The organism is Hahella sp. HN01 (assembly GCF_018986435.1).
Classification (GTDB): Bacteria; Pseudomonadota; Gammaproteobacteria; order Pseudomonadales; family Oleiphilaceae; genus Hahella.
Window position 1 is genome coordinate 1 of the sequence record NZ_JAHMIN010000043.1, and the last position, 49,113, is coordinate 49,113.

The following is a 49,113-nucleotide window of genomic DNA, read 5'->3' on the forward strand; positions in this document are numbered from 1 at the left end:
GAACGCGTCAGCGCCGGTTCCGCCACGGAATTCCAAAGTGTCGTGAGCGCCTTCACCGACGCTGGAGACGTACAATCCCCGACTCTCGTCATAACGATAATCCGTGCGGCTGCCGTCGCCGGCGATCCGGGTGATCACGCTGCCGGCTTTGTTCAGGGTACCGCCGTTGAATTCCAGGCGCTGGTTGAAGCTGAAGTAGAAGTTGTCGCCGTTGTCGTCGGTGAAGCGGCCCTGGCTGTTATAAGTGCGGATCAGGCTGGCGTCGCGCCCCGCGCCTAACAGCAGCTCATCGCGGCGCTGCAGCACCAGGTTGCCCGTGGCCGCATTGACGTAGACCCGCTCGCCGCCCTGGCCCACGCCCGCTTGCGACAGTCCCGCGCCCGCGCCTGACAAGGCCGCGCCAAATAATCCCAGACCTTCCCCTGATACAACCGCAACCATTTGATGACTCCTAAATACTTCCGACTGACTTTTTTAACGCATAAAAAAGCCACTGACGGCAGACTTTGCGTCTGTCGTCAGCGGCCTAAACCCAAAATAAAAACCAACAGAGGCGCAGAGAACTGCGCCGAACTGCAATACTTATGTCCGAGCGTACAAAGCAACATTATTGTTTAGTTTTGTTCTTATACGCCGACAAAAATAAGTGATTGAGACTATCGTCCGCTGTCGCACTCTCATCTTTATGAGTAGGTTGCGGTGATTGTTCTCCATGATTTGCTTTTAGAAGCTCAAGCAGCCTCTTCATATCCTCATTGAGAGCAGGATTGGAGTTATTAGCCTCCAAGCCTTGCAGAATCGAAGCTTCGCCACTCTCAAGGTCGCCATCCAGACACTTAATGATACCGTTCTTAAATATCCGTAACGGGCTACTCTCTGGCAGCGCATCCAATTTTGACCAAGCTTCCCGAGCAGTTTCCGTATCTCCTACCGAAAACTTAATCAGCCCCGCCTGAAAGTGGGCGGTCCAAAGCTGCGGGTCCAGATCCACCGCTTTTTGCATTGTTTCATATGCCCGCTCGTACATACCTATTTCCGCGTACTCCGCCGCTAACAAGTAGGTATTTTTAGCATTACAGTCCAATGAAATAGACCGTTTGAAAAACAGAATGGCCTTTTCATGATCGCCTTTACCACTGGCCTGCAAGCCAAGATAAAAGAGCTCCTCTGAATCCAGATTATCCATTAAGTCACTCATATCAGACTCCTTAATTAAAACTTCCAACTAATGCCTGAGCCACCAGAGTCCATCCTTCAATAAGCACAAACATCAGAATTTTGACTGGTAGAGATATCGTCAATGGCGGCACCATTATCATCCCCATTGACATCAGCACACTGGCTGAAACCAGATCAATCAATAAAAACGGTAAAAAAATGACAAAGCCAATTTGAAAAGCCGTTTGCAGTTCACTCAGCATAAACGCCGTTATAAGCGACGTATTGGAAATATCATTCAATGTTTCCGGCGACTCTTCTCCCGCCATTTCAATAACAAGCGCAAGATCCTTTTCTCGGGTTTGTCTGACCATAAATTCCCGCATTGGCGCCAAACCTGCGTTCACGGCTTCCGTAAAAACGAGCTCTCCAGCCAAATAGGGCTGCACCGCCTGTTGATCAATTTTGTTAAACACAGGCGTCATCGTAAAAAGAGTCAGAAATAGAGCAAGCGCAATAATGACCGTGTTAGGCGGTGTTTGCTGCATGCCAAATGCGTAGCGCAGCATGGACAGGACAATAACGATGCGAGTAAACGACGTCAGGGCGATAAGCAGCGCAGGCGCCAGACTTAATATGGTCAGTACCGCCAGCACTTGTAGCGCGCTGGCGACTTCGTCAGGAGATGACTTATCCAGTCCGGATAAGTCAACGCCAAATGAAGCCGTAGACGCGTCCGCCCAGCTCAATGATGGGAATAGAAGTAATCCCAATAAAGGCAATAAATACCTAATCACTACCATGCTCACTTTTTTCTTCGCTCGTTGCAGCCAGGCTCAACGTCTGCATTGCAACGCTTTGTCCGTTATCAACAATCAGCACTTTTCGTCCTTCAACTTCCACCAAGTAGGCCTGAGTTTTAGCATTTAAACGTTTAGTTTCGATATACCGTATCTGCCCAGCCTGAACAGGGATCGCGCCTTTTTTTGCAAGAAAACGACGCACACCCCATAGCGCCAGGGCGAGTAAAACAAGAATAAAAAGCAGTAGCGTATAGACGCCGCTAAACTCATGGGCAGGTTGACCGCCCTTGTCTTTGAACGGCAACTCATTGAGAGGAACCGCTTCAATTCCTGCCTGATTGTCTTTTGCTACCCGAGACGGCTCCGTATTGGGAGTTGGCTTTTCGCCTGCTACTGCAGACTCTGTTTCCACCTGGGTTAAGGACGGCGCGACTTGCTGACTCTCAGCCTCTCCGCTTGTCGCCCCTATAGCCACTGGGGGTATCAACGCCGCCACAGAAAGATAACAGGCAGGAATCAACCGTCTCATTTTTAACGACTTGTCTCAGTGATTTGAATACCGAATACATCATCAACCGCCACCAGTTTTCCACGCGCGACGACTTTTCCATCCAGTAGCAGCTCGATCGGATCATTCAGTTGCTTATTCATTTTTACAACAGACTCATTCGTCAGCGCCGTCAGTTCAGCAACGGTCAGATTGGCGTCACCGAGATACACATCCAGCGTCACCTTCACGTTTTTTACCAAATCCAGCGGATCGCTTTTAAGCTTCGTACCTGTCTCACCTGATTTCATTGGCTCCAGTATTACCTCTTCCACAAGCGCGTCAGTATTAGTTTCTTTCACGTCTTTTTCTTGAGACATCGATATCAACCTTTAATATTCAATAGCTTAACTGACTTAACCCCTTCACTCTCACCCAGGCTGGCCCGAAAGCGCAAAGCGTCGTCCTGAGTAAACACTAACGCAGGTTCAGTCAGTTTATGATCCAATTTAATAACATCGCCCACCTGCAGACTTGTCACTTCTTGCACGGTCAGTTCCACCGGACTCAAACGGACAGACAGCTTTGCCGCCAAGGCCCCACAGGAACTCAACAACGGTTCTGGAGCGCTTTGGGGACGATTATTCCCACTCACCTCAGCAGAAAAGTGCTTTTCAATGACCTGTGGGGACCATAGCAGGACCACAGATGCGGCGGGCCAAGTCATCGTGACTTGAAGCCAGCCTGACGCGTACTCTCTGACATACTCTGACAGTTCAGTCTCCACTTGATCAGCCAGTCCCCATGACTCAGCCAGCTCACTCATTGCTTGCTTGATGAGCCTGGAAACCAACTGATGACTGACATCTTCGTCAGCCAACTTTTCTTTCAGTAGTAGAGAAGACCATTCACTATGGTCGGCTCGCAACACAAATACACCCGGCGCGCTCAATGCCTGCGCGCCCACTGATGCCGCCCGCTGAAGCAATTGACTGTCGATATCCTGACTCTGCGCCAGACTTATGCTGACAGCAGCGTCCTCTCCCACCCATTCTCCATACCAGGCTGCTGCGCATGCGGCCGCCTCCGCTTCAATACGCTTCAATAACGAGGCGCCCAAAAGGCTATAAGGCCTGACCGGCATTACCGTCCCCTTACGCTGTTGTATAAATTCTCTATCATCTCATTGGAAACGTTCATTACCTGAGAGCTGGCCTGATATCCCCGCTGGATAATGATAATTTCCGCAAACTCTCTGGAAAGCTCTACATTTGACAGTTCAATACTCTCGCCTTTTATTTTTCCAAATCCACCGGCATTAGCTGCGCCGATGGTAATACCCGCGTCTTCGCCTGCTCTAAATAGTGAGCCGCCTTCCGAAGTCAGGGCGTTAACATTCATGAAGTTGGCCATAGCCACCTGGGGCCCTGTTTTTTCTTGGCCATTGGAATATTTGAATGCGATGACGCCGTCTTCTTGAAACGAAAACTCCGTCACCCGACCTGCCTCAAAGCCATCAACATCAGAAACTTCAACTGAGTTGACGCCACTTAAAGACGTCAGTCCGCTTAGGGATAAGTCAAAATTGGCGGAGGCCTCTGTTCCCCTATCAACCAATGCGATTCTCGGCCCCTCAGCAGTATTGCCATTTGAATAGGCAAGGTGCGCTACGCCTTTTTCGTCGAAGGTCACCTTCTCTAACATGCCTTTTTCTTTGCCGTCAGCAGTGGGCGACACCCCGTCTGTCGCATCGACTTTTTGAGTCAGGCCTTTACTATCCGACTCATAAAACTTTAATTCCACACTAAGCGCCGTATCGTCACTGTCCGGTATCGATGCAGAAAAAGTTCTACTTTCCGCCGCCAAAATTCCGTTTGAGTCAAAATTGAGCGAATAAGGGCCGGACACCAATTCGCCCGCTGTATCTTTCAGCGTTACATTCCATACGTTCGCTGCTTGCTTAGTAAACTCCATGTTGATCTGCAGCTTTTCTCCATTGCTTTGCATTACTTCGAAGGAGATGGGGTCCTCACCTTCCGCCGGAAATTTCGCAAAATCAGCAAGTTCGGGATTCAAGTTGCCAAACGCCTGCACTTTAGCGGTAGGCTTTGCAGGGTTCTCTTTCAGATCTTTAAGGCTAAAGTCCGTAATGACTCCCTCGGAGTTAACTCCGGCTACTCTCTTACCACTACCTGCGACAACTAAATTCCCATCAACGTCAAAGGCAAATTCGCCGCTATTAATATAGTCCGACTCGCCCCCTTCATTGTTTCTGGCCATGAATAAAACTTCATCGTCCAGGTTGTAAGCCAACGCGGGAGCAGAAGTGAAGTCGCCATCTGTAAAGGCGTACTCACCATCCTGCTTGAAAACCTCCTTGGCTTTTTCCGCGCTCAATACGGAAAAAGGCAGATAGTCTATTGACAGGTTGGCGTCTTCAGCACGAATGGAGCCATCGGCGCTGAAAGTGACAATCGTCTCAGGCGCGACAAAATTACCTTGCTGGTCTTTCAGCTGCATCGCCCATTGCGAACCAAACTTCTTGACGAAGGCAACGCGAACGGTACGCTTAACGCCCTGACTATCAATCACATCAATAGTTAGCGGAGAATCTGAACTTGAGTTAACCGTTCCCCCTTCCGAAGTACCCGCGTCGATGTTTCCTTTTATTGTGGCCTTAGTCGTAGCGGACGCTTCGGTAAACATATTCGCTTTTATGTTCAGATCCGATAGCTTATTCCCCCCTCCTAAAGCAGCTACTCTGCGATTGGAGTTTTGGTCAACGAGATAACCATCGTTATCCAGACGAAACTGGCCTGCTCTGGTGTACAGGTTTTCACCGTCCCCGCGTAAAATAAAAAAGCCCGCCCCATCAATGGCGAGGTCAGTATTATTGCCGGTGGTAGTGAGGTCGCCGGCAGTGAATCGTACGCCGCTGCCATTTACCTTAACGCCGTCATAATGAGAGCCCTGACCGTCACTGTAGGGATTTAGCTCCTGAAAAAATACGTCACGCCCTTTGAAGCCTGGCGTGTTCAGGTTTGACACATTGTTGCTTGAGTTTTCCAACCCCTTCGAGAAGCCCAGCATCCCGCTCAAGCTGGAATATATTGAACTCATGCTCATAAACGCACCTCCCTATTCGCGCACCAGAGAAATTCTTGATGGACTGATTCCTACAATAGGCGTCCCATCTTCCTGGACCATTGTTATTTCAGGCTTTCCATTATTAAAGGTAATGGTTGAAACTTTGCCGACAGCAAATCCCTGCTCATCATTTACTTGCACCGTTTTTCCTATCAGGCCAACGGTTTGAGCCACAGACTGCACATCCAGCAAACCTTCGATGTTCTCATTCGTTCTGGTCGCGGTTTCCAACGAAGAAAACTGAGCCAGCTGCGCGATAAATTCTCTGTTATCGACTGGCTCCAATGGATCCTGAAAAGTCAGCTGCGTCAGGAATATTTGCAGGAAGTCTTCGATTCCCACCGTGTTCTGCTTTAACCCGCCAGCTTCGGCGCTCACTCGCGCTATAGAATCTATCGCCATACAACCTATTCCTGATTAAAAGTGTTTCTAGCCGTCACCGCTGACAAGCTGTCCTTGTCTTCATGAAGCGGTTTACCGTTAAACATAAAGCTGAGCTGATCTTCATCGCATCCAAGCGTCTCTACAATCACTTTGCTTAAGTCCAACAGCGCTTGTTTGTGCTGCTGTTTATAATCCCTTATCCATACCACCAGCTTGTCTCCGTTTTTAGTGATATGAATATTGGTGGCGGGATAAAGCTCTCCCAACAATTGAGAGACGTACTCCGTGGAGCGCGTCGTCACTAAACGATTACTCTTGCCAACGCTCTGCCGCTCATCCAGGCTCGACGTTTGCCTCATACCCACCAGCGTATCCGCACTCTTGGCATTGATCCCTTTAACGCCCTTGTCGACAGTTGGCGGCGCAATAGATACGTTATTGATAGGCGAAATACTGCTTGCTAAAGAGCTTTTTACAATCACCTCATTCGCGACGCCTGACTGGAGCAAGCCTAAAGTTGGCGGCGCAGACTCATTTGCCGTTGGGGCTATGTTTGCATCCACGTCCAATCCCGGCTTAGCAGGAGAGTCATCGCCAGGCGTCAGGTCAATGTCCGCTTCCAGTGTAGACAGCCATTTCGCTTTAATCCCTGGTCCAGTAGCTCCAGACTTGTCTTTCCAATCACCGATGAGTTTGTCGACGACTCCAGCATTAAGCTCCATATGACAGCTCCGTGAACCGCAGGTTTTTAGCGTTACTCAGCTCAGATAAATCTCGCTCAGTCTGACTTTCCAGTTCAGCCCATCTCGAACTGCGCTCGTCTAACATTTTCTGTTTAATGACCTCTTGAGCCGCTTCCAGTTGCGCCAGCTTTTCGAGCTGTATCCGCAATGCGGACTCCGCTTCGCTGATACTCCTTTCTAGCATCTGCAAATCCTGAGCTGCCGAATTTAACCAGCCGCCTATTTCACTCAGTCGGTGGAGATCCAACTGCGCCCCAGGTTGTTGCATCGCCCTGAACTCGGACTCTTGTATATCGATCTGTTCCAGCAATGTCGCCCTGGTGTCGCCAAGTTCAGTCAAAACACTATCAATTTTGATAAAGTCCCGGCGAACCTGAATAGTTTCCAGTTTGTTTTGGTTATTGACGATGCTGATTGCGCGCTCGCGCTTCGACATTTTCATAAACGCACTCGATTATTCCCTTAGCCTAACGGGAAAACTCCAATCAATTACTTTCCAGATAAAACTTGTTTTAGCGCGGCGACGATGTCCCTACTAACTCCACTTTCGCCTTCAGACTGAGAGATAAACTTGTTGAGAGACTTATGTACCCGAATAGCCAAATCGATGTCAGGATCTACGCCTTGTTTATATGCTCCCAACTCAATCAGTTCCTTGGATTCCTGATATAGACTTTCGAGCCGGATCAATTCTCTTACAGCCGCTTGCTGCTCTTTGCCTGTCACTCGCTGGAAAAGACGACTCATGCTTTCGCGAATATCGATAGCGGGAAATATCCCCTGATGAGCCAGGCTCCGCTTGAGCATAATATGACCATCCAAGATAGAACGAACCGTATCTGAGACAGGTTCATTGAAGTCATCGCCTTCAACCAAAACTGTATACAACGCAGAGATAGAGCCGCCACTCTTGAATATTCCCGCACGCTCCGTCAGCCTTGGCAGCAAAGAGAATGTCGAGGGCGTATATCCCCTTGAGGTTGGCGGCTCACCAATTGCGAGCCCTATTTCACGTTGCGCTGTCGCCAGTCTGGTAATGGAATCCATATACAGCATGACGTGCTTGCCTTGATCCCTGAAATATTCGGCGATAGCTGTAGCGACAAATGCAGCATGAACGCGCACCAGGGCGGGCTCGTCCGCTGTAGCCGCAACAACAACGCTTTTATTCAGACCATTCGGGCCCAGGTTGTCCTGGATAAACTCACTGACTTCTCTACCTCGCTCGCCAATCATAGCGATGACATTTACTTCCGCATCACATTGCTTGGCGATCATTCCCAATAAGGTGCTTTTACCAACGCCGCTACCTGCAAATATCCCCACTCTCTGCCCTTTGGCCATTGCGCAGAATGCATCAATAACCCTAACCCCCATCCTTAACGGCTCATCACAAGGCGCTCGCTCCATGGGATTAATCGGCTCTTTATATAGCGGGTAACTCTTTCCGGCGCCAGACAATAGTCCGCCATCAAGAGGCGCGCCAAAAGCATTCACCACTCTGCCTAACATACTGTCACTGACCGTTACGCTGGCCGGCAGTCCTGTCGCAACGACTTCACTGCCCACATGAATCCCTGTTACGCGCCCCAGGGGCATCAATAGAACCCTGCCATGACGAAATCCGACGACCTCTGCTGCAATTGAGGTCATTTGACCAGGTGAAAAAACCTCGCATACTTCACCCAGAAAAGCATCCGGGCCAGCGCACTCCAATACCGAGCCATAAAACTGCTCCACTCGCCCAATACGACGAACAGTCTCGCACCCTTTGATGGCGTCGATCATTCGAGAAATAGCGTTATCTTTCAAGAGGCCACCACAACAACACTCTAACTTTTCTCACTATCGGAGAACTCTTCCAGTTTTTGTCGCAAAATTCTCAATTGCGACTCTAGGCGACCATCCCAAGAGCCCGTGTTGGCTTCTACTCGACAGCCGCCTATGTTTATTCTTGAGTCAATTACAAGCTCTACCTTGCCGGAGCCGCTCGCCAGCTCTCCATCCGCTACTTGGCTTAACAGCGCATAATCTCGCTGACTCAAATATATTTTGAGGTGGCCTGCATCACGGATGGCTTCCAGTACGGCGTTCACAGAAGCCAAAACTGTCTCTCGTGAGACCAGCTTTTCTCCTAGTATTTTACAAACCACCGCAAAGCCAACATCAGTAGAAATGGATTCAAGCTGATTAAAGGCGGTATCCGCCTGCGTCTCAATATTCTTCAGTAAAACGCTGAACTGCTCCAAAGCCTCTTCAATTTCCTTCTGACTGTGCGTACGTCCTTCTTCGACGCCGGCTTCATATCCCTTCTTTTTCGCTTCATCATAGGTCTCTTGAGTCGCTTCTTTTAACTGGCTTTCAAAGTCAGCAAGCCGTCGCTCTAAACCTTCTTTTTCTCGTAACACTTCATCCAACTTACGCTGCATCGCAACGAGTTGCCTGGATGACTCGGACGCCAATGCTTCGTCTATGCTCTCCTCGTTCGGAGTAGAAACGCTGGCTTCAAAAGCTTGTTCCGTAAAAGCCGTCTTCTGAGGAGCTGAACCAGACGCCTTGGCGTTTTCCGCACGATAAGAAAGCCGGCGTGAGCCAGCGACAGACGAAGAGCGTAAAATTTTATCCACGGCTCGCCACCTCTGGAGCTAAGGGCGCATCAGCTGACAACTGGCGTATCAACTCTCTCCTTACCCGTTCGGACAGGTGGCCCGAAGAGGCTGATTTTTGCTGAAGGTGATGCTTGGTTTTCTTATCTAGAAAGCTATCCAAATGCGCTCTCTGCATTTCGTTCATCGCACAATAGACAAGAGTCTGCAGAGGTAGACTCAAGTTAAGGAAAGTCGAAACTTCCGCAGAGCTGATAGCTTCCTCTACGCCTGACAACTCCTGGCTTTCTTCCTGTTCCGACAACGCAGCGTATACATCGTCAAATTCCAGTTTGCGTCGGGCGCGCTTCATCAGCTTAAGATGCTCAATCGCCGCTTGCGCTTTTTTCCTCTGCTCAGGTCCGAGTTGCGCCAATATCCAGTTCCTGTCGGAACTGGCTAACCCCATAAGACGCAAAGCAATTAACTTTTCGGGGGAAGCTCCGTTCATACACGATCTACCGAATTAAGCCAGGCTTTTATTTCCGCCAAAGTCTCTTCTCTCTCTGCCGCGCTGAGCTTAGGCTTACGGCGTCCAGAAAACGCCATCAACAGAATAAGCAGAAGCAGGGCAACAGCAACCAACGCCACCACAGTTAGCTGCAGGTATTTCAAATTTTCCCATGGCGCCTGCTCTAAATTTGGCTTAGTAGTAGCCACCGCCATTGAAGCCTTTTCAGGTGACTCAGGTTGAAGAACCGGCTCCAGACCGCCAACGCCCATTGCTGCGACATTGATTAGGTCGCCCCGTTCAAAATCCAGCCCTATCGCTGATGCAATCAAGGATTTAACGGCTTCAGTTTGTTCAGCAGAGGCGTTAGCGGGAATAACAACACTGACGGTGATTCGCTCTACGTCGCCACCTGCATCGGATAACGTTTCCACCTGCTTGCCATACGCAAACTCTTCTTCTTTCACATCAGAGCTGACAACCGAGGAGGACTTCTTTCTGCCCTCTTGCTCTGGAACGTCGTACTGGCGATTAACACTGGATTTAATCACCGCCCCTTTGTCTGTCCCACCAAATGGAACCAGGGTTTCACGAACTCTTTCCACACGTTTGTGATTCAACGCAACGTCAACTCGAACCGCCGTCGCGCCTTCATCAAAAATCTGGTTAAGAATCGCTCCGACCTTGTGTTGCAGAAACGCTTCCATCGCACTTTTGCCTTTCAGTTGGGCGGACACGGCTACCTGGTCACCCGTTTCCATCTGGGTCAGCGCCACGCCCTTGTGGTTCAGCAATGTCACTGTCTCAGGCTTCAACCCTTCTACAGACGCAGCGACCAGATTCTGAATGCCATTAATCTGATCCACTGAAAGATATTTGCCTTCTTCCATCACTATCGTCACAGAAGCTTTTGGCTGCTTAGTATCCTTTTTGAATAAAGAAGACTCTGGCAATACTAAGTGAACACGAGCGAACTTGATCTCATCAAATGACATGATGGTTCTGGCCAGTTCACCTTGCAGGGCGCGTTGATAATTTATTTTCTGAGCGAACTCCGTCATACCGTAATCCGCTTCATCAAATAGCTCAAAGCCAACCCCGCCATTTAAGGCATAACCTGAAGACGCCAATTTAAGCTTGGCGTTATACAAATCATCTTGAGACACCAATACCTGAGAGCCCTGGGCGCCGAGTTGATAGGGGATTTTCAGCTCATCCAGTTTCTCGGTCAGTTTGGCCGCCTGCTCCGTGTCCAAATCCTTATATAGAACTTGATAATTATGTGAGGTCAACATCATGTATAAGGCCACTCCAGCGCCGACCACAATTAATGTAGCCAATACAAACGCCACTCGTCTGCCGCTGGACCATTCTGACCAAAAACCCGCCATCTGTTACTACCTTTAAATTAAATAGACATTCTCATCACTTCTTGATAGCTCTCAAGAAGGCGATTTCTCACTTCAACCATCAGGCTCATGGATAGCTGCGCTTTATCTAAAGCTATCATTACCTGATGCAGATTTTCGGCATCTCCAGTAGCCAAAGATCTTGCAGCGCTGTCAGCGGCGGCTATCTGTTGGTTAACCTGCTGGACTTCACCGCCAAGCCAGTCAGCAAAAGAAACACCGCTCGTCTTGGCGGATTTTTGAAGAAGCGAGCTTTCCCCAATTGCGCCGACACCCAATATTGCTTCAACTGTCATTCTTTAACTTCCTATTTCCAGTGCTTTCAACGCCATCGTTTTCGCTGCGCTCATGACGCTGATATTGGCTTCATATGCACGGGTAGCCAGCATCATTGAGGTCATTTCATCGACTGGATTAATCGCGGGCATTTCCACATACCCCTCGGCATTCGCATGAGGGTGCGCAGGGTCGTATTTCAAGCGAGGCTCAACGTCTCTTTCCACCAACTGCATATCTCCGACCCCTCGCAGAGCGCCGCCAGTCTGCTCAGCCGTCGCGACGGCCATAAGAGGCTTAAAGGAAGCGCCGGCCTTCGACGTAGTGGAATACACATTGGCCAGGTTCGTCGCAACCGCTTGCAGCCGGAGCTTTTGGAAATCAAGTCCAGAGCCGCTAATGTCAAAAACTTGCAAGTAATCCATGATTAACGTCCCCCATTAATAGCCAGTTTCATAATTCCGCCTAACTTCGATTTAGCGGTTAGCAGCGCCTGGTAATTGATGACATTTTTATTCAGCGCCAGGATTTGCTCATCCAGCTCAACTTTCGCCGCCGTTTCTTCCAGAGAGACGAACTGGTTGAAATTCACGTTGTTAATGCGGTCAACCTTGTCCGCATCATTCAAGCTGCTGTTGGCGACTGCGTCGATATGTTGCAGAGCGGCCTTAAAGTTAAGAGACATGGCTCTATAGCCTTCTGTCGACGCATTAGCCACGTTTTGGGCGATTAAACGCTGCTGTAGCTGCGCCGCATCTAACGATTTATTCAAGAGTGTCGATGTAACTGAAGTTAAAAATTCCATATATGACTACGCTTTCGAGTTCTTCGCAGCTGCGCCGCTTTATTGAATGACTAGCTGCGCATGGAGTGCGCCTGCCGTTTTTATCAGTTGCAGTATCGTAATGACGTCTCGAGTACTGGTCTTTATCTGCCGCAACGCCGTCACCAGATCTGCAATCGAGGCCCCGGAAGATAAGCGAACAGGCTCTGCAACGGACTCTTCAACGTCAATTGATGTATCCGGAGTGACTACTGTCGAAACCCCTCTACCAGTTTCTCTTACAAATATTGGCTGAGACACTTGGTAATCCGTGGAAATCACCACTTTGATATTGCCGTGGGAAATAGTGACGTTGTCGATGGTGACATCGCCGCCCGCCACTACAGTCCCTGTACGTTCGTTGACCACCACCGTGGCGACTCGGTCAGGCTCAATGACCGCATTCTCAATCCGGGTCAAGTAGTCAACGAGATCATATTCGCCAACCGGGGCCAAAACCGAGACCTTACCAGCGTGAACGGCCCTCGCTTTTCCAGAACCTAAAGTCTTATTAATGGCGTTCTTGATACGGCTGGCAGTTGTAAAATCCGGTTGATTCAATATGACATTGATATACCCATCCTCCCCGACCAAGTCGGTCGAGAGTCCTCTCTCAACCGAAGCGCCAGAAGGAATAACGCCAACGGTAGGGTGGTTCTTCTGTACTACATTGCCATTCAGATCATAACTAAAGCCACCTACAGAAACCTGACCTTGCGCAACCGCATAAATCTTACCATTCACCGCTTTTAGCGGAGCCAGCAACAGTGTTCCACCAACCAGACTTCTGGCGTCCCCCATGGACGAAACATTCACGTCGATCATATCGCCACTGTTTGCAAACGGCGGTAACTTGGCCGTCAATGTCACCGCCGCCACGTTGCGGCTGGCGATTTCGTCAGAATCCAGACTAATGCCAAATTGTTGAAGGGTATTTGCGATACTTTGCAAGGTCGCCTTACTTCTGTGAGTATCMCCCGTGCCCGCCAGTCCGACGACCAGTCCATAACCAAACAATGAGTTTTCTCTCACGCCTTCGATTCGAGCCAACTCTTTCAGGCGCACAGATGAGGCGCTGGCAGTTTGGGCTACGACAAAACATATCAACGCCAGCGACCAATAAAGTCGTCTAATAACGCGACTCATATCAAGCCCACCTTGGTAAGGAACCAGTGAATAAAGCCTCTATCATCGGAATCTCCCAAGATGCCTTTTCCGTTGTATTCGATTTGCGCGTCGGAAATTCTGGTTGAGAGAATCGTGTTTTGCGCTGTGATGTCCTCTTCCCTTACCCAACCAGTTAACTTAATCGTCTGTTTTTCGCCGTTAACCGTAATTTTCTGCTCGCCAGAGATCAGCAGTCTGCCCACATCGTCCTTATCGATAACATCAACACTGACGCGGGCTCGCAACTCACCTTCACGTTGCGTGCTGGCGCCGCTGTTTCTACCTAGTCCAAGTTCAAGGCTGCCCACTTCCGTACGATTGGTTTGCCCAAATGAACCGGAAGCCTCTAGTGACTGATTAACCTTCGAGTCGCTGCTCGCACCGGCTTTAGATACTTCTACAATCAGAACCGTCAGGTTATCGCCTACCCGATATGCCTTCTTATCTGACGTCAAAGGCCGAAAGCTGGCCTCATCAAACAGGCTCTCGGCAAGTACCAGGTTAGGCAGCGCCAGCACGCTTAACAAACAAAATGCTCGTATTAACCACTTCACAATTAACTTCCTATCCACACTCGACCAGCTGACAAAACCACGCCCAACATGGTTTCTCCACTGCTAACCGACTTTAATTTGACTCGATCGCCCACGTAAGCGTCATGCATGGCCTCAGCTCGACTGCGCAGATAAACCGTGCCAACACGCACTTCAACAGAAACAACGTCGCCGTTCTTAACTTCCGGAACCGCCCTTAGCATATCCTTGGTAATCGGCTGGCCCGCCCCGACCCGTTTTGAGAACTCTTTACCTTCAAAGTCCTTTTTCAATGCAGGCTCAATTCCCGCCGCAGCGACATCAATCAGCTCTCTCTTCAAAGGATGAGAGCCCACAGACATCCCCCTATCCGCGTCTACTGAGGGCGTCCAAACTTCCCCCATAGCTGATACTTCAAACCACACTGGCGCACTATTAAGCACTGCGCCAGAAGCGTCGACGATATCCATCCAAACACATATGCGGCGAGACAAAACACCCATTTCCAGAGGGCGAACCTGTATTCCCGCCATCTGTTTAGAAACCAGAATGTTTCTTTTCCTGGCGCTTACCGGCGTTACCTCAACCTCTTGAAAGCCGGCTTCGACAAGCCAACGCTTTAAATAAGCGCCAGCCTTTTCTTCTAGAGCATCCGGGTCAATCTTTGCAGCTGCAACCTTAAGCTGGATATGATCCGGCCCTTCCAATCTCCATGAAGGCATGCTTGCATTTGAACTCCAACGCGCAAGTTGCTTTTCTATTTCCACCTTGGAAATAGACTCCGCACTAAGCTGACGTGGTGAAAGTTCAATAGTCGGCAACTTATTTTCATCCTGAGCCGGGTCCAATCGAACCGCCCCGAGACGACTTAACTCGACTTGCATGACCTGCTTTCTCGCCCCTGGTTCGTTTACACCTATCAAGGTTGCATATGGGCTTAGCATCAGGCGATTTTCAGCCACACACGGCAGGCTGCATATTCCTATCGCCAGGCACCCAAATAAGCGTATCAGTACTGACATCAGAAGCCGCGCAAGAGATTAACCACGAAGGTCGTTTGTAATCTGCATGATTTCATCCGCCGCTCTGATGACATGAGAGTTAGCTTGATAGCCTCGCTGAGCGGTCACCAGCTCCACCAACTCTTTCACCAGATCAACGTTCGAACTCTCCAGAAACCCTTGTTGAATCATTCCCAGCCCATTGGAGCCTGCTTGCGAATAGAGAGGCGCTCCAGCGTCATCCGCCGGAATGTAAAGCCCTTGCCCGGCTGATTCCAAAGCCTGATCATTGATGAACTTGGCCAGCTGTATTTCGCCGACTTCAAGAACATCTTCGCCAATCTGTACCTTCACCACGCCGTCAGTGGAAATCTGCATTTTTGCGGCATCAGGCGGAATCTGAATCTGATCTGAAAGACGCAGTCCTGTAAGTGTGGACAGGTAGCCGTCCTCATCGATCTTGAGCGCGCCGTTTCGGGTATAGCCGTACTCGCCGTTTTCCAGCATGACCTCAAAGAAACCGTCTCCGCGTATCGCCAGATCCAGTTGATTTTCAGTAGCTTTCAGGTCTCCAGAATCAAATTGCATGGTGACTTCAGCGACCTTTGTTCCCATTCCGACGGAGTTAACCCCTTTTCTTCCCGCCGCTGACGTTGCGGGTTGACGGCTGATCAAGTCGCCAAACGCCACCCGACTTTTCTTGTATGCGACGGTGTTAAGGTTCGCCATATTATTTGAGATGGTTTCAATCTGCTTCTGACCGGCTTGTAGACCAGTTTCAGCTACATACAACGCATCAATCATGAACCGTATCTCCTAAAATTTTCCTAAGGTGCTAATGGCGCTATCTATAGAGCCGTCATAGGCTTTCAGCACGTTATGCGACAATTGATAATGACGTGTGAGTTCAACCAGCCTTACGATCTCTTCCATTGTATTGACGTTGGACATTTCCAAATAAGACTGCATAACCTGGGTATCTGACGCCTCAGTTGAAGCCTGCATAGACGGATTTTCGAAAAGCCCTTCGCCGGCGTAGCTCAGCTGTTCGGAATTCTGAAATACGGCTATCGCCAGCTTGTCCAATACAACACCGTCCTGAACAATTGAGCCGTCTGGCTGCACTTCAAAATCAGCATCACTCAGCGCAACAGGTCCACTACGCCCTAATACTCGCTCCCCGGTGACCAGCCCCAGATAGCCGTCTGGATTCAGGCGCAGTTGACCTTTACGAGTGAAGAACGTTTTATCGCCGGAAGAAGCCATAAGAAAACCCTCTCCATCCAAAGCGATGTCCATGGCGTTCCCAGTCATCTTGAAAGCGCCCTGTGTAAAGTCTTTCTGCAGCGTCAAATCTGGCTCTAGTTTCGCTTCATTCATAAATGCAGTTTGAAACTTATCCACGATCAATTGGTCACGCTTATATGCTGGAGCGCCTTGATTAGATAAGTTCTGACTAATAGTCCGTAAACGTTCCAAATCAGCATTCAAGGTAAGCTGAATTGCACTTACTACGTCAGCCATATTAACTTTCCTTCCTTTCTTTATTCGTCGCGCGGTTAATCAAGCCACGATCGACTTCCACAATAGAAAAAGATTTGATGTTCATACCGACAGGAACCTCGGTTAACGCCAACACAGTAAGATGAGGCAATAGTCGACCTGACAGTTTTCTTATATGCCGGCGAATACCAGGTGAGGTAATCAGCACAGGCTTCAAGCCGGCTGACATCATTTTCTCAACCTGACGAGCCATGCTGCTTAACACCTGCTCCGTCAACTTCGGATCGATATATAAAGACGCACCTTGTTCCGTCACTCTGATGCCGGACTGCATCAGCTGCTCAACTCCCGGATCCAAACTCATAACATGAAGGTAACGGTCCTGCGCAACCAAATCCTGGCAGATTTCGGCGCCGAGTTTTTGCCGCACTTGGTCCGCTAACTGCTCATGGTCCTTACTCACTTTGCCTGCATCGACCAACGCCTCCGCGATAAGCTCAATGTTCCTGATAGACACTTTTTCCTGTAGCAGTTGCTGCAGCACTTTTTGAATATCAGAGAGCGTCAATGTATTGGGAACCAGCTCTTCATACAGAGAGGACTGCGCAGTACGTACCCTTCCCATCAGTTTTTCTGTTTCTGATCGAGTCAAAAGGGCCGGCGCTTGAGACCTGACCGTTTCATTTACATGAGTCAGCATCACGGTTAGCGGGTCAACCAAGGTACAGTTAAACTGCCGCGCTTTTTCTTTTAAATTCTCCTCAATCCAGACCGCAGGCAGCCCATAGGTAGGGTCTTTCACCGACACCCCGGGCAATTTATCCGTCAGGTCCTGCGCACTGATCGCTAATATTCGATCGGAGTACAACTCGCCTTCAGCAACTTGAGCGCCATGTACGCAGACTTTATATTCGCGTTCATTATTGCGATCTGTCTGATATATCTTCACATTCGGTAAAACGAATCCCAGCTCGAGCGCCAGCTGCTTGCGGAGCCTCTTGATCTCTTCCATCAAAGCGCCTTCACTCGCCCCTAGATATCCAGCGATAGCGGGCCCAAGAGAAATTTCCAAAGGTTCTACTTTCAGCTCTTGATAGATGTCCTTTTCTGCATCTTCCTGATCTTCGACGTTATCCTCAGCTTCCTGGTACTTGTTCTGTTTGAAGGCGTACACCACCAACGCAGCCATCAGTGAAGCGACAATAAAAATCGGGAGCGCCGGGATTCCTGGCAGAAGCAATAATGAAAGCAACCCAAGAGTAACGATGACAAGGCTCTTTGGATAACGAGTGACCTGCCTGGATATTTCATCGCCCAGGAATGCGTCTGTCGCTGCGCGGGTGATGATAATGCCTGTTGCAGTGGAAATAACCAGTGCGGGGATCTGAGTGACAATGCCGTCGCCAACTGTCAGCAAAGTATAGTTGTGAAGCGCTTCACCCCAGCTAAGGCCTCGCTGCGCAATCCCAACGGTTAACCCGCCAATTATGTCGATCAGGATTATTAAAATACCCGCAATAGCGTCGCCTTTCACAAACTTACTGGCGCCGTCCATTGCCCCATAAAAGCTGGCTTCACGCTCAATATTCTGACGCCTCTCACGAGCTTCTTTTTCATCAATGAGCCCCATGTTCATGTCGGCGTCGATACTCATTTGTTTACCCGGCATGCTATCCAGGGTAAATCGAGCGGCTACTTCAGCCACCCTTTGGGCGCCATTGGTGACCACCACATACTGAACGACAATCAATATGAGAAAAACGACAAGTCCTATAACGTAGTTACCGCCCACAACATAAGTGCCGATGGCGTTAATCACATCGCCAGCATCGCCATCGGACAAAATAAGTCGTGTTGCGGCGATATTTAGAGACAGCCGAAAAAGCGTTGCGATAAGCAACAAGGAAGGAAAGGTTGAGAATCCCAGTGGTTTATCAACAAAGAAAGTTAATAAAAGGATCAACAAACCAAAACTGAAATTGATAATGAGCAGCACATCCAATAGCTGCGAGGGAATAGGTGTAAAAAGCACCAGCAGTATGCCCACCATTCCCAATACAAGCGCAAGCTCGCTGCGTGTTCCCAGCAATGAAGCCATCGACGGTCTATTCATCATGTAGCGGCCCCTTTCACGCTAAACTGATCTCTCCCCTGCCGTTCTCTTTTGATTTGATAAGCGCGGCGTAAAGCCCTTGCCACCCCCACAAACGCATCCTCTGGAATCATCGAGCCAATCTCAGTTTTCTTGAACAAATAACGGGCCAGCGGCGGATCTTGAATAATGGGCACCTGATGCTGACGCGCCAGGTCCCTTAAGTGTTTCGCCATGGCGTCCACGCCTTTCCCCGTCACTGTCGGCGCAGCCATTCTTTTTGCGTCATACTTTACAACCACTGCGTAGTGTTCCGGGTTAGTGATAATCAGGTCCGCCTCAGGAACACTGGCTGCGGAGCCAGCGCGCTTACGCAGCTCCCTTTCCAACTCTTTCCTTTTCGCCCTGATGTGAGGATCGCCTTCGCGCCTCTTTATTTCATCTTTGACTTCTTTCTTAGTCATACGCATGTTGCGCATGAACTCCCAACGGGTGAACAACATATCAATGACTGCAATCAGCAATAGCGCCGCCGTCAGTTTGAAAATAATGCCCGCAGCATATCCGATGAATGACGGCAACGCCGTCGCCGCCGACTTGGCGGTTAGCCCAAAAAATTCCGGCATCAGGTCAGCCAAAGTCCAGTACAACACACTCCCCAACAACGCCAGTTTGATCAGGTTTTTCCCCAGCTCAAACAATATCTTGACTGAGAACAAACGCTTAAAGCCTGCGATTGGATTGATACGCTTAATGTCAGGTTTGATTGGATGGAAAGAAAATACAGGACCTGTTTGAGCCATTGAGCACAACACGCCGATAACCATCATTACAACCAGCAACGGACTCAATATCCAGCCTATCTCCGAGATAATCCAGACGCCCCAGGTTCTGACCGTCATAATGTCAAAGTCAACAGACGCCGCATCTGCAAACAGCTTTTGACACAAGCTGAAGAAACGCGTGGCGAGATCCTGCGATACTGACCACAATAGCAGCGCACCGGCGGCGAGAGCGAAGACATGATTGACTTCCTGACTCTTTGCCACATTCCCTTTCTTCTTCGCCTCTTGGAGTTTAAAGGGCGAAGGGGGTTCGGTCTTTTCAGACTTATCCGGTTGCGACTCTGCCATAATTACTTCAGACGACTGTCAGCATTCCGCTCCAGTAGCGGAATATAGAAATAAACACTTCTCCAATTAATGGAGTCAGGTATTTGAGTGAAAGCGCCGTCACTCCGATCCCTAACGCCACTTTTAATGGCAGAAAGAGAAAGTAGACATTCATTTGCGGCATCGTCCTCGCCATGACCGCTACGCCTACATCCAATAAAAACAACACCGCCAGGACCGGCGCCGCAAGCACCATTGCGAATGAGAACATCAGTCCCACCTGCTTCATAGCGCCATTAAAATCCATTCTTGCTAAACCAGAGCCCGGAGGCACTTGGGCGACACTATACGCAAGCCCTTTAATCACCATGTGATGCGCATCCATGCTAAAAAAAACGAAGGTGGCGAAAAACAGCAGTATTGTTCCCATCAACGGCTCCGCCGAGTTTGTTGCGGGATTCATTATATTCGCCGCGCCGAAGCCTGACTGAAAGTCAATCAGCCTGCCAGCTATCTGAAAGACGGTAAAGGCCGCATGAAGACCTAAAGCCATCGCCAACCCTAGTACCAACTCATTCGCACAGGCTAACGCCATCTCGACTATTGAAGATGGCATTTGCGCCCCCGCAGTCGGCGAGAAACGCACCATCAACAAAGCCAGGGCACAAACCAGGAAAAACCTGATACGCCCAGGTAAACGTCCAAACATATCAAAAGGAGAAGCCATCACCACTAACGCCAGACGTATGGACAGGAGCCACCAGGCCCATGCCCAAGAGAGATCAATGGTGAAGTGCATCGTCTAAAAGTATGCCGGTATATTCCCGATTACGTTTTTTGCGTAAAGGGTCAGTGTCGCCAGCATCCATGACCCCATAACAAATATGATCGCCACGACAGCACCAATTTTTGGTACAAACGTTAACGTCATTTCCTGTATCTGGGTGACTACCTGCAATATGCTGATAATCAACCCTACGATCAGACTGACTATTAAAATAGGCGCAGCGACCAAAACTGCCGTCCATAACATGTCTTCGGTAAGCATCATCGCCAGATCGGCATTCATAGATTTATCTCCATCTAATCTCAATGACGGATAAACTGAGGAAGAATATCGATCAGCTTACGCCCTTTATCATCAATAGGAGCATTCATAAGGCGATGCATAATCTGTTGCGCCTGCTCTGGATTATTTTCGCCTTGGTCACATAAAGCGCGGGCAAAGTGTCCGGAGAAGGAGTCTTTATCCAGTCGAGTCGCCTTGCGCGCCAGTAAGCGAGCTTCCGCATAATCCTGTGTTAGCGCTTTAATAACCGCCAGGGCGCCGTAGGTTTCGCCAAAACGGTCATCGATTTCGCTGGCGCGGCCTAAACTTTCTTCCGCTTCCTGCATCCGCCCCTGTAAAATCTGGCACCAAGCCAGTACGTTCCAAGAGCCAATGTGACCAGGCATATTTTCAAGCCCTTTTTTTAACGCGCCCTCAGCGGCGGCCAAATCACCCTGCTGCATTTCCAGGAGACCTTTGCCAACCCATCCGCGCCCACTTTTCGGCTTGGCCTGAATCATTGCGTCAAAGCTTTGCGCTGCTGTACTTAGATCCAACACGTTGAGGGAGCAATAAGCCTTAACGCCCAATGCTTCCGCATTGTCTGGGTCCTGGGCCAACACTTCCTCTGCCATGCCTATCGCTTTATCAAAGTCTTCGTTGTCTTGCAGACACATTGCTAAAACAGCTTTGGCTTCTAAGAAGTCCGGCTGGAGAGACAGCGCTAAATTTACAAAGCGCTCCACCTCTGGCAGGTCGCCCATGGCGTAATAGGCGCGCGCGAGGACTAATGCGTAACCGGAATTCTTTGCAGGCTCTTCAATATGCTCGCTCAGTTCAACGACCGCCTTATCCGGCGCTGATTGCAGGAGGTAACAGTAACCTAGATTGTAGCTGATGCTCGGGTGAGACAGCCCTGCTGTTTTAAGCTGGGAGAAGCCCGCTACCGCTTCTTCAACTCGTCCCAATGTGATCATGACCATCGAGCGTTCATAAATCGCCTGGGGGTGGTCCGCCGCAATTTTTAATGCGCGGTCAAAGAGAGAAACAGCGTCTTCAGGCTGGCCGCTTTCATGCAACGCGCGCCCCAAGTCCAATAACAGATTCAGGTTGTTTTCATCTTGTTCGAGAAAACGCTTGAGGCGCGCGATTTTTTCCGCCAAGTCGGAGACTGACATGTGTCCGTCCGTAGTATCAGTTGTATAGATGGTCCGCTTCTTTCAAATCACTAATGGACTCAGCCTGGGAGCGTCGCCCGTCAAGGTCCTGAAGAAGGGTTTTAGCCCGATTAAAATAAAGGTTATCGACGGGGGCGGACTTTAGCAGAATATCGATCAGACGCCGAGCTTCATTTTCATTCCCCAACTCAACATTCGCCAATGACGCGTAAAACAATGAAGGCGGATGGGTGGGTTCGTCCTCAAGCACTTCGGCCCAAACCTGCAGGGCGCGGTCCTTAATGCCTTGTTCAAATTGCACCATGCCGTACTGAAAACGCTCTAGAACCGCTTTGGTTTCTCTGGCGAGAAAGCTCTCATAGTGGAAGGATGCACGCTCTAACAAATCCAGCTGAGCGTAAATTTTAGCTAATAAAGATTCTACTTCGGGGGGGAATTCGGGGAGCTGATATGCTCTCTTCAGTTTGGCCAATGCTTCGTCAATCCGCTTTGCGTCAACATCCAACCTGGCCAAGGCAAGCAACTCATCGCCTTCAAAGAGACTTAGGTCCATCATTCTTACACCTGAAAATGACTACTAACAACAATCCGGAGCGGCCCGTAGCCCAAAGTTTTTGATACTTCATCCCTAAGGAACACACCTCCGATGGAGGCGGCAATTCTAACAACCTGTTACTTCTTGATCAATTTAAAAAAGGTGAAATATTGTGGATTGAGCGTCCAAAATTGAAGTTGAATAACCCTCTCGAAGACCCAATAAACGCACTCTGATTTGCTGAGTCGTTATGCGCTCAAAAATAAGCGCATCACTTTCGCATACCACAAATTCCCGCAGAACAAAAGGGATTTCGCTTTCCCATAAATGCAATTCGTCCTTCTCACAGAAACATGGGATGGCGCGCGCCCTTCTACTTACGTGGTTAAGGCAACTACAGAATACTGATTTATTAACCACTTACAGAAACGAGCTAATTTTCAGATCAGTATCGCATACTCAGCTATAAGTGTATATTTTCTTCCCTGAAATAATATCAAGTGAGAATCCAGCAAATGTTGCCTCCAAATCATAAAACTAGAATATATCACGCTTATCGTTCTCTAGAGGGACTATCCGTAGGTGATGCGCTTGGTCAATGTTTTTTTATTGATGAGGAGCTAGCGCTTGAGCAGATAGTTGCCCGCAAAGAACCCCCTTCTATCTGGCATTTCACAGACGACACAATAATGGCGATAAGTGTTTTTGAGACCCTCTGTAAATTTGGGCATATAGATCAGGATTTTTTGGCGGAGCGGTTCGTATATAGATATAAAGAACAGCCAGATCGAGGGTATGGTGGGACCGCTCACAAAATACTCAGAGACATAGGTAATGGCATTCATTGGTCTGAATCCGCAACAAATGCATTTAGTGGAATGGGCTCTATGGGGAACGGAGCAGCTATGCGTGCCGGCCCTATCGGCGCTTACTACTATGACGACTTTGATCGAGCAGCAATAGAAGCCAAAGCGTCTGCAGAGGTCACACATGCCCATTATGACGCCCAGGCAGGGGCAATTGCCGTTGCCATAGCAGCTGCATATTGCACCAGACATACATCTAGCGAAGCAATTAACTCTATAGACTTCTTAAAGACTATAATTAACCACACCCCCGACAGTGATACAAAATCGAGGATTATCAGAGGACTAAGCTTACCAATAGACACTAGACTTTATACCGTAGTTAAGCAGCTAGGGAACGGGATCGAATTATGCTCCTTTGATACAGTCCCTATTTCTCTTTGGTTTTCCTCACATTACATTAACTGCTTCAGTGATGCGATTTGGGAAACTTTATCAGCTCTGGGAGACAGGGATACTACCTGTGCTATAACAGGCAGCATTGTCTCCTTAAATCATTTAAATGTAATCCCTCATCATTGGATTGAGAAGCGAGAACCGCTATCACAATTCCTCAACATTGACCACCAATTGCGCTGGTGATCAATTTACCGGCTTTTAGGTCTACAACACTATCTCCGGTTAATTGTATTGCACCACTATATCCGTCAACAATTTCGGGAACGTCCATTCGAAGACACTGAATACCTACCACTGTCAGCTGCACACGCTCAACCTCAGAAAAAACTACAGACTTGCAATCATCATCATGCTTTTCAAAAATCGGCTTATATTGATACAAAAAAACATCGCCGATTGCTATTGGTCCATTTATGCAACGTCCAGCAACAGTAACACTATCATCCCCCCTATAAATATCATCCACTTCAAAAGTAATCATTTTATTTTCCAAAACTGTATACCTTATGATTATTGCGTCAACAATTTAGCACGTCGAATATATTCTGCAATTTGCTGTGCCGTCATATTAGGCGACTCACGTAATGTATCAGAAATAATAGTCTTGTCTCCACTCAACCTCTGTGGAACAGAAAACCCCATATCCCGTAGTATTTGGGAAGACTGCTCTACAGATATCTTATAGGGAGCCCTCCGAGCAAGCTCACTTGCTTTTAGCGGAGCAAACACTTCTCGCTCTAACTGAATTAGTGTTGTTGTTTCTTGCCCCTCATGAACCATGCCCAACTCTACCTCAATCTCCAAATCAGTTCTTGAGCCAAAATATACTGAAGTACTTATTCTTTCCGATGTTTTCCTTTCGACTGCAAAAATAGTAGCCCGGAGTGGGTCTAAGGAAGTGGGAGTTTTACCCCATACTTCCGAGCCCTCGCCTCCTGGAATATGTGCATCAGAACGTGTTCCACGAAATACATACAAATCACCAGTAGTTTCCATAAGCTCATCAATCTCCTTACGACTCAAACCGGTGGCGCTTATCCCTTTGTACTCTTCATTAGTTAGTGGTCGTACTCTACCACTAAATAACCGAACACGAAGCTCACTACTACGACTCAGGGCTCTTTCCATAGTAAAGACCTGCGACTCAGCAGAGAGCGCCAATTCCGCCACAGCGCCCTTACCCACCCCAACTGCCTTAGGTAGACCAAGCGCACCTAGGATTCCTTCTCCAAACATCTCCAGCACACTACTGGCCCGTTCAGAGCCACCAGCAAGCCTTAGACTTTGATAATCCCTAAAATAGGCCGCACCTTCATCGCCAACTACCCCACCGTCCTCTGCTATTTGTCCAACTAAACCTATCATAAGGTCTCGGCCAAACTTATCCCCCAGTACTCCTGGGCCTCGTGGGTCCATCGGATAAACATCCTTAACCCACCTTGTGTACCCGTCTCTCATCTCCCGGGTAAACTGAGTCTCAGAGAATAGGCTTACCTGTAGCGCCAAATGCTCTGGCTGGTATTTGGCGTCTAAAGCTGCTTGATAGAATTCTTCTTCCGTGGCTGTATCGTAATATTCTCTCCACTCATCAAGTTCGGCGTCTTCGCCAGGTTGATAGTGAACCCAGTTTGCAGGCAACGAGCCGCCATTTTCCGCAATGATTGAATCATAATCATCGCGACGAATCATATCGTAGGACTCGCCATCCATCAGCCCTCCACTATTTAGAGACGCGGACAGCAGTGGATCTGAGTATAGGTCAGTAACATGTTCCTTTATGGAGAACATTTTAAACAGCGCACCTTTGGCCTGCTCAGTCCATTCAGTTACCTTGCCTCCTAGTGGGCTCGCGATCGCGGCGCCAAGTGGGTTGCCGAAGACATCTGCGGCGACTTGCATATAGTTGAACTTGCCATGACCATAGGCCGCTTTATTGGCGACACTGCTGGCGGCGCCATTGATGAACGCACCACCCAAATCAAAGTTCATGTCGCCGACAGAGTAGTTCAGCTTGTCGGTATATTTACCAAGATCAGAACCTCCCAGTATGTTGCCTACGCCCGCAGTCAGAACGCTGGCGGACAGAGCGCGCCAATTGAAATGCTCTTGTCTGCCTACCGCCATGGAAACCGCTTGACGGGTAACCGACTTAACCGCCGCATGCCCAGCCGCCTGGTAGAGACTCAAAGTCTTCCTGGCTTTATCCGCCTCTCCAAGAAGCTCATAACCAACCGCCGTGGAAATACCGTCAATCGCCACGTCTTTCCATGAGAAGTGCAGGCCTTTCTGTTGACCCGTAATAATGGATCCCATCTGAGTGATCGCAGAGCTGACGACGCCCGCCGCCAACACACCTGCGCCAACACCTGCAACAGCTCCAAGGGAGCCTCCTATAGTGGTCGCGACTGAAGCGCTCACCGCCCCATAGGCGGCCAACCCAACCCCCGCCGAGACAACAGCCACCGCCACAGCGACGATCAACATAAATGCAGAGCCGCATTTACCGCCATGTTTGGGCGGTGGAGGCTCCGGCATAGTAGGCGTTGTATCCCCGATAATGGCTCGTGGATTGTATGGCTTGAAGGTATCCGCCGTGTTATGCAAGTTGGATATCATGTTGGGAATGCGCAGCGGCATTCCCTCTTGCAGGTCATCCACCCCGCGCAAACCATTGGCGTCAGCAATCACATACCATAGGCTTGCATCGCCATATACCGCAGCCGAAATGGTCTGAAGCGTATCGCCTGGGTTAACGACGTAAGAGCTTGGCGTACTGCTGGGATACTGCTCGCTGACCGGCGTATAGTTCAGATCAAAATCATCCGTCTCCTTACCGCCCGCCTTGCCAGCCATACCAACTTGTTTGCCATTGGCGTAGAACAGATATTGATTCTGTTCAGATTGTTTACGGACGAGTATCTTTCCTTCTGCGTCGTTGATCATGCTGCGGTTATTACCAGAGTCTTTCTTATCTTCGACTCTGACTAAGTTACCGTTAACGTCATAGAAGCTGTAACTGTTTCCGCGCTGGAAGTAAGTTGAGTTCCCCCACACTTCCGTCTCTTTGTAACCGTCATATTTGTTGGTATACAAATAGGAAATCGTGTTGGTGTATTTCGTTCCAGTGAACGTCTGCACCTGGTACTGATCGACGTTCCCGTTAGCGTCATACCAATAGAAGTCAGAATTATCTACATCGAAATAGCGCACTTCAGAGATACGCTGGCCATCTTTGTTATAAGTAACCGTCTTATGCTGCAGCCCCCAGTCATTGTAGGCGGTGCTTCGAGTTTCTTTCTTACTGCCGCTCTTGGCGTCATAGTCGACAAATTTAATTTGGCGCCCTGCGCTATCGTATTCCCTGGAATTCACCAGAACGTTATTAACTTTGGTTTGCGCCAGACGGTTCTCTGCGTTGTAAAGATACTGCTCCGTCACCTCTTCTTTTCTGGACTTATCATATTGAATTGAGCGTGCGCGCGAGCCGTTCAACAGATAGTTGATATAAATACCCTGTTGCTGAGTCTTAACTATCTTGCCGTTGACCAGACTGCCCTGACTGACTGTGATCTGATTTGTTTTATTGTAGTTGTACCAATAATCGTAAGACTTCCACTCTTTGTTTGCGGTAGACGCTCCCGGTGCATAGTCCTTGATATACTTGGCGAAGGTATGTCGACGATTGCCCACGGCATCGTACTGATACTGGATTTCCACCATATCGTCTTTGACGCTAACTATTCGGTTTTCACTGTCATAGCCGATAACGCTGTTTTTATACTGAACGCCATTCTGCCAGAAGCCCTCGAATACCCGATTGCCAACCGCGTCGTAGCGATAGCTGGTTTTACTATTTACGCCACTGTCGACAATGTCCTTCTGCTTACCGTCGTCATAGTAGCTATACGTCCGGTTCATCCCATTGCCGTTAGTCTCTTTCTGCAACAGTCCGAGCTTGTTGTAAGCGTATTTAGTGACAACGCCTCCCAGGTTTTTATAGCTATCAGCGCGGCCGAAATAGCGTGAGGCCCTAGATTCGAATAACCATTCACGCTTGGCTTCAAGTCCGTCAACTTCCATTGTCTTGTTGCCCCGCTCGTCATATTCGTATGCGTAATAGCGGAACTTATTGCTGCCAGTGTCAGCGGTTTTCTTATTAATCCCCCGGGTTTCAATCAAGTCGCCGCGAGCATTATATATGTAACGGGTCCCCATCCCTTCCGAGTCCCGCTCAATGATACGGTGGCCCAGCTCATCATACGAATAACGTCTGACCTCTTTGCCGTTGCGCTCGACCAGGACATTGCCAACTTTGTCGTACTCACGATAAGTGACATGATCAATGGCGTCCGTCACGCTCAACTGATTGCCGAACATGTCGTAGTTATAACGAGTTACCGCCTGATTGCCGTCCATGGTTAACAAGAGCTGGCCCGCTGCACTGAAAACCTGATGCGTGCGATTACCATTGTCGTCAATAGTTCTTAACAGGTTGCCTTGGTAGTCATAAGCATGTTGCGTCGTTACTTCACGAGTTACCGTCACACCATTGGCGCCAGTGACCTGAATTCCAGTCTTCCGTTGCCGAATCATTCGATTGCCGGCGTCGTAATCAAAATACGTTTTGTTCGAGGCATTGCCTGCCAGGACAGCCTCTTTGACATTGCCCCAGCGATCCAGACGCTGCTCTACTGCGGCAACGTCGCCGGAGCGAGCATTCCAGTTGGCGATTGCACGGCCTGCGTAGTCTGTCTTGGTAATCTGAAAATCCAGCCCACTCCAGTTTGCTTTCGCCACTATTTCACTCAATCTTTTAGATCGGATGTCGACCGAAAGGCTTTTGAATAAGGCGCTGGAGGCTCCAGCCAGGGTATAACCATAGAGTTTGTCGACACCGTCTTGATCATTGGAATGCGACAGGCGACCTGCGCGATCATACTCGTAATATTCATATCGATGACTTCCCGTTCCGCGGGCAATAACCTCGCCAAAGGCGTTGTAATCCACCTGCACACTGGAAATACGCTCTGCCTCATAGCCGTATCGAGAGCGGGTTTCAATTTGATTTCCGCTTCTGTCGTAGCGATACCACTTCGCCGCCGCCAGCGTGCGATCAACATTCGTCAGGTTGTGCCACTCCTTAACGACATTGCCAAAAGCATCGTAGGCCGTATTAAAGCGACGACCTTCGGCATCCACTTTCTGAACTTCTTTGCCCCATGCGTCAAAAAATGTGTGGCTGACGTGATCGTTCGAGTTCGCCTGAGGCGCAGACTCTAGCGCCTTCGACAGGTCCCCGACATTCGATATGTCTCCCACAAAGCCAACGCTATGCTTCACTTCTTTCACAACATTTCCAAAAGCGTCGCGAAGAAACTCCGTCACAGGCCTTACAGCGGTAGAATCGGTGGAGGACAAAGTCTGAGGGGACTCCACCACCATGACTTCTCTGCCTAATGCATCAAAGAACGTATAAGCCTTCGCCCCACTGGGATCAGTAATGCTTATCCGATTGCCAAGCGCATCGTATTCATAGGTTTCAACCAGATCGGTCTTAAATGCATGCAGCGTCTGCACGCTTGAAGGTGTATTTGAATAGTGCGTTACCCCCACTTTGGCGGACCGCACCAAGCGGTTCATACTGTCGTAGCTGAACCTGGTAATTTGATCCGAGCCATGTTCGCCAATCTCTGATGAACTCGCGATCATCGCTTCCAGGAGCGTTGAAAAGTCTTTCGCTTTGCTAACATCCCCTGCGTACGGCGTCGCATAGTCATATTTTTCGATCACGTTGTCATAAGCGTCATATTTGTACGCCGTGACATAGCCTCCGGCATCAACTTCGCCAATAACTCGACCTTTAACATCGTAAAACTTAAAGGAGTTCCCCCAACCTTGCTGCCCCAAGCGAGACGACTTAAGTACGGATGTTTTCACTATCTCGCCAAAGCCGTTATAGGTGGTGGAGGTAGTGGGGCTATCTCGGAATGTTTCAGTTCGGCTTACTGAAACATCAAACACTTCCACTTCATTTTGCTTGACCAGAACCGCTCGGTTCAGTTTGTCATATTGAGTCGTCAGAGTGCGATCATTCGCCGCCGATGCTTTCAGGGCGGCGCGAACCTGACTCTCACTCAAAGGCGCTCCTGCGGAATGGCCGGAGACACTCAGTTTATTGGCGTAGCGAATAACGAAGCGTCGGTTTCCAAATGCATCGTATGCGTATTCAGTTACATGATTCTCGCCATCGATGTCGAAAATCAGCTGATTACGATCGTCATACACCTTGTAAGTGATCGACAACGTTCTATCCGCGGCTGGAAGCGATTGGTCCGTCGTAACGCGATTAACAACCGCACGCCCCATGGCGTCATACGTCACTTCATCCAAAATCTGAACGGAGCTGTCGACCCGATCATAATACTGATTAAACAGCTCAGACTTAGGACGGTAGGTGCGAATCTGGCGCCCCTCACTGTCGTACTCGTAACGAGTCGTCCTGGCGAAAGCAGAGCCATCTGCTTCTGTCGAAGCGACTAAGTTGCCTAAGCCATCATATTCATTACGCTTAACGATATTAGTAAGCTGTGTAGTTTCCGACAGGCTGGAACGATCCACCTGGGTGACGCTGACTTTGGGAGTCGTCTCCTTGATCATGCGACCGTTGGCGTCATACTCATATGTCCACACGGAGCCGATCTTGTTTTCAAGCTGAGTCAGGTTGCCCTTCGCATCATAGACATAACGCTCCACATGCCCTTCTGCATCTGTCGCCGCCGTCTTGCGACCCAGTGCGTCAAACACAAAGCTGGTGCTTTGCCCGGCGACTTTGTGCAACCTTCCAAGCGTTGACGGCAAAGAGGCGGCCGTGTGCGACTGCTCTAAACTAACGGGAACGCGCCACCGTATGGTTTGAACTTCCCGGCCGAGATCGTCATAGCGAGACTCAAAAACCTGCCCTGCATTATCAATGGTGAAATGCAAACGGTTTCCGCTACCAAAGATAAATTGCGTACGCCGTTGATCTCCGCGTGCAATACCTTGCAATTGAGCCTGAATATCTGCAGCAGTCGCCCCTTTAGCGAAAGACTGTTTTACGCCATACTTTATCTGCGCAACCACATTGCCCAGATCGTCATATTGCTTTTCAGTTGCATAACCCAACGCATCGACACTAAAGCGCTGCCGACCTAAATTGTCATAGAAGAAGCGCTGGGTCTGATCGCCATTATCAGCAACCGGCTGTATCTCTTTTAAAATTAACGCCAATTTATCGATAGAGGCTACCGGTTTAGCGAAGACCGTTTTGGCCGCCAAACGCCCCGCTCTATCGTATTCCGACTTGGTCACAACCCCTTTGGCGTCGATCTCATACTGAGGTCTGCCTAAAGCGTCATAGACTACGCGACTAACCGCTTTCTCACTATTTGAAACGTTAGCAACCAATGCCGACAAACTGACTCGATCCAACGCAACAGAGGCTGGAACGGGCTTTTTGAGCATGACTGTCGCCGCGATACGCCCGTTCGCATCGTAGTATTTAGCAACGACTTGACGTTCGTTATTTACATCAAACAAGACGCGACCGTCTTTGTCGTACACAAACGTATGCGCTTTGTTTTTTGCGTTGTCGACGCCATGACGCTGGTTTAGCGCATTTTGCACAGCGGTCGCTGCGCCCATTGTGGAAACGCCATTCAGATAAAGAGATACATCTATCGCCTTGGCGTATCCAACGGTCGCAATAACACGACCAGATGCGTCATAACGGCTTTCTGTGACGCCCCCTAGCGGATCAATCGCATAAACCTGGCGCCCATTTTTGTCGTAAACAAAGTGAGACTCATTATTCAGCGCATCAGTTTTACTAATGACATTGCCATTACTGTCGTAGTGAAATTTAGTAACAACCTTCAGGCCGTCCGGGTCCTCCACCTGACTGACCAGTTGATCAAACCCGTCGTAATGATATTCCGTCACCTTCTGATTAGGATTGACCACGCTACCGCGACTTTCCCGAACGCGATTGCCTCCTTCGTCGTACTGATAGCTGGTCGCCAACTGCAATCCGCCATCCTGGGCATCCGTCACAATTCGTGTCTGCTTGCCCGACTTATCGTATTCGATATGCGTTTCGCCGCCAGCGGCGTCGATCGCAACGACCTTGCGCCCCAAGGCGTCATACTTATAGCGTGTGGATAATGCCGCGCCTTCAGGATCCACTGTACGGATGAGTTCACGACCCTCAACATCATAGCTGTGAATCGTTGTCAGGCCGGAAGCGTCTGTAGTGGAAATAACTCGTCCAGCCATGTCGTACTGCTGCTGACTTTCAAGGCCGAGGCTTACGCCAGCGGAGTCCAGCTTTTCAACCTGCAGCAGCGCGCCATTCTGATCGTATTGATAGCGCGTGATATTTCCGACGCCATCGATAATCTCACGCTTTTCTCCAAACTGGTTACTTTCAGTCCGCACCCGAACGCCTTCGGGCGAAATGACTTCAATAGTTTTAGCCTGGTCGTTGTAGACATATTGTGTCTTGTGGCCCAACGCATCCGTTTGTGTAGCAATGCGTCCAAAAGCGTCATAGCTGGTTTTAGTCTCTTCGCCCAGCGCGTTGCGGGTCACAATAACCTGACCACAGCGGTCATATTCCATATGCTTGGCGTTACCCAGAGCATCCGTCGATTGAGTCAATCTGCCGAAGGCGTCGTAAGCATTAGAAAGCTTGCGAATGTCAGAACCGGATTTGGCGACCTGACTGAGGACATTGCCTCTGGCGTCATAAGCATACTCAACGCTTGTAGCGAGGCCAGTCTGGGTCCTTGCGCCCTGCATAACGGACTTCAGATTGCCGTACTGATCGTAGGTAAAGGACTCTGCTACGTTAAGGGCGTTAATTTCCTTCACTTTCCGGCCTAGACGGTCGAACTGGAAGTAATGATGAACGTCCTTTTCGCCCGCCACGCTATTCAGACGCTTTTCAAGCACAGAGGAGTCGCCGCCATTAAGTCCAAGCGTAGAGACTCGTGAGCCGTACTTTATCGTCTCAATAACCTGCCCGAATACGTTATAGCGCTGCTCTACAACCTCTCCTGAGCCATTGACGGTAAACCTCAGATTTCCCGCCTGATCATAAAAGAGGAAGCTTTCCTGTCTGGCGCTAACCTTACCGCCAGCCTCACTCAAGACCTCAGCCAACGACCCTTCCGACTTGATTAAGCGGCCTGCCGCATCGTAAGTGTAGCGAGTTGCATGCTGTCCCCAGACAGCCTCCTTTTGCTCCGCCGTAGCAGCCTGCTCAAGTAAGGCGCCGCCCTTTCCATTCAACTCAGCGATAACCCGACCAAAACCATCGTATCGCTTATAGGCGCTTCTCGCAGACTCGCCACTTTTTGACTCTCCCGCAATCTGCTTAATAAGGCGACCTGTTGAGTCGTAAACATAAGTCGTCAGCAAACCTTCCATAGAACGGTGAGAGGAAATGCGCCCTAGCTTGTCATAAGAGAATGTTTCAGTTCGAGATGAACCGCTTTCTGCAGCATGTATCTTCAGTTCAGAAAGCGGCTGCCCTTGATAGTTGATTGCAGAGCCGTAACGGACGCGACTGAGTACTGAGCCAGAGGAGTCATAGACCACTTCGGTCAAATACCCTTCTCCGTCCACCTCTCCTACAAGAAGTCCGCGCCCGTCGTATATCTGATAGGCATGCAGGTCAGAAACATTCGCTTGCGGACGAATATCCTCCAAGCTCAGATTTTCGAGATGTCCGGCTTTCTCATAGCCGGTATAAGTCGCATAGCGAATGGTTTCTACTTTACGCCCGGCCCCATCATAGCGATGCTCTGTCAAATATCCGTTCGCATCCAGTTCTCCCACAACCAAGCTGTCTTTATTGTAAAAAACGCGACTGACCTGCCCCTCTGGTTGCTTGGTTATCGCGCCTTTCCATTGAATGTCATAGTCGCGAGCGACCCCTTGTTCTGCTGTGATCCGGACTTCGGCCTCGCCTATGACTTGTCCTTGCGTGTTTCTGTACTGAATTTTAATGTCGTACGCGCCCTTGGGCGCATTTTCCAGAACCATTTTAAATTCGTTATTGGCGCCCGCTTCCGCCTTCACAAACGTCTTCCGCCCGAGTTGCGGCACGGCATAATAAGCAACCGCATTGGCAGGAACATCTTTGGCTCGGAAGCTAAAAACGGTTTTACGGACTTCAGTGACCTGCTCACCCATTTCATAGGTGCAGGTTTTATCCCCGATGGAGCCATCCAACTTGTAAATGGTCATACTGATACGATAGCGACCATGCTCCAGCGCTTTTTCCGTATTCAGATTGACTTGTCCAGCGTAATCAGCGTACGCGCCGGGATAGGTATAGGCGCTACTGACCAGTCGCCCTGTCGACTCATCAAAAACATCCGCCAGCACATATGCGATTGACGCTGCTTCCGTCTTCGTAAACACACCTTGCAGACCAAAGCCGGAAGCCGACTGCTGCGATACATCCGCATAATCAAAACGGGCGTTCAGGCCAATTAACTCGCCCTCATTCGCTTTAAATATCCCAACTCCATTACGTTCGCCACCTGGCGCAGAGGATACTTTTACACCTGGCGTTTTGTGACTAATGCGAAACTCGTAGTATTCCCCAGCTTTCAAGCTGTTAAGCGTTACCTGATACGAGCCGTTCTTTACAGATACCGACGCCGATTGGTAATCCCCTTCACTTCCTGCTATTCGATATTGAAATGAATGCACTGCACCGCTGCGATTAGCGTATACATTCGCCGGCCATGTCAGTGTTTGACTTATCTTGTCTTTTTGGCGACCGACCTGATATTCAAATTTGGGCGTGTGCTCAACCGTTCCGTCTTTATAGTATTTCGTCAAATAGATGTGATAGCGCCCGGCCTCCAACAACCGCCCTGCAGTCAGGTTAATTTCACCTTGATAGTCAGAATACGCCACCGGATAAGTATCAGCCTGCCCCACAAAAGTGTTCGTCCCAATGTCAAACACTCTGGCGCGCACAAAGCTGATCCGAGCTGCTTCATCCTTGGAGAGATAATGGAGTAAGGAAGCGCCTTCAATAGCATGTGTTTCGACAATATCTTCCGCTATTTCAAATACACCGGTATTCAGACTATCCGCAGAGACACTGAAACTGCCCCGCCCTTGAGCCAGTAGTTCGCTCTGGGCGCCTTTATAAAGAAGGCTGAACTCATAGTTCTCCGCAACTGCGGAAGGGATGGTTGCGTAATAAACGCCATTGAGATATTTAACATCGACAGTTTTGTATGCATCGCCACTGTTTAACGGTCGATACTCAAAAACTATGGACTTACCTTTGTAATCAAATCCCGAAGGACCTATCCCTGACCAACTCAACGTTTGCTCAATGTTTGAGTTTGTATCGCCAACGTCGTAGTTAAAGACAGGCTTAGAGACTGTATGACCGTCTTTATAATTTATTGTAAGCCCGACCTGATACATTCCGGCGGCTAATGCGCCTTTGGAACTTAGATTAACAAAGCCGTTATAACCGGTGTGCGCTGCCGGAATAGTCAGCGCCCTTGCCACTTCCGCACCATTCTTGAGCACAACAGCTTCAATAGTGCTGACCTTATCGTATTCAGAGGACGGCAGATAATTCTTGAGGGCAGCGCCATTAACGCTGTTAATTACCGGTTTGTGAACACTAAAAGAAACAGAAGACTCACCAACTCCCAAACTGCTTGCAGCGCTTTTACTGGAGTAACCGTTGACTCCCTCCTGAACAATAATAAGGTCTAGCGCTTCGCTTGGAGAGACATCAGCAATATCAACCTGATAAGCGCCATCAACGAAGTTCGCCACTGCCGTTTGATAGCTGTCGCCGCTCGACTTTCGATAGCGAACTTCGGTCTGAACGCCGGAGGCGTGGCCGTGCATTTCAATATTGTCTACGAGGACGTAATTTTCGCTTAGCGTGCCAGACCCACGTGTTTCGAAAAAGCTGCGTGTATTTTCCCAGCCGGAAATAGCCTGCTCATCTTTCCATGCCGAGGAGGCTGGTTGTCCTTTTTCATAGACGCTAATAACACTCTTGGACTCAGCGCCGCTGAACTCAATGACGTAAGTTGTATTGTCTTTTAATGTTCCAAGATTACTATTTTGCAGCGAGCCACCTGAGCGGTACTGAGCCATAAGCGCATCGGGCGTAAAGAATAAGTAATGCTCGCTCTCTGCGGAGCCACTGCTCAGTCCCACCTTAAAGTAGCGTTGGGTGGAGCCAGGCCCGGTTGTGACCTCCAGACGATATTTACCATCTTCGGCATATTCAAAGGCGAAGCCGCTATCAATTCGTTTTACAACGTTTTCACCTGAGGTTTTTACCGTCTTGACCTTCAACGCTCCATTCTGAAGCGAGTAGTAACCGCTATCGCCACTCAGGCCATCGGTTGTTTCAGCGAAGTTTTGAGTCCAGCCATCAGAATTCCAGCTCAAGCGACGACTGCTTCCGTTCTGTGTAGAGGTGATGCTCCTTACCTCTGTTGAATCAACAAAACGGTCGGACCATGCCGATGTCGTCAACGGATATAGATGCTCTGGATTTCCGATGACATCAAACGCTTGCCTGCTTTCCTGCGATTTGGGCTGCTGCAGGAATGCTGAATCCACATATCCATATGGCTGAAGAGGATCGCGATAACTGGCGACGCCGATCCCTGTCATACCCACGTAATCACTGCGCTGATATTCCAGCTGCGTCAACACATCATAGGTATGCTCATAGGGCTGCGCGGGAGCGCTGATCACTTTATCCACGCGGTTTTCCACTCTCGCGTGAATGGGAGTGGCGCGTACTTTTTCAGCGACATTGACGTATGTCAGTTGCACTGGATCGGAAACATCCAGATGCTCCAAATAACGGAAAGATGTGGTTAGTCGGCCAGAGCCATCGTAGACAAATTCAGTGACAGCCCCTTCGCCATCAATTTGAAAGCGCTTACGGCCTACTTCGTCATACAGTTTATAGGACACTCTGTCGCCATCACCCGTAGCAATCCGCCTCAAGCCATCCAAGCTCAATGCGTCACTGACCAGTTGGCCTTCGTTGGTGACGAAGCCACGTGTATTTATCGCGTTTTGATACTGTATTTCAGCAACTTCTCGACCAGACTGATCGAATCGCTTCTCCGCCAACACGCCCAATCCATCGATACTCCCAACCTGACGCCCTGTGGAGTCGTAAATACGATAAGTGCGAACGCCATTAGCATCTTCAATAACGCTCAAGCGACCCGCTTTATCATATATATAACGGGTTGCGCCTGTCGTTTCAGAGCTCACCGCAGACTTAACAATACTGATCAGCCTGCCAGACCGATCGAATACGGATGTTTCCACTACACCATCTGCCGCAGTAGACACAACCGTGCGATTTAAGTCGTCATATAGCGCGGTGGAGATTCTTTTCTCAGCGTCAACTGATTGAACCAGACGACCAAGCCCATCATATTTAAATGTCGTCGCTTCACCTTTCTCATTGCTGGACTGCAGCAAACGCCCATTTTCGTCGTAGATAAAAAGCTTCCGCCCAGCTCCCGTTACTGATGGAGAGTCAAACTTGGTGTCTGAGTAGGAGATCGTCTCCAGCAACTGCCCCCGAAAGTCATAGCGATTGCTGGTGCGCTGCACACTTTTGTCCTGCGCTGAAACCAGCCATTGACTCATATCAGAGAGATTGAGCGACCGATCCTGGGGTAATGCGGACAAGTCGAAACGCGCATTAATAAACTGAAGTGTTTCGGTTAAAAGGCCTGCCGTATCGTATCGATATTCAGCAACGCGGCCTTCCGCTGATATCTCAAATCGTAGCCTTCCGTTCACATCGTAAACAAAACGAGAAGTCATTGGCTTGGATGGAGCGCTTGCGCCATCTCCATCAGGGTCAGGTACAGCGTAGGCTGTTTTTAGAAGCAACCTATTGTCCGATGAATAGACGTATTTTATCGCACCGCCAAGGGCATCCTGCTCTTCGACCAAGTTGCCATTAGCGTCATATTGATAGCGGACCGAATTTCCAAACGCATCCTCAACTCGGACGATATTGCCATCCTCATCATATTGGTAGCGCGTTACGGAGCGTTGCCCTTCGACGGGAGGCGCAATAACTTCACTTAAGCGTTTAGCGTCATCATAGCGATAGGTGATGGTATGGCCCAACGCATTTTTCACATGGGTTGCATTCTGCGATAGGTCATAAGAAAACTGAGTAACTCGATTTTCGCCATCCGTAACGGACGCTACTCTGTATTCTCCATTTATTTGTGTGTAGGTAATGGCGACAGATGAACCATCAGATTGCCTGATCTGAGCGACTCGCTGGCTGGTTCCGTCATAGGCGTAACCGGTTGTATAAACTTTTCCATCCTTGATATCGCCGTCTTCGGGCGTTAAGTCCAGTGTCACTTTATTAAGCCGGCCCACCGCGTCATAACCGTAGCGAACGGTAGTCGCCGAAAACGCAATCCCCTGACCATTTAGCTGAACAGTGCGAATAGCGCTTATTTTTTTATCTTTGTATTCAAAGTAGGTAGTCTGGCCAGAAGCGTCTTTGACGCTACTTAAAAGATTTTTAGCGTTGTAGGTATAAAGGGCCTGATTGCCATGACGATCCAAAGACTTCAGCAGGCGTCCGGAAGCATCATATACATCCTGAACCTTTGATGAACCCTCTGTCCAAGTCCATTGAGCGCTAGATTTATCGTATCTAACCAGATCATGGGCGCCTTCGCCGTCTGTGGAGCGATACGCCCCCAGGGCGGCAATATATTGATAGGTGGTTTCACTGCCGTCACCGTTTACCCTGGTCAATTCAGATCCTGACGCATTAGGTGGTTCAGGCAGCTTTATAAGCCTGCGATCAAGCCCGAGAAACCAACTGCTGTCGTGACTCCCACTCAACGCGCCTTGACTGTTGTAAGTGCGTACAACGGAAGTATCCAGTCCTTTGCCAACAATTAGCTCATCCTGGTGGCGTATAATCAGGTTTCCTGTGGCGGCGTTTACTATCGCCTGTTCCTTGGCCTGCCCAATGACTCCAGATCCTGCTCCATCCAGAGCCTGACCACCGTTGAATATCCCTAAACCCTGACTGCTAATCACCGCCACCATATACTCACCCAACAAAAATAAGGATAACAATTCGTTCCGATGCCTCACTCGCGTTCCTGAGTTGAGGTCTTACTTACCAGTAATATCCAGAGATTGGGTAAAAGGTTTAGTATCTATTTGATTTGATGTAGATAATCAGTACTTCTGCGGCTTGATGCAGACTAGCGGAATAATAGCCGGGATTAGTGGTGGGAATGACTCTTTGGCTGCTACCCTTATGTAACAAGGAAAAATCAATGTTTGGAGTAAGCGCAACGACACCGTTAAAGATATGAAAAAGAATTCAAAGATAGAGCTCCTGCTTGCTCAGTTGGCGGAATCTGAACTTAGCGCGCCTCATCCCTGGCGCACAGACTACCCGTTATCACAGGATGAACTCACTCAACTCGACCGAGAAGAGTTACAACGCTATTTGAAGCATCACTTAGCTCAGTTAATGCTAAGCTGCGCCTCTGACGCCGACAATGACAGCTTCTATACCCAGGCTCGCGATTCATTAGTAGAACTGATTATCTACTGGGGGCTTGGACATAAAATCAAAGATCCTCAAGTGCTCGCAAAAATTTCTCATCAGACCACTGAAAGCTTTATGCGAACCAAGGAGCTGGATAGTAAGTTTGAGCAATTACTCACAGATTTTTTCGAGGAATCACTTCGCCAATAAACAAGGCGTTCACCATGATTTGGCGACGCCTGCGCGCAATTTTTTAATCGCCACAGAATGAATCTGGGACACTCGCGACTTCGTCACTCCCATTACTTCAGCGATATCCACCATAGTCATTTCAAAGAAGTAATGATTGGTGACCACAAATCTTTCTACGTCCGACAATTCCGTCAAGAGATCTGCAACCGCCTTTGACTCGAAGATATCATCCAGTTTTTCATTAGGTGGAGAGCACTCTTCTCTGGCCGTACTCAGGCTATCGTCAACAACATGACTGACCGCCACCTCCAAGACCAGGTTTACCATAGCGTCAAAGGCATTGTCAGACGCTCCGCCAACAGAGGAGATAGACTCTATACGTTCTTTCGCCAGATCCCTTCGGTATGCAGCCTGACGGCTCCGCTCGGAGTAACGATCAAGATTATTAAGGATGTTTCCACGAATACGATAAGTAGAGAATGTCTCGAATGAAGCATCTCCATTCGAATCATATCGCTCTAATGACTCCAGCAAGCCTATATAGCCAAAATGCAAGCAGTCCGCATATTCAATCCCCAGAGACATATACTGGCGATATGTATTCGCAGCCACCGCATTCGCATAAGGCAAGTAGATTTCGATAAGTTTATGTTTGGCATCATTGCATCGTTCTTCCCGATACCGACTCCATAGTTCAACAACAGAATCCTTACTACTATCCATCAACACCACGCCTTACTAGGCAAAATCCACTGGAAACGCCCGGCTCACGCCAGACCACCCGAATCCAATACAGGATGACTCTTCCGAGTAAGCGATTGCCGCTTACACTTTTTTATTATGCAGGGTTAAAACGACTAAAAAATCATGTAGGAGAACAGCTTCAATCCTGGGTCAGATAACGAGACGCGCTATCGCGTCTCGTCAGCAAATACTATACCGAATTTGCAAAAAGTAGAAGCTTGCGGCACTCAACTCAATCTAAAGATAATTTGCGCTAATTTCGGTCAGCGACGACACAAAATAACATAAGTTATCTGTTTGTTTGCTGACTTATAGCGATCTTGACTTGGACGATCCCCGCTTTCAAACACGTATCCCTTAGTCCTCCATTTATAGAGCCCATTATCACTAAACTCCACTCGCCAAGATTTATTCGACGCGATCACGCCATTTGCTCCGTTTATGACTCCTGCCCCATTTACAAGTATACTGCACTGATTAATATTGAACCCTGGAGGAGCCCCCAAATCAGTACCATAGGCGCCAGCTACATGTTCTCCCATACTATAGCTGAAGGTGTCTGAAAAGCTCCTTCCAGGCGCTCCTGGATCACCTTTGTCACCCTTGTCACCTCTATCACCCTTGTCACCTCTATCACCCTTGTGACCAGTAGGGCCTTGAATGCCTTGAGGGCCAATTGGGCCTTCACTTCCTCTATCCCCTCTCGGACCTGTAGCGCCTTTATCCCCTTTATCACCCTTGGGACCCGCCGGGCCAACACCTCCTTGATCCCCCTTCTCTCCCTTAACCCCCTGCAAACCGCGATCCCCCTGATCGCCCTTAGGACCTTGCAAGCCTTGTGGCCCGACCTCCCCTTTTTCACCTTTATCGCCTTTCGGACCCGCTACGCCTTCCGGGCCTGTTTTTCCAGCCGGTCCCGGCAGACCGCGCGGACCAGTTGCGCCTGTATCCCCCTTATCTCCCTTCTCCCCTTTCGCGCCTTCAGGACCTTGCGGTCCCTGCTCTCCCGGCGTCCCGGACAAACCTCCACGCTGCACGCACATCAGGCCATTTTCACTGACGCACTGAACCTCCAGGCTTCCTAACGCCAAATTGAATAGCCTCACTTCATCCAATACACCCCGAAATTCATCCGTATACGCAAAGTCCGTCCCCGACGCTCCCACTACCAAGGTGGCGTTATTAGTGGTGACTCCTGTCAGATTATCCTGCTCTATACGTGTCGGCAGCCTGCCGTATTTGTTCCACATAACAAAATTCACGCCACCGGCTTTGCCGCTCCCGTCGTATACCGCCGCGACGCCTACGCCCTTAGAATAGTCAAACGGCTCTACGGTTTTAACTTCAATTCCTGAGCCGCCCACACTCCGCAAACTCAACGTTAACCGGCCGGAACCATCAAGCCCCAACATAACGCCTTGCCCACTTTCTGGAGACATTTTGGAAATCAACGTTTGGCTTTGCGTCACAGGCTCGCCCTTCATCCACAGCATCAGCGTAAATGGGCCATCGCTGTTAAAACTCCCGCCCAGACTGTCGACCGTGAGCGGATCTCCCGCCACCATCAAGGCGGATTGATTGCCATAACCCGCTTCTCCGCCGGAGTGAACATAGTACTGACCGCCTGCCGTTGAACCGGGAGCGCCTGTGTAAGGAAAATAGCCGTCAAAGCCATTGCCCGAATCGTCTTTTCCGCCGCTCGCTAACGCGCCTTCAAACGACCAATAAGCCACTTGGCCTGTTTCGCCAGCCTGAACGGAAAATGATAAAGGAAGAAGCAGAAACGAAGCTGCGCACGTTTTGCGCAGCTTGTTCAAAAAGAAGGAATGGGACATCGTAATTCTCTCTGGATTGAACAAAGTTTATGGCGATCACTTCTGATGCTCGCCAGCCTTATTTGGTTATCCAGAGAATGAACAAATTGTTAAGTTATGACGTTTTTTGTCTACCCAGTACATCGTCGGGTACTAATTACAATGTCCCTTCGCAAGCTATCGCCGACACAGAACAATGTAGCTAAGTATTACGTCATCATGTCTAACAGTGTGATTCGTTGCACGCCCAAAAGACGTCGTATTAGTAATTAGTGTATTCCATTTGTACAGCCCATTAGGCTTGATCTCGATTCCCTTAACAACTTGATTACCTTTTCGGGCGTCACGCTCCAAAGGCAACAAACCCGTCGCCGCACCACTAATTGCCAAGTCTCCTAATTGAAGACTACACTGCGTAATATTGAACCCAGCCGGAACGTTGATATCGCTGCCAACGCCATATCTACCCATTGCCGTATGATTTCCCATTGCGTAGTTGAAAGTGTCACTAAAGTCTCTCCCTTTTTGACCATCCCTTCCATCTCTTCCCGGAGAGCCTGTATCTCCTTTGGGCCCAGCCACTCCAGGGGGGCCTTGCAGTCCCTGGAGCCCCCTGAGACCAGTTTCACCTCTATCTCCTTTAACCCCCTGTGGACCTATAACTCCGTTATCTCCTTTATCCCCCTTGGGACCCGCCGGGCCAACACTTCCTTGATCGCCCTTCTCTCCCTTAGCTCCCTGCAAACCGCGGTCTCCCTTATCTCCTTTGGGACCTTGCACGCCCTGTGGTCCTACCGTCCCTTGTTCACCTTTATCGCCTTGTGGGCCAGCCGCGCCTTCCGGTCCTGTTTTTCCAGCTGGCCCTGTCAGGCCCCGTGGGCCAGCCACGCCTGTATCACCCTTATCTCCTTTTGCTCCTTCCGGTCCTTGGGCTCCTCTCTCTCCGGGAATGCCTGTCCCGCTTGGCGCTTTCACACACTTCAAGCCATTCTCAGAGACACACTGAATTTCGATACTTCCCAGCTCCAAGTTGAAGAGCCTTACTTCATCCAATACGCCCTGAAATTCATCCGTATACGCAAAGTCCGTCCCCGATGCGCCCACTACCAAGGTGGCGGCACTCGTGGTGATTCCTGTCAGATTATCCTGCTCTATACGTGTCGGCAGCCTACCGTATTTGTTCCACATGACGAAATTCACGCCACCGGCCTTGCCGCTCCCGTCGTATACCGCCGCGACGCCTACGCCCTTGGAATAGTCAAACGGCTCTGCGGTTTTAACTACGATTCCTGAGCCGTCCACACTCCGCAAACTCAGCGTTAACCGGCCGGAACCATCCAGACCCAACATAACGCCTTGCCCACTTTCCGGGGACATTTTGGAAACCAACGTTTGGCTGTGCGTCACAGGTTCGCCCTTCATCCACAGCATCAGCGTAAACGGACCATCGCTGTTAAAATTCTCGCCCAGGCTGTCAACCGTCAGCGGATCTCCCGCAACGACCAACGCGGATTGATTACCATAACCCGCTTCTCCGCCGGAGTGAACATAGTACTGACCGCCTGCCGTTGAACCGGGAGCGCCTGTGTAAGGGAAATAGCCGTCAAAGCCATTGCCCGAATCGTCTTTTCCGCCGCTCGCTAACGCGCCTTCAAATGACCAATATGCCACCTGACCTGTTTCGCCAGCCTGAACGGAAAATGATAAGGGAAGAAGCAAAAGCGAAGCTGCGCACGCTTTGCGCAGCTTGTTCAAAAGGAAGATATGGGACATCGTAACTCTCTCTAGATCTGATTAAAGCCGCCTGGATATCACAGCCAGCAAAAACTCGCTCAACAAATGGAGTTATCCAGAGAGAAAGCAAATAGTTAAGTCTCCTAATCGCAGAGAAGTTAAAACTTTGACGTGACTCCACTCCCCCTCAAACACCACCAGAGCCATCAACAGGCCGGTCGGATAACAACTCCTGCATTAGTTTGATAGCCAGGTCCAGGTTGGATTCCATCTCGGCGCCGTCCAAAGCATTTTCTTTCCATGATTCGGGGGCTTCCGGGTGCGGGCCGGATACTGCTACTTTGCCTTTCCCGTAGGAGCTTATGAGTGCGGCGATTTGTTGGTTTTCAAAGTAGGCGATGTTGCGAACCTGCTCCTTGCTTTGCGTCAGTTTGAATGCAGGGCCAGCCTGATAGTACATCTGACGTTCTTCCCCAGACCAAGTAACAGGGTAGATTTTCGGAGCGAAGTCACTGTCGTAATTATCGGACTCCGCTGGTGCGATGCCTAACGCATCCACAAACCGATTTTCTTCAGCCCACCCCACTGACGCAACGTAGGCGCCGCCACAAATACCCAGGTAACGCCCGCCATTGTTCAGGTAAGCCTTTAATGAAGCGGAGAGATCCGGCGTAAAGGCGTCAACCAGGGGCTCAACGTCGTCTTCCGTACCGCCGATGATGAAAACTTTCGCCCCACTCAGCATGTCCGGCAGCGCTTTCAGGTTCGTGATATACCTCACTGTCAGGCCCGCCTGGACGGCGACGTCCGCGATGGCTTCAGAGCTTTCAGCATCTGATATAGGTCCGTTATATATCAACGCATATTCCGCTTCCCTGACGGGACTCGTCTGCATATCAGAGACCGACTCCACAGCCGACACATACGGCGTCGCGCCAACGATCAGAATGACGCCGCTTAGCGCCGTTAAGCTAAATTTATTCATACAAAAAGAAGCGCCAAAATAGCCGAAATCATCCGGCCGCTGATTTAAACGTCTTGCTCGCTGCTTCTTAACAACCGGCGAGCTTCCCTTTCCGCATAATACTCACTGACGATGTTCTGAGCTCTTTGATACAGGCTTGAATCCCCTTCGCCAAGCACTTCCAACAGGAGCTTTTTCTCCTGCATATAGACTTTGGCGAACCAGCGGTCATGTTGAATGATATTGGTTGAGTTGCTGATCAAGTCCGCCAGCTTGATGGTTTTTGCTCGTGGGGAGGCGGTGGCGAGGTGCTGTCGGTCTATTTCCTTGCGAGCCTGACGATTACCGTCTTGCGGCCGACTCACGTCAGTCACCTCCTCCACCAGTTTCGCAACAGAAGGGCCAAAGAACTCCAGGATCAGTTCTTGTGTGACCTGGGTGTCTTCGACGATGTCATGCAGGTAGGCGGCGGCGATCATTTCCTCGTCTCCCCCCACTGACGCAACGATTCCCGCCACTTCGGCGGGATGAACGATATAGGGTTCATCGGTATAACGTCTTCGTTGACCGATAGCAGCATGGGCGGCGCTGGCGAATACCTTCGCCTTCTCGACAAGCATGAAATCAAACCTCGTTTCACAGATGTACAACCACACCATAATGCAGCATCAACCCAGCCCCGTCCAATACTTGGAAGGCGCAAGAGCAGACTACAAATACAGCAAGATCGTCACTCTCATCATGTCAGAACATATTGCGCCATCGTTGTCTCACAACCCTTCGGGAAACCGCTCATCTAAAGGCAAGTCTTCGTTAATCTCTTCCAGCGCCGCCATTGCGTGTTTAGGAAAATCCACAATGATGTCCTCCATCTCCACTCCACCCAAATAAAGAGCCGCGCTAAGCAGGAAATTGTCGGAGTTATCCGAGTAGCCGACCGCGGACTTAATAACCTCAATCAGACGGGACACGGTCTCGGGTGAGAGCTTCTTAACATCCGCCTTTTTCCTCACGATTGTCTCAATAAAGTGGCATAGAATGACCGCATTGGCGTCGTAGTAAGAAACCTCGGTGTAATCTTTAAAGCGCTCGCTACGTACATCCTCACGACTGAAATAGTCCAACAACACATCAAATACCTGCGGCAATCGCTCCTCGCTCCATGTATGCCATGGGGTCAGCTTTACTCTAGGTCCCTGTTGGATTAGGCACAAGGAGACCGGAAAGGTCTGATGAATTTCCTGCACCGTAAGTTGAAAATCATAATAAAAGTGCGCCAGCCGTTGCTGTATGTCGTTCAACTTGCTCTGAACCAAACCAAAGGTCTTATAGATCTCCGGGTCGTCGAGCATCTGCGGGTTGTCGCTATAGGTAGGGTCATACTTCATGGCGCCTTTTATCTGGCGATCAGACACACAGAAAGAAGCGCTGTTGCCGCTCCAGCGAATTTCCCCATGCCCCTGAAGCTTTACTTGAATATCCGCCATGGCTTGCTCATCCGGTCGCTCAGCAAAAAGAATATGTGCATCAAAACCGCTAGATAAGTTACCAACGCCATGGCCAAGAAATAAGAACGGATAGCTCTCCATCGTGATTCCTTAAGTAGGTATTTGTGGTCAATCGATAAGTCAGAGGACTGATTTTTGGCGTTCACTGAGACGCCTCGCCAACGCCAGAGTTTATGGCCAACCTTGTTAGACCGGGGAGCTTATGAATAGTTCAATGCAAATATTGATGACGGATATCTTCGATGGCCCCTGCTTGTAAAAGTTGCGCAAGAGCCTGCGAAAACTCATCCTTTTTGTCGCGAAAGGAGGATTTTTTGGATATGGCGAAATATAAGTCAACACTGTTGCCGGGGCGATATTCGGCTTTGTCGAATTGGCCTTTATAGGGTGACTGGGCGATTTCATAGTCCGCCTGGCAGTCTGTCCCGACTATTGCCGTCAAACGCAAACGCCCCAACATTTCCACTAACTGCTTTTCGGTGCTGACGCCAATCTTGTTAATCTTTTCATCTTCATCGAAGGTCTGAAAATAAGCCGACCCCGTGACGATGCCGACATCAATGCGATAGAGGTCTTCATAGTCCTGAAGTATTCCACCACGCCCTTTTCTGACATAAAACACCGTTGAACAGCTGTAATAAGCCGGCTCCAGATAGTCCATGTATAACGCCCGGTCAGGTCTTAGCGCCAAGCCGCTCATGGCGTCAACGGCACCGTCCTCCATCATTTTCAGGCAACGCACCCATGGGCAGCGCACGTAATCGATATCGAGCTTTAATTCGCTGGCGAGTCGGGCCCACAAGTCAAAATCGATCCCGCTGTAGCCCTCTTCATTGTCCAAAATACGAAAAGGCGGCCAAGCGTCTATAGCGACGCGGATCTCGGCTTTACTTTGCTTGGCGTCAGGCGAATCGACGGAGTTGGCAGCCAAGGGCGCAATACTCCACACCAGCAACGAAAGCGCGCCAATACAACGCAATGAAGCAAGCGTCATGCGACAACCTCCAGGCGTCAAAAACGAATGGAGACAACCATGCGGCGACTATCGCCCCAATGATCAGGTTTCTGGAAACGTATTTAGTATAGTTCAATTGCCGAGCGGGCTTGGTCCCTGCAAATGCGGGCGTTTCACCGACTGGGAGGTCCCCAAACGCGAAGCTGGGAATGGGAGGTTAGCGGAAGTCTAAGCTATTGAGACGCCGCCAACTGCTTTTGAAATTTCTCCGGGAGCCACCAGCTGGTGTCGATAGCCGGGCTGTTTTCAGGCACAACGGGATTTTTCAATATAATGAGCTTCCTGGACGATAGATTTCCCTTCGCCAAATAGCCTTTCATCTCCTCTGTAAAAAGCGTTTTAAAAGAGCCATCGGCAATAGCGATATTCAATCCCTCCTCCAGCTTCCTCGCCAATTCAGGCTCATTTCTGGAAATGAAAAAATACACGGGATGCGGATAAAACAGCATGATGTTATCCGCGACGACAAGCCGATCCTGATTCCTGTCCAGCTCATCCCAAATTTCCAGGAAACCGCGGTGGAAATAGTCAAACCTATTATTTCTCAGCAGAGTAAATAAGGTTTCGTACTGGGAGCTTGTGGCAACCTTTAATCCATTTGCGCTGTAGACAGGCAAATCTCCCCAGTGCACGCCATGTCCGCCGACAAACTGCCTGAGATCATCAATGTCGTCTATTTTGCTGAAAATCTCGCTCTTTTCCTGGGTCACCAATAAAAGTCTGAGCCCCAGGATTCCTCGATAAATAGGAATCCTTATAGGGATCATCTTTTCTTCGCGCTCCAGGTTTGTAGACATGAACTCAAGATTCAATACTCCTTTTGTCACCATGAGCTCGCCCCTGGCCTCATTGATGCTGACATCCAAAAATTCAGGGAATTGTATTTTGTAGGGGACGTTCAGTTTGCTCAGCGCAAGATCCAATACTTTAAGGCCGTATTTGTATCTATCTTGATGCTGGTAGTGCTTGACAATAATCTCCCCTCTCGCTTGGGGAGCCAAACTGAAAGTAAACAAAGAAAAAAGAGGAATCACTAGAGATATCAGCGACTTAAAATGTAACACAACACCACCTCTTACCGCCGAAAATTATGTTAATTACATCAGTGTTCGCCAATTCCACATCACAAAAACGCCAGCCCTCCTTCGCCTAGTTATCCCCGAGCGGATGACGACAAAGACAGAGATTCAATGCTCATATATTAAATTTAGACGACTTATTCTGAATCGACAGAAGATTTAGGGAATGGGAAAGATCTAGTTCAGCGGGATTGAGACGGAAATCGTAAAAATCTTGTTAATTCAATGCATTAAATAGGCCTCTCTTCCAGCTTTGTCTCAGGCGCTCATGTTTTTTTCTCCGAACAAAACCATAAAGCAACGGCCAAAAGCTTGCGATGCCGGTTCACATAGTGAGGACTCATCAACGAAAGCCGACTTACGAATTCTGTGTATAGCTAAGGGCGTTAACTCTGAGTCCCCATCCCCTACTCTACTCCCGCCGATCAAGCCATTCTGGAGCGATTGAACCCTTTGCACTATCTTTGTTATTGATAAATTACAACTATGAAGGGAATTTTTCTCCTCCGCCGCTTACCGAATCAGATGCGTTCAACTCATGTTATTAACCTGGCATCGATATAGGTATGATACACTACCCATATGATTATAGAAGACGCTCGCTCATTACCTGCCGCAGCGCAGGAAGAAAAAAGAAAACAGGCCGTGCGACTGCGCAAGCAGGGGTATAGCTATCAGGAAATAGCC

At 49.4% G+C, this 49,113-nt stretch carries 40 protein-coding genes; 2 read left to right on the forward strand and 38 right to left on the reverse strand.

The window, feature by feature from the left end:
• From KP814_RS27895 to KP814_RS28030, 28 genes are all read right to left on the reverse strand, one after another.
• Positions 1–441: DUF6531 domain-containing protein (locus KP814_RS27895; protein ID WP_216739836.1), on the reverse strand; the 441-nt coding region annotated here is incomplete at its 3' end.
• Between the two features lie 166 nt (positions 442–607).
• Positions 608–1,198 carry a hypothetical protein gene (locus tag KP814_RS27900; protein WP_216739837.1) on the reverse strand — a complete coding sequence of 197 codons (591 nt, stop codon included), beginning with the start codon at positions 1,196–1,198 and terminating at the stop codon, positions 608–610.
• 10 nt (positions 1,199–1,208) lie between these two features.
• Entirely contained in the window at positions 1,209–1,961 is a 753-nt protein-coding gene (fliP, locus tag KP814_RS27905) for a flagellar type III secretion system pore protein FliP (protein WP_253938688.1), read from the reverse strand.
• Positions 1,948–2,490, reverse strand: coding sequence for a flagellar biosynthetic protein FliO (locus tag KP814_RS27910; RefSeq protein ID WP_216739838.1), 543 nt, complete (start codon positions 2,488–2,490; stop codon positions 1,948–1,950). Before KP814_RS27910 ends, fliP begins: the two co-directional genes overlap by 14 nt.
• Before the next feature lie 2 nt (positions 2,491–2,492).
• Positions 2,493–2,828, reverse strand: coding sequence for a FliM/FliN family flagellar motor switch protein (locus tag KP814_RS27915; RefSeq protein WP_216739839.1), 336 nt, complete (start codon positions 2,826–2,828; stop codon positions 2,493–2,495).
• Between the two features lie 5 nt (positions 2,829–2,833).
• Complete coding sequence (locus KP814_RS27920) at positions 2,834–3,592, reverse strand: flagellar motor switch protein FliM (protein ID WP_216739840.1); 759 nt, start codon at positions 3,590–3,592, stop codon at positions 2,834–2,836.
• Positions 3,592–5,574: a flagellar basal-body rod protein FlgF gene (gene flgF / locus KP814_RS27925; RefSeq protein WP_216739841.1), complete on the reverse strand. Its 1,983-nt coding sequence runs from the start codon at positions 5,572–5,574 to the stop codon at positions 3,592–3,594. The genes KP814_RS27920 and flgF overlap by 1 nt, the downstream gene beginning before the upstream one ends.
• Before the next feature lie 12 nt (positions 5,575–5,586).
• Positions 5,587–5,997 (reverse strand): flagellar hook capping FlgD N-terminal domain-containing protein, encoded by a 411-nt coding sequence (locus KP814_RS27930; RefSeq protein WP_216739842.1) that lies wholly within the window; start codon positions 5,995–5,997, stop codon positions 5,587–5,589.
• Between the two features lie 5 nt (positions 5,998–6,002).
• On the reverse strand, positions 6,003–6,701 hold the full coding sequence (locus tag KP814_RS27935; RefSeq protein ID WP_216739843.1) for a hypothetical protein: 699 nt from the start codon (positions 6,699–6,701) through the stop codon (positions 6,003–6,005).
• Complete coding sequence (locus KP814_RS27940; RefSeq protein WP_216739844.1) at positions 6,691–7,164, reverse strand: hypothetical protein; 474 nt, start codon at positions 7,162–7,164, stop codon at positions 6,691–6,693. The genes KP814_RS27935 and KP814_RS27940 overlap by 11 nt, the downstream gene beginning before the upstream one ends.
• A gap of 47 nt (positions 7,165–7,211) precedes the next feature.
• Positions 7,212–8,534: a FliI/YscN family ATPase gene (locus tag KP814_RS27945; protein WP_253938689.1), complete on the reverse strand. Its 1,323-nt coding sequence runs from the start codon at positions 8,532–8,534 to the stop codon at positions 7,212–7,214.
• A gap of 20 nt (positions 8,535–8,554) precedes the next feature.
• Positions 8,555–9,349 carry a FliH/SctL family protein gene (locus KP814_RS27950; protein WP_216739845.1) on the reverse strand — a complete coding sequence of 265 codons (795 nt, stop codon included), beginning with the start codon at positions 9,347–9,349 and terminating at the stop codon, positions 8,555–8,557.
• Complete coding sequence (locus tag KP814_RS27955) at positions 9,342–9,818, reverse strand: hypothetical protein (RefSeq protein ID WP_216739846.1); 477 nt, start codon at positions 9,816–9,818, stop codon at positions 9,342–9,344. The genes KP814_RS27950 and KP814_RS27955 overlap by 8 nt, the downstream gene beginning before the upstream one ends.
• Positions 9,815–11,209: a flagellar basal-body MS-ring/collar protein FliF gene (fliF, locus tag KP814_RS27960; protein WP_216739847.1), complete on the reverse strand. Its 1,395-nt coding sequence runs from the start codon at positions 11,207–11,209 to the stop codon at positions 9,815–9,817. The genes KP814_RS27955 and fliF overlap by 4 nt, the downstream gene beginning before the upstream one ends.
• Positions 11,210–11,226: 17 nt before the next feature.
• On the reverse strand, positions 11,227–11,523 hold the full coding sequence (gene fliE, locus KP814_RS27965; RefSeq protein WP_216739848.1) for a flagellar hook-basal body complex protein FliE: 297 nt from the start codon (positions 11,521–11,523) through the stop codon (positions 11,227–11,229).
• A 3-nt stretch (positions 11,524–11,526) separates the two neighbouring features.
• Positions 11,527–11,928 carry a flagellar basal body rod protein FlgC gene (gene flgC, locus KP814_RS27970; RefSeq protein ID WP_216739849.1) on the reverse strand — a complete coding sequence of 134 codons (402 nt, stop codon included), beginning with the start codon at positions 11,926–11,928 and terminating at the stop codon, positions 11,527–11,529.
• Positions 11,929–11,930: 2 nt separating this feature from the next.
• Complete coding sequence (locus tag KP814_RS27975) at positions 11,931–12,275, reverse strand: flagellar basal body protein (RefSeq protein WP_253938690.1); 345 nt, start codon at positions 12,273–12,275, stop codon at positions 11,931–11,933.
• Positions 12,276–12,347: 72 nt separating this feature from the next.
• The gene (locus tag KP814_RS27980) at positions 12,348–13,472 is read right to left on the reverse strand and encodes a flagellar basal body P-ring protein FlgI (RefSeq protein WP_216739851.1); all 1,125 of its coding nucleotides are present in this window, start codon (positions 13,470–13,472) and stop codon (positions 12,348–12,350) included.
• Complete coding sequence (locus tag KP814_RS27985) at positions 13,469–14,047, reverse strand: flagellar basal body L-ring protein FlgH (RefSeq protein ID WP_216739852.1); 579 nt, start codon at positions 14,045–14,047, stop codon at positions 13,469–13,471. Before KP814_RS27985 ends, KP814_RS27980 begins: the two co-directional genes overlap by 4 nt.
• A gap of 2 nt (positions 14,048–14,049) precedes the next feature.
• Positions 14,050–14,910 (reverse strand): flagellar basal body P-ring formation chaperone FlgA, encoded by an 861-nt coding sequence (gene flgA / locus KP814_RS27990; protein WP_216739853.1) that lies wholly within the window; start codon positions 14,908–14,910, stop codon positions 14,050–14,052.
• Positions 14,911–15,066: 156 nt separating this feature from the next.
• On the reverse strand, positions 15,067–15,831 hold the full coding sequence (flgG, locus tag KP814_RS27995) for a flagellar basal-body rod protein FlgG (protein WP_216739854.1): 765 nt from the start codon (positions 15,829–15,831) through the stop codon (positions 15,067–15,069).
• Between the two features lie 12 nt (positions 15,832–15,843).
• Positions 15,844–16,551 (reverse strand): flagellar hook basal-body protein, encoded by a 708-nt coding sequence (locus KP814_RS28000; protein ID WP_216739855.1) that lies wholly within the window; start codon positions 16,549–16,551, stop codon positions 15,844–15,846.
• 1 nt (position 16,552) lies between these two features.
• Positions 16,553–18,646, reverse strand: coding sequence for a flagellar biosynthesis protein FlhA (locus tag KP814_RS28005; RefSeq protein WP_216739856.1), 2,094 nt, complete (start codon positions 18,644–18,646; stop codon positions 16,553–16,555).
• Positions 18,643–19,755, reverse strand: coding sequence for a flagellar biosynthesis protein FlhB (gene flhB, locus KP814_RS28010; RefSeq protein ID WP_216739857.1), 1,113 nt, complete (start codon positions 19,753–19,755; stop codon positions 18,643–18,645). Before flhB ends, KP814_RS28005 begins: the two co-directional genes overlap by 4 nt.
• Positions 19,756–19,762: 7 nt before the next feature.
• Positions 19,763–20,533 (reverse strand): flagellar biosynthetic protein FliR, encoded by a 771-nt coding sequence (locus KP814_RS28015; protein WP_216739858.1) that lies wholly within the window; start codon positions 20,531–20,533, stop codon positions 19,763–19,765.
• Positions 20,534–20,536: 3 nt separating this feature from the next.
• Complete coding sequence (fliQ, locus tag KP814_RS28020; protein ID WP_216739859.1) at positions 20,537–20,803, reverse strand: flagellar biosynthesis protein FliQ; 267 nt, start codon at positions 20,801–20,803, stop codon at positions 20,537–20,539.
• Between the two features lie 20 nt (positions 20,804–20,823).
• Positions 20,824–21,960 carry a tetratricopeptide repeat protein gene (locus KP814_RS28025; protein ID WP_216739860.1) on the reverse strand — a complete coding sequence of 379 codons (1,137 nt, stop codon included), beginning with the start codon at positions 21,958–21,960 and terminating at the stop codon, positions 20,824–20,826.
• Between the two features lie 16 nt (positions 21,961–21,976).
• Positions 21,977–22,516 (reverse strand): M48 family metallopeptidase, encoded by a 540-nt coding sequence (locus KP814_RS28030; protein ID WP_216739861.1) that lies wholly within the window; start codon positions 22,514–22,516, stop codon positions 21,977–21,979.
• Between the two features lie 494 nt (positions 22,517–23,010).
• On the opposite strand from KP814_RS28030, the gene KP814_RS28035 reads away from it, so the two are divergent.
• Positions 23,011–23,943 carry an ADP-ribosylglycohydrolase family protein gene (locus KP814_RS28035; RefSeq protein ID WP_216739862.1) on the forward strand — a complete coding sequence of 311 codons (933 nt, stop codon included), beginning with the start codon at positions 23,011–23,013 and terminating at the stop codon, positions 23,941–23,943.
• On the opposite strand, the gene KP814_RS28040 is transcribed toward KP814_RS28035, so the two are convergent.
• Together KP814_RS28040 and KP814_RS28045 are read right to left on the reverse strand one after the other, a co-directional pair.
• Complete coding sequence (locus KP814_RS28040) at positions 23,915–24,241, reverse strand: hypothetical protein (RefSeq protein ID WP_216739863.1); 327 nt, start codon at positions 24,239–24,241, stop codon at positions 23,915–23,917. The two genes, KP814_RS28035 and KP814_RS28040, sit on opposite strands and share 29 nt — an antisense overlap.
• Before the next feature lie 29 nt (positions 24,242–24,270).
• Entirely contained in the window at positions 24,271–38,922 is a 14,652-nt protein-coding gene (locus KP814_RS28045) for a DUF6531 domain-containing protein (protein ID WP_216739864.1), read from the reverse strand.
• Between the two features lie 271 nt (positions 38,923–39,193).
• Here KP814_RS28045 and KP814_RS28050 point away from each other — a divergent pair, with 271 nt between their 5' ends.
• Positions 39,194–39,586, forward strand: a complete 393-nt coding sequence (locus tag KP814_RS28050; RefSeq protein WP_216739865.1) for a hypothetical protein — start codon at positions 39,194–39,196, stop codon at positions 39,584–39,586.
• Between the two features lie 9 nt (positions 39,587–39,595).
• On the opposite strand, the gene KP814_RS28055 is transcribed toward KP814_RS28050, so the two are convergent.
• The 8 genes from KP814_RS28055 to KP814_RS28090 all read right to left on the reverse strand — a co-directional run bounded on the left by KP814_RS28055 (position 39,596) and on the right by KP814_RS28090 (position 48,411).
• Complete coding sequence (locus KP814_RS28055; RefSeq protein WP_216739866.1) at positions 39,596–40,291, reverse strand: sigma-70 family RNA polymerase sigma factor; 696 nt, start codon at positions 40,289–40,291, stop codon at positions 39,596–39,598.
• Positions 40,292–40,575: 284 nt separating this feature from the next.
• The gene (locus KP814_RS28060; protein ID WP_216739867.1) at positions 40,576–42,147 is read right to left on the reverse strand and encodes a LamG-like jellyroll fold domain-containing protein; all 1,572 of its coding nucleotides are present in this window, start codon (positions 42,145–42,147) and stop codon (positions 40,576–40,578) included.
• 156 nt (positions 42,148–42,303) lie between these two features.
• A complete protein-coding gene (locus tag KP814_RS28065; protein ID WP_216739868.1) occupies positions 42,304–43,899 on the reverse strand; it encodes a LamG-like jellyroll fold domain-containing protein in 1,596 nt (531 codons plus the stop codon).
• A gap of 148 nt (positions 43,900–44,047) precedes the next feature.
• Entirely contained in the window at positions 44,048–44,845 is a 798-nt protein-coding gene (locus KP814_RS28070) for a BPL-N domain-containing protein (protein ID WP_216739869.1), read from the reverse strand.
• A 44-nt stretch (positions 44,846–44,889) separates the two neighbouring features.
• Positions 44,890–45,444 (reverse strand): HD domain-containing protein, encoded by a 555-nt coding sequence (locus KP814_RS28075; protein ID WP_216739870.1) that lies wholly within the window; start codon positions 45,442–45,444, stop codon positions 44,890–44,892.
• Between the two features lie 150 nt (positions 45,445–45,594).
• The gene (locus tag KP814_RS28080) at positions 45,595–46,413 is read right to left on the reverse strand and encodes a hypothetical protein (RefSeq protein ID WP_216739871.1); all 819 of its coding nucleotides are present in this window, start codon (positions 46,411–46,413) and stop codon (positions 45,595–45,597) included.
• Positions 46,414–46,543: 130 nt separating this feature from the next.
• A complete protein-coding gene (locus KP814_RS28085) occupies positions 46,544–47,326 on the reverse strand; it encodes an ABC transporter substrate-binding protein (RefSeq protein ID WP_216739872.1) in 783 nt (260 codons plus the stop codon).
• A gap of 194 nt (positions 47,327–47,520) precedes the next feature.
• Positions 47,521–48,411, reverse strand: coding sequence for a transporter substrate-binding domain-containing protein (locus tag KP814_RS28090; RefSeq protein ID WP_216739873.1), 891 nt, complete (start codon positions 48,409–48,411; stop codon positions 47,521–47,523).
• Between the last annotated feature and the right edge of the window lie 702 nt (positions 48,412–49,113).

Coding starts and splice junctions, on each gene's coding strand:
- KP814_RS27930 (WP_216739842.1), bottom strand. CDS start 5,997: ATGGCGATAGATTCTATAGCGCGAGTGAGCGCCGAAGCTGGCGGGTTA.
- KP814_RS28030 (WP_216739861.1), bottom strand. CDS start 22,516: ATGATGGACCTAAGTCTCTTTGAAGGCGATGAGTTGCTTGCCTTGGCC.
- fliE (WP_216739848.1), bottom strand. CDS start 11,523: ATGACAGTTGAAGCAATATTGGGTGTCGGCGCAATTGGGGAAAGCTCG.
- KP814_RS28070 (WP_216739869.1), bottom strand. CDS start 44,845: ATGAATAAATTTAGCTTAACGGCGCTAAGCGGCGTCATTCTGATCGTT.
- KP814_RS28015 (WP_216739858.1), bottom strand. CDS start 20,533: ATGCACTTCACCATTGATCTCTCTTGGGCATGGGCCTGGTGGCTCCTG.
- flgC (WP_216739849.1), bottom strand. CDS start 11,928: ATGGATTACTTGCAAGTTTTTGACATTAGCGGCTCTGGACTTGATTTC.
- flgF (WP_216739841.1), bottom strand. CDS start 5,574: ATGAGCATGAGTTCAATATATTCCAGCTTGAGCGGGATGCTGGGCTTC.
- KP814_RS28025 (WP_216739860.1), bottom strand. CDS start 21,960: ATGTCAGTCTCCGACTTGGCGGAAAAAATCGCGCGCCTCAAGCGTTTT.
- KP814_RS27910 (WP_216739838.1), bottom strand. CDS start 2,490: ATGAGACGGTTGATTCCTGCCTGTTATCTTTCTGTGGCGGCGTTGATA.
- KP814_RS28045 (WP_216739864.1), bottom strand. CDS start 38,922: ATGGTGGCGGTGATTAGCAGTCAGGGTTTAGGGATATTCAACGGTGGT.
- KP814_RS28000 (WP_216739855.1), bottom strand. CDS start 16,551: ATGGCTGACGTAGTAAGTGCAATTCAGCTTACCTTGAATGCTGATTTG.
- fliF (WP_216739847.1), bottom strand. CDS start 11,209: ATGGCGGGTTTTTGGTCAGAATGGTCCAGCGGCAGACGAGTGGCGTTT.
- KP814_RS27915 (WP_216739839.1), bottom strand. CDS start 2,828: ATGTCTCAAGAAAAAGACGTGAAAGAAACTAATACTGACGCGCTTGTG.
- KP814_RS28065 (WP_216739868.1), bottom strand. CDS start 43,899: ATGTCCCATATCTTCCTTTTGAACAAGCTGCGCAAAGCGTGCGCAGCT.
- fliP (WP_253938688.1), bottom strand. CDS start 1,961: ATGGTAGTGATTAGGTATTTATTGCCTTTATTGGGATTACTTCTATTC.
- KP814_RS27935 (WP_216739843.1), bottom strand. CDS start 6,701: ATGGAGCTTAATGCTGGAGTCGTCGACAAACTCATCGGTGATTGGAAA.
- KP814_RS28005 (WP_216739856.1), bottom strand. CDS start 18,646: ATGATGAATAGACCGTCGATGGCTTCATTGCTGGGAACACGCAGCGAG.
- KP814_RS28085 (WP_216739872.1), bottom strand. CDS start 47,326: ATGACGCTTGCTTCATTGCGTTGTATTGGCGCGCTTTCGTTGCTGGTG.
- flhB (WP_216739857.1), bottom strand. CDS start 19,755: ATGGCAGAGTCGCAACCGGATAAGTCTGAAAAGACCGAACCCCCTTCG.
- fliQ (WP_216739859.1), bottom strand. CDS start 20,803: ATGAATGCCGATCTGGCGATGATGCTTACCGAAGACATGTTATGGACG.
- flgG (WP_216739854.1), bottom strand. CDS start 15,831: ATGATTGATGCGTTGTATGTAGCTGAAACTGGTCTACAAGCCGGTCAG.
- KP814_RS28050 (WP_216739865.1), top strand. CDS start 39,194: ATGAAAAAGAATTCAAAGATAGAGCTCCTGCTTGCTCAGTTGGCGGAA.
- KP814_RS28040 (WP_216739863.1), bottom strand. CDS start 24,241: ATGATTACTTTTGAAGTGGATGATATTTATAGGGGGGATGATAGTGTT.
- KP814_RS27920 (WP_216739840.1), bottom strand. CDS start 3,592: ATGCCGGTCAGGCCTTATAGCCTTTTGGGCGCCTCGTTATTGAAGCGT.
- KP814_RS28060 (WP_216739867.1), bottom strand. CDS start 42,147: ATGTCCCATTCCTTCTTTTTGAACAAGCTGCGCAAAACGTGCGCAGCT.
- flgA (WP_216739853.1), bottom strand. CDS start 14,910: ATGCAAGTCGAGTTAAGTCGTCTCGGGGCGGTTCGATTGGACCCGGCT.
- KP814_RS28035 (WP_216739862.1), top strand. CDS start 23,011: ATGTTGCCTCCAAATCATAAAACTAGAATATATCACGCTTATCGTTCT.
- KP814_RS28075 (WP_216739870.1), bottom strand. CDS start 45,444: ATGCTTGTCGAGAAGGCGAAGGTATTCGCCAGCGCCGCCCATGCTGCT.
- KP814_RS27955 (WP_216739846.1), bottom strand. CDS start 9,818: ATGAACGGAGCTTCCCCCGAAAAGTTAATTGCTTTGCGTCTTATGGGG.
- KP814_RS27900 (WP_216739837.1), bottom strand. CDS start 1,198: ATGAGTGACTTAATGGATAATCTGGATTCAGAGGAGCTCTTTTATCTT.
- KP814_RS27940 (WP_216739844.1), bottom strand. CDS start 7,164: ATGAAAATGTCGAAGCGCGAGCGCGCAATCAGCATCGTCAATAACCAA.
- KP814_RS28080 (WP_216739871.1), bottom strand. CDS start 46,413: ATGGAGAGCTATCCGTTCTTATTTCTTGGCCATGGCGTTGGTAACTTA.
- KP814_RS28055 (WP_216739866.1), bottom strand. CDS start 40,291: ATGGATAGTAGTAAGGATTCTGTTGTTGAACTATGGAGTCGGTATCGG.